This window comes from Saccharopolyspora sp. NPDC050642, assembly GCF_040654735.1.
GTDB lineage: Bacteria > Actinomycetota > Actinomycetes > Mycobacteriales > Pseudonocardiaceae > Saccharopolyspora > Saccharopolyspora elongata.
The window spans coordinates 1-56710 of sequence record NZ_JBFAIN010000022.1 but is presented as its reverse complement, the minus strand read 5'-3'; the positions used below and the strand labels follow the sequence as shown (position 1 = coordinate 56710).

Annotated in this window: 55 protein-coding genes and 1 pseudogene (1 of these 56 cut by a window edge); 29 read left to right on the top strand and 27 right to left on the bottom strand. The window is 71.4% G+C overall.

What is annotated here, in order from left to right; translation table 11 throughout:
* The 3 genes from AB0H93_RS28280 to AB0H93_RS28270 all read left to right on the top strand — a co-directional run.
* Positions 1–570: the 3' portion of a response regulator transcription factor gene (locus AB0H93_RS28280; protein WP_358576365.1), read on the top strand. 87 nt of this gene lie to the left of the window's left edge; only the last 570 of its 657 coding nucleotides appear in the window; the start codon falls outside the window, past its left edge; its stop codon occupies positions 568–570.
* 85 nt (positions 571–655) lie between these two features.
* A complete protein-coding gene (locus AB0H93_RS28275; protein ID WP_358576363.1) occupies positions 656–2029 on the top strand; it encodes a HAMP domain-containing sensor histidine kinase in 1374 nt (457 codons plus the stop codon).
* Entirely contained in the window at positions 2029–2937 is a 909-nt protein-coding gene (locus AB0H93_RS28270; protein ID WP_358576361.1) for a TAXI family TRAP transporter solute-binding subunit, read from the top strand. Before AB0H93_RS28275 ends, AB0H93_RS28270 begins: the two co-directional genes overlap by 1 nt.
* A gap of 55 nt (positions 2938–2992) precedes the next feature.
* Here AB0H93_RS28270 and AB0H93_RS28265 read toward each other — a convergent pair whose 3' ends face one another.
* The 3 genes from AB0H93_RS28265 to clpS all read right to left on the bottom strand — a co-directional run bounded on the left by AB0H93_RS28265 (position 2993) and on the right by clpS (position 5941).
* A complete protein-coding gene (locus tag AB0H93_RS28265; protein ID WP_358576360.1) occupies positions 2993–4993 on the bottom strand; it encodes a neutral/alkaline ceramidase in 2001 nt (666 codons plus the stop codon).
* Between the two features lie 90 nt (positions 4994–5083).
* On the bottom strand, positions 5084–5647 hold the full coding sequence (locus tag AB0H93_RS28260; RefSeq protein WP_358576359.1) for a DUF2017 domain-containing protein: 564 nt from the start codon (positions 5645–5647) through the stop codon (positions 5084–5086).
* Positions 5648–5941 (bottom strand): ATP-dependent Clp protease adapter ClpS, encoded by a 294-nt coding sequence (clpS, locus tag AB0H93_RS28255; RefSeq protein ID WP_010693751.1) that lies wholly within the window; start codon positions 5939–5941, stop codon positions 5648–5650.
* 111 nt (positions 5942–6052) lie between these two features.
* On the opposite strand from clpS, the gene AB0H93_RS28250 reads away from it, so the two are divergent.
* From AB0H93_RS28250 to AB0H93_RS28235, 4 genes are all read left to right on the top strand, one after another.
* Positions 6053–7357 carry a nicotinate phosphoribosyltransferase gene (locus AB0H93_RS28250; protein WP_358576358.1) on the top strand — a complete coding sequence of 435 codons (1305 nt, stop codon included), beginning with the start codon at positions 6053–6055 and terminating at the stop codon, positions 7355–7357.
* A gap of 57 nt (positions 7358–7414) precedes the next feature.
* Entirely contained in the window at positions 7415–7984 is a 570-nt protein-coding gene (locus AB0H93_RS28245; protein ID WP_358576357.1) for an isochorismatase family protein, read from the top strand.
* Positions 7985–8085: 101 nt separating this feature from the next.
* Positions 8086–8766, top strand: coding sequence for a hypothetical protein (locus AB0H93_RS28240; RefSeq protein WP_358576356.1), 681 nt, complete (start codon positions 8086–8088; stop codon positions 8764–8766).
* A 274-nt stretch (positions 8767–9040) separates the two neighbouring features.
* On the top strand, positions 9041–10978 hold the full coding sequence (locus AB0H93_RS28235; protein WP_358576461.1) for an ATP-dependent DNA helicase: 1938 nt from the start codon (positions 9041–9043) through the stop codon (positions 10976–10978).
* 122 nt (positions 10979–11100) lie between these two features.
* Here AB0H93_RS28235 and AB0H93_RS28230 read toward each other — a convergent pair whose 3' ends face one another.
* Positions 11101–11970 (bottom strand): LLM class flavin-dependent oxidoreductase, encoded by an 870-nt coding sequence (locus AB0H93_RS28230; protein ID WP_358576355.1) that lies wholly within the window; start codon positions 11968–11970, stop codon positions 11101–11103.
* A 6-nt stretch (positions 11971–11976) separates the two neighbouring features.
* Here AB0H93_RS28230 and AB0H93_RS28225 point away from each other — a divergent pair, with 6 nt between their 5' ends.
* From AB0H93_RS28225 to AB0H93_RS28200, 6 genes are all read left to right on the top strand, one after another.
* Positions 11977–12174: a CGNR zinc finger domain-containing protein gene (locus tag AB0H93_RS28225; RefSeq protein ID WP_358576354.1), complete on the top strand. Its 198-nt coding sequence runs from the start codon at positions 11977–11979 to the stop codon at positions 12172–12174.
* A 286-nt stretch (positions 12175–12460) separates the two neighbouring features.
* Positions 12461–13048, top strand: a complete 588-nt coding sequence (locus tag AB0H93_RS28220; protein WP_358576352.1) for a biotin transporter BioY — start codon at positions 12461–12463, stop codon at positions 13046–13048.
* 2 nt (positions 13049–13050) lie between these two features.
* Positions 13051–14538: an AMP-binding protein gene (locus AB0H93_RS28215; protein WP_358576351.1), complete on the top strand. Its 1488-nt coding sequence runs from the start codon at positions 13051–13053 to the stop codon at positions 14536–14538.
* Entirely contained in the window at positions 14535–15656 is a 1122-nt protein-coding gene (locus AB0H93_RS28210; protein WP_358576350.1) for a thiolase family protein, read from the top strand. Before AB0H93_RS28215 ends, AB0H93_RS28210 begins: the two co-directional genes overlap by 4 nt.
* Positions 15653–16327: an ABC transporter ATP-binding protein gene (locus tag AB0H93_RS28205; RefSeq protein WP_358576348.1), complete on the top strand. Its 675-nt coding sequence runs from the start codon at positions 15653–15655 to the stop codon at positions 16325–16327. Before AB0H93_RS28210 ends, AB0H93_RS28205 begins: the two co-directional genes overlap by 4 nt.
* On the top strand, positions 16324–16929 hold the full coding sequence (locus tag AB0H93_RS28200) for an energy-coupling factor transporter transmembrane component T (RefSeq protein WP_358576346.1): 606 nt from the start codon (positions 16324–16326) through the stop codon (positions 16927–16929). Before AB0H93_RS28205 ends, AB0H93_RS28200 begins: the two co-directional genes overlap by 4 nt.
* A 74-nt stretch (positions 16930–17003) precedes the next feature.
* On the opposite strand, the gene AB0H93_RS28195 is transcribed toward AB0H93_RS28200, so the two are convergent.
* A complete protein-coding gene (locus AB0H93_RS28195) occupies positions 17004–17828 on the bottom strand; it encodes an NAD(P)H-binding protein (RefSeq protein ID WP_358576344.1) in 825 nt (274 codons plus the stop codon).
* 73 nt (positions 17829–17901) lie between these two features.
* On the opposite strand from AB0H93_RS28195, the gene AB0H93_RS28190 reads away from it, so the two are divergent.
* Positions 17902–18843 carry an AraC family transcriptional regulator gene (locus AB0H93_RS28190; protein ID WP_358576343.1) on the top strand — a complete coding sequence of 314 codons (942 nt, stop codon included), beginning with the start codon at positions 17902–17904 and terminating at the stop codon, positions 18841–18843.
* Positions 18844–18892: 49 nt separating this feature from the next.
* On the opposite strand, the gene AB0H93_RS28185 is transcribed toward AB0H93_RS28190, so the two are convergent.
* Together AB0H93_RS28185 and AB0H93_RS28180 are read right to left on the bottom strand one after the other, a co-directional pair.
* Positions 18893–19534, bottom strand: coding sequence for a response regulator transcription factor (locus tag AB0H93_RS28185; protein WP_358576460.1), 642 nt, complete (start codon positions 19532–19534; stop codon positions 18893–18895).
* Positions 19525–20829 (bottom strand): sensor domain-containing protein, encoded by a 1305-nt coding sequence (locus tag AB0H93_RS28180; protein ID WP_358576342.1) that lies wholly within the window; start codon positions 20827–20829, stop codon positions 19525–19527. The genes AB0H93_RS28185 and AB0H93_RS28180 overlap by 10 nt, the downstream gene beginning before the upstream one ends.
* A 134-nt stretch (positions 20830–20963) precedes the next feature.
* Between AB0H93_RS28180 and AB0H93_RS28175 the strand changes: the two genes are divergently transcribed.
* Complete coding sequence (locus tag AB0H93_RS28175; RefSeq protein ID WP_358576341.1) at positions 20964–21794, top strand: CPBP family intramembrane glutamic endopeptidase; 831 nt, start codon at positions 20964–20966, stop codon at positions 21792–21794.
* A 206-nt stretch (positions 21795–22000) separates the two neighbouring features.
* Here the strand turns inward: AB0H93_RS28175 and AB0H93_RS28170 are convergent, their stop codons facing one another.
* The 3 genes from AB0H93_RS28170 to ctaD all read right to left on the bottom strand — a co-directional run bounded on the left by AB0H93_RS28170 (position 22001) and on the right by ctaD (position 25934).
* Entirely contained in the window at positions 22001–22783 is a 783-nt protein-coding gene (locus AB0H93_RS28170; RefSeq protein WP_358576340.1) for a peptidyl-tRNA hydrolase, read from the bottom strand.
* A gap of 50 nt (positions 22784–22833) precedes the next feature.
* Positions 22834–24060, bottom strand: coding sequence for a phosphoserine phosphatase SerB (serB, locus tag AB0H93_RS28165; RefSeq protein ID WP_132482465.1), 1227 nt, complete (start codon positions 24058–24060; stop codon positions 22834–22836).
* Between the two features lie 125 nt (positions 24061–24185).
* Positions 24186–25934 (bottom strand): cytochrome c oxidase subunit I, encoded by a 1749-nt coding sequence (ctaD, locus tag AB0H93_RS28160; RefSeq protein ID WP_358576338.1) that lies wholly within the window; start codon positions 25932–25934, stop codon positions 24186–24188.
* A gap of 393 nt (positions 25935–26327) precedes the next feature.
* On the opposite strand from ctaD, the gene AB0H93_RS28155 reads away from it, so the two are divergent.
* Both AB0H93_RS28155 and AB0H93_RS28150 read left to right on the top strand, forming a co-directional pair.
* The gene (locus AB0H93_RS28155; protein ID WP_358576337.1) at positions 26328–26945 is read left to right on the top strand and encodes a DUF305 domain-containing protein; all 618 of its coding nucleotides are present in this window, start codon (positions 26328–26330) and stop codon (positions 26943–26945) included.
* A 520-nt stretch (positions 26946–27465) separates the two neighbouring features.
* The gene (locus AB0H93_RS28150) at positions 27466–28338 is read left to right on the top strand and encodes an SDR family oxidoreductase (protein ID WP_358576336.1); all 873 of its coding nucleotides are present in this window, start codon (positions 27466–27468) and stop codon (positions 28336–28338) included.
* Positions 28339–28449: 111 nt separating this feature from the next.
* Here AB0H93_RS28150 and AB0H93_RS28145 read toward each other — a convergent pair whose 3' ends face one another.
* Positions 28450–29232: a VanZ family protein gene (locus tag AB0H93_RS28145; protein WP_358576334.1), complete on the bottom strand. Its 783-nt coding sequence runs from the start codon at positions 29230–29232 to the stop codon at positions 28450–28452.
* 1040 nt (positions 29233–30272) lie between these two features.
* Here AB0H93_RS28145 and rsgA point away from each other — a divergent pair.
* Both rsgA and AB0H93_RS28135 read left to right on the top strand, forming a co-directional pair.
* Entirely contained in the window at positions 30273–31115 is an 843-nt protein-coding gene (gene rsgA, locus AB0H93_RS28140; RefSeq protein ID WP_358576332.1) for a ribosome small subunit-dependent GTPase A, read from the top strand.
* A gap of 47 nt (positions 31116–31162) precedes the next feature.
* Positions 31163–32443 carry a GNAT family N-acetyltransferase gene (locus AB0H93_RS28135; protein ID WP_358576330.1) on the top strand — a complete coding sequence of 427 codons (1281 nt, stop codon included), beginning with the start codon at positions 31163–31165 and terminating at the stop codon, positions 32441–32443.
* 65 nt (positions 32444–32508) lie between these two features.
* On the opposite strand, the gene AB0H93_RS28130 is transcribed toward AB0H93_RS28135, so the two are convergent.
* Entirely contained in the window at positions 32509–32709 is a 201-nt protein-coding gene (locus tag AB0H93_RS28130; protein ID WP_358576459.1) for a DUF397 domain-containing protein, read from the bottom strand.
* A gap of 3 nt (positions 32710–32712) precedes the next feature.
* Positions 32713–32769 (bottom strand): annotated as a pseudogene (locus tag AB0H93_RS28125) (DUF397 domain-containing protein); the annotation flags it as partial.
* Between the two features lie 377 nt (positions 32770–33146).
* On the opposite strand from AB0H93_RS28125, the gene AB0H93_RS28120 reads away from it, so the two are divergent.
* From AB0H93_RS28120 to AB0H93_RS28110, 3 genes are read left to right on the top strand one after another with little or no spacing between them, the layout of a single operon-like run.
* Positions 33147–33377 (top strand): hypothetical protein, encoded by a 231-nt coding sequence (locus tag AB0H93_RS28120; protein WP_358576329.1) that lies wholly within the window; start codon positions 33147–33149, stop codon positions 33375–33377.
* Positions 33378–33413: 36 nt separating this feature from the next.
* A complete protein-coding gene (locus AB0H93_RS28115) occupies positions 33414–34139 on the top strand; it encodes a WXG100 family type VII secretion target (protein WP_358576328.1) in 726 nt (241 codons plus the stop codon).
* A gap of 35 nt (positions 34140–34174) precedes the next feature.
* Complete coding sequence (locus tag AB0H93_RS28110; protein WP_358576327.1) at positions 34175–34597, top strand: YbaB/EbfC family nucleoid-associated protein; 423 nt, start codon at positions 34175–34177, stop codon at positions 34595–34597.
* An 88-nt stretch (positions 34598–34685) separates the two neighbouring features.
* On the opposite strand, the gene AB0H93_RS28105 is transcribed toward AB0H93_RS28110, so the two are convergent.
* The 6 genes from AB0H93_RS28105 to AB0H93_RS28080 all read right to left on the bottom strand — a co-directional run bounded on the left by AB0H93_RS28105 (position 34686) and on the right by AB0H93_RS28080 (position 40891).
* Positions 34686–35429, bottom strand: a complete 744-nt coding sequence (locus tag AB0H93_RS28105; RefSeq protein ID WP_358576325.1) for a succinate dehydrogenase/fumarate reductase iron-sulfur subunit — start codon at positions 35427–35429, stop codon at positions 34686–34688.
* On the bottom strand, positions 35430–37328 hold the full coding sequence (locus AB0H93_RS28100) for a fumarate reductase/succinate dehydrogenase flavoprotein subunit (RefSeq protein ID WP_358576324.1): 1899 nt from the start codon (positions 37326–37328) through the stop codon (positions 35430–35432).
* 88 nt (positions 37329–37416) lie between these two features.
* Positions 37417–38217, bottom strand: a complete 801-nt coding sequence (locus AB0H93_RS28095; protein WP_358576322.1) for a hypothetical protein — start codon at positions 38215–38217, stop codon at positions 37417–37419.
* 220 nt (positions 38218–38437) lie between these two features.
* On the bottom strand, positions 38438–38728 hold the full coding sequence (locus tag AB0H93_RS28090) for a hypothetical protein (RefSeq protein ID WP_358576321.1): 291 nt from the start codon (positions 38726–38728) through the stop codon (positions 38438–38440).
* A gap of 184 nt (positions 38729–38912) precedes the next feature.
* Entirely contained in the window at positions 38913–39071 is a 159-nt protein-coding gene (locus tag AB0H93_RS28085; RefSeq protein ID WP_165968018.1) for a hypothetical protein, read from the bottom strand.
* Positions 39068–40891 (bottom strand): hypothetical protein, encoded by a 1824-nt coding sequence (locus tag AB0H93_RS28080; protein ID WP_358576320.1) that lies wholly within the window; start codon positions 40889–40891, stop codon positions 39068–39070. The genes AB0H93_RS28085 and AB0H93_RS28080 overlap by 4 nt, the downstream gene beginning before the upstream one ends.
* A 100-nt stretch (positions 40892–40991) precedes the next feature.
* Here AB0H93_RS28080 and AB0H93_RS28075 point away from each other — a divergent pair, with 100 nt between their 5' ends.
* Both AB0H93_RS28075 and AB0H93_RS28070 read left to right on the top strand, forming a co-directional pair.
* Complete coding sequence (locus AB0H93_RS28075) at positions 40992–41372, top strand: hypothetical protein (protein WP_358576319.1); 381 nt, start codon at positions 40992–40994, stop codon at positions 41370–41372.
* Positions 41369–42646: a hypothetical protein gene (locus tag AB0H93_RS28070; protein ID WP_358576318.1), complete on the top strand. Its 1278-nt coding sequence runs from the start codon at positions 41369–41371 to the stop codon at positions 42644–42646. The genes AB0H93_RS28075 and AB0H93_RS28070 overlap by 4 nt, the downstream gene beginning before the upstream one ends.
* Before the next feature lie 93 nt (positions 42647–42739).
* Here AB0H93_RS28070 and AB0H93_RS28065 read toward each other — a convergent pair whose 3' ends face one another.
* Positions 42740–43384 (bottom strand): TetR/AcrR family transcriptional regulator C-terminal domain-containing protein, encoded by a 645-nt coding sequence (locus tag AB0H93_RS28065; RefSeq protein WP_358576317.1) that lies wholly within the window; start codon positions 43382–43384, stop codon positions 42740–42742.
* An 83-nt stretch (positions 43385–43467) separates the two neighbouring features.
* Here AB0H93_RS28065 and AB0H93_RS28060 point away from each other — a divergent pair, with 83 nt between their 5' ends.
* Positions 43468–44469, top strand: coding sequence for an LLM class flavin-dependent oxidoreductase (locus AB0H93_RS28060; protein ID WP_358576316.1), 1002 nt, complete (start codon positions 43468–43470; stop codon positions 44467–44469).
* A gap of 93 nt (positions 44470–44562) precedes the next feature.
* Here the strand turns inward: AB0H93_RS28060 and AB0H93_RS28055 are convergent, their stop codons facing one another.
* Entirely contained in the window at positions 44563–45267 is a 705-nt protein-coding gene (locus AB0H93_RS28055; RefSeq protein WP_358576315.1) for a FadR/GntR family transcriptional regulator, read from the bottom strand.
* A gap of 373 nt (positions 45268–45640) precedes the next feature.
* Between AB0H93_RS28055 and AB0H93_RS28050 the strand changes: the two genes are divergently transcribed.
* The 4 genes from AB0H93_RS28050 to AB0H93_RS28035 all read left to right on the top strand — a co-directional run bounded on the left by AB0H93_RS28050 (position 45641) and on the right by AB0H93_RS28035 (position 50136).
* A complete protein-coding gene (locus AB0H93_RS28050; RefSeq protein ID WP_358576314.1) occupies positions 45641–46429 on the top strand; it encodes an aldolase/citrate lyase family protein in 789 nt (262 codons plus the stop codon).
* Positions 46430–46518: 89 nt separating this feature from the next.
* Entirely contained in the window at positions 46519–48777 is a 2259-nt protein-coding gene (locus AB0H93_RS28045) for a xanthine dehydrogenase family protein molybdopterin-binding subunit (RefSeq protein ID WP_358576313.1), read from the top strand.
* 67 nt (positions 48778–48844) lie between these two features.
* The gene (locus tag AB0H93_RS28040) at positions 48845–49318 is read left to right on the top strand and encodes a (2Fe-2S)-binding protein (protein WP_093262086.1); all 474 of its coding nucleotides are present in this window, start codon (positions 48845–48847) and stop codon (positions 49316–49318) included.
* Entirely contained in the window at positions 49315–50136 is an 822-nt protein-coding gene (locus tag AB0H93_RS28035; RefSeq protein ID WP_358576312.1) for a xanthine dehydrogenase family protein subunit M, read from the top strand. The genes AB0H93_RS28040 and AB0H93_RS28035 overlap by 4 nt, the downstream gene beginning before the upstream one ends.
* Positions 50137–50248: 112 nt before the next feature.
* On the opposite strand, the gene AB0H93_RS28030 is transcribed toward AB0H93_RS28035, so the two are convergent.
* The 6 genes from AB0H93_RS28030 to AB0H93_RS28005 all read right to left on the bottom strand — a co-directional run.
* The gene (locus AB0H93_RS28030) at positions 50249–51058 is read right to left on the bottom strand and encodes an inositol monophosphatase family protein (protein ID WP_358576311.1); all 810 of its coding nucleotides are present in this window, start codon (positions 51056–51058) and stop codon (positions 50249–50251) included.
* Positions 51055–52239 (bottom strand): alpha-D-ribose 1-methylphosphonate 5-triphosphate diphosphatase, encoded by a 1185-nt coding sequence (locus tag AB0H93_RS28025; RefSeq protein ID WP_358576310.1) that lies wholly within the window; start codon positions 52237–52239, stop codon positions 51055–51057. Before AB0H93_RS28025 ends, AB0H93_RS28030 begins: the two co-directional genes overlap by 4 nt.
* 283 nt (positions 52240–52522) lie before the next feature.
* Positions 52523–53257, bottom strand: coding sequence for an ATP-binding cassette domain-containing protein (locus AB0H93_RS28020; RefSeq protein WP_358576309.1), 735 nt, complete (start codon positions 53255–53257; stop codon positions 52523–52525).
* An 8-nt stretch (positions 53258–53265) separates the two neighbouring features.
* On the bottom strand, positions 53266–55044 hold the full coding sequence (locus tag AB0H93_RS28015; RefSeq protein WP_358576308.1) for an alpha-D-ribose 1-methylphosphonate 5-phosphate C-P-lyase PhnJ: 1779 nt from the start codon (positions 55042–55044) through the stop codon (positions 53266–53268).
* A complete protein-coding gene (locus tag AB0H93_RS28010; RefSeq protein ID WP_358576307.1) occupies positions 55041–56201 on the bottom strand; it encodes a carbon-phosphorus lyase complex subunit PhnI in 1161 nt (386 codons plus the stop codon). The genes AB0H93_RS28015 and AB0H93_RS28010 overlap by 4 nt, the downstream gene beginning before the upstream one ends.
* Positions 56201–56710: phosphonate C-P lyase system protein PhnH (locus AB0H93_RS28005; RefSeq protein WP_358576306.1), on the bottom strand; the 510-nt coding region annotated here is incomplete at its 5' end. The genes AB0H93_RS28010 and AB0H93_RS28005, both read right to left, overlap by 1 nt.

The window sequence follows — 56710 nt, the reverse complement described above, 5'->3', positions numbered from 1 at the left end:
GTCTCGCGCGGCGCGGACGCGCTGACCCGGCACCGGGATCACGACCTGGTGCTGCTCGACCTGGGGCTGCCGGACGCCGACGGCCTCGACGTGCTGCGGAAGCTGCGCCGGGTCGGGCCGATCCCGGTGGTGGTGCTGACCGCCCGCGGCGAGGAGCGGATGGTGGTCCGCGGCCTGCGTTCCGGCGCGGACGACTACCTGGTCAAGCCGGTGCGGATGGCGGAGCTGCTGGCCCGCATCGAGGCGGTGGCCCGGCGCGGTCGCCCGGCGGCGCCGGCCGCCGACGAGGTCCGGGTCGGCGACGTGCTGGTGGACCTGCGGACCCGCCGGGTGCGGGTCGGCGACCGCGACGTGGAGCTGACGCCGAAGGAGTTCGACGTGCTCGCGGTGCTGGCCGGCGAGGCGGGCAGCGCGGTGAACAGGCAGCGCCTGATGGACGAGGTCTGGGGCGACGCCTACCTGGCGGTCTCGCGGTCGCTGGACGTGCACATCGCGCAGCTGCGCGCCAAGCTGGGCCGCCCGGAGCTGCTGGTGACGATCCGCGGCTTCGGCTACCGGTTCGGGGAGTGAACCGATGCGCGGAGCCGTGCGTGTTTTGTGTCGCTGTAGCAGCAAGAACTACTCACGGCCCCGTGACCGGGTTCGGTGACCGCTGATGCGCCGACGCTTGTTGCTGGTGCTGCTCACCTTCTCGGTCCTCGCGGTGGCCGGGTTCGCCGCTCCGCTGCTGCGCGCCACCGCCGCGGAGCGGACGCAGCAGCTGGTGCTCGCCCGCACCGCCGACCTCGACCGGTTCGCCGCGCTCGCCGATCACGCGTTCAGCACCGGCGACACCAACCAGCTGCTCGCTGAGGTCGGCCGCTACACCGAGCTCTACGGCGAGCCGCTCGTGGTGGTCGACGCGAATCGGGCGCCGGTCGTGGAAACCGGCGGGATGCGCGCAGCCGACGTGACCGAGTCGATCGACAAGGCGCTGCGCAACGAGCTGGCCGGGCCGGTGCCGGTGCTGCAGCCGTGGTCCGAGGGCGAGTTGATCCGGTACCGGCCGGTCGGTGACGGCACGCGGGTGACCGGCGCGGTCGTCCTGCGCGCCTCGGTGCAGCACGCGACGCAGGACGTCGCCGGGCGGTGGGCGCTGATCGTGGCGGGCGCGCTGAGCGCTTTGGCGGTGTGCGGGCTGCTCGCGTTGGTGCTGGCCCGGTGGATCCTTCGGCCGTTGGCGGAGTTGCGGGCCGGGGTGCGGGCGGTAGGCGCCGGTTCGCGCCGCTCGCGGGTACCGGAGAACGCCGGCCCACCAGAGCTCCGGGAGCTGGCGGTTTCGTTCAACCGCATGTCGGAGGCGGTCGCGGACGCCGAAAAACAGCAGCGGCGCCTCGTCGCGGACGCGTCGCACCAGCTGCGCAACCCGATGGCCGCGCTGCGCCTGCGGGTCGACGCGCTGGAACGGCGGATCACGCCGGAAGGCGCGCAGAACTACCGGTCGACGCTGGACGAGGTGGACCGGTTGGAGTCGCTGCTGGACCGGCTGCTGAACCTGGCCACCGCCGATCGCGAACCCGCAGAGTCCACAGTGGAGCCGTGCGATGTGGATGTCGTGGTGGCCGACCGGATGGAGGCGTGGCGCTCCGCAGCCGAGGCGGCCGGAATCCGGTTCGCGGAAACCCGGCTCGACCCCGCCGAGGTGGCTCTCTCCGCCGAAGACCTCGCCCAGGTCCTGGACATCCTGCTGGACAACGCCATCAAGTACGCCGGGAACGGGGCGACCGTGGCGGTGACCTGCGAGGCCGGGCCCGGCAGCTGCGTGCTCACCGTCAGCGACACCGGCCCGGGCCTGTCCTGCGACGAGATATCGCTTGCCGCGCAACGCTTCTGGCGCGCCGGGCGACACCGCGGTGGCCGCGGCTCCGGGCTCGGGCTGGCGATCGCGGATCGCCTGGTGACCGCTCGCGGTGGCTCGCTGCGCATCGAAGCCGTCCAGCCCCACGGCCTGTCGGTTCGGCTCGAACTGCCATCTCGGGAGGAAGCGTGATGCGCCGCAGAACCCTGCTCGCCCTCGCCGGCGCCGGGCTGGTCAGCGCCTGCACCGGGCGGACACCCGAGCACACCCTCCGCATCGCCGCCGGCGAGCCGGGCGGCTTCTACACCGCCTTCGCCGGGCAGCTGGCCGCCCAGGTATCGGCGATCATGCCGGGTCTGCGGATAACGGTGTCGAGCAGCCAGGGCAGCGTCGCGAACGTCGAGATGCTGCGCGACGGGCAGGCCGATCTCGGCATGGTGCTCGCCCACACCGCCGCGGCGGCGCAGAACGGTGATCTCGGCCCGCGGATTCCCCTGCGCGCCCTGGGCCGGGTGTACGAGAACTACACGCAGCTGGTCGTGCTGGCCGACAGTCCCGTTCACAGCCTCGATGAGCTGGCCGGACGCAGGGTTTCGATCGGTGCCCCGAAGTCCGGGACGGCGATGCTCGGAGCCCACCTCTTCGCGCCGCACCACGGGGTGCGCAGCGAAGCGCTGCCGCTCGAAGATGCGATCGCGGCGTTGGAGCGCGGGAAGATCGACGCACTGCTGTGGTCCGGTGGTCTGCCGACGCCGGTGCTCAAGACGCTCGACGATCGCGTCGGCATCCGCCTGCTGCCACTGGACACGGCGGCGGCCGGCTGCGGCCCGCTGTGCGACCCGGTCCTGGTGCCACCCCGCGCCTACCGGAACACCGGCGGAATCCCCACGGTCGGCGTGCCCAACATCCTGGCCTGCACCCCGGAACTCCCCGCCGACCTGGCCGAAGCGGTGGTCCGGATCCTGGTGCTCCGCGCACCGTTCCTGGTCCCGCAGGAGACGGTGGGCACCCAGTTCCTGGACGTCCGGAACCTGATCGGCACGGGCGCGGTGCCGCTGCACCCTGGCGCCGAACGCGCCTACCGCGACCTCCACGGCTGACCCGGCGACGTAGAGCCTCGGCGGCCTCCACGGCGTCGTCGACGGTCAGCGGATCTCAGGTGATCACGAAGGTCTGCGTGGTGCCGGTGAAGGCGTTGATCGAGCCGTTCCAGCCGTTCTTCCAGTTGCCGCGGTGGACGATCCGGTAGCGGCCGGCCGGGGCGTTGTCCGGGACGTCCCAGGTGATCGTCGCCGTCGAGGTCGCGACACCGCTGCGCGCCCAGTGGTACTTCGTCGACCAGTGCCGGTCGTCGGCCACGCGCCGCCACCCGCCGTCCACCTGGCGTTGGACCTCGGCGAAGGTGCCGCCGCGGCGCAGGTCGTTCTTCGGGTGGCCGGTCACGAACGCCGCCGAGACCTGTTCGCCGCGCCGGTAGCGGTTGGCGGGTTCGGTGAGCACGTCGCCGAATTCGCGGCCCGGCGGCTTGTCGTCGAAGACCACGCCGGGCTGGAAGTTGATCAGCTTGCCCCGCAGGTCGCGCGGGGTCGGCCCGGGCGGGACCGGCTTCCCGGACCGCATCGCGGCGGCCAGCCTGGTGAATTCCTGCTGGTAGGCGGGCAGCGTGTACCTGCCGAACAGGGTGGAGGCGCCCTCGTACTGCTGGGCGTCGTACTCCTCCGGCGTGGTCACGTACTGGCTGTACGCGTTGGCGTAGCCCTGCACCAGCACGTTCTCCAGCGGCACGCCCAGCTCGTCGGCGACGGCGCGGCGGATCCGCAGCCCGGCCACGATGGTGAACTCGGCGGGCCCGGCCACCAGGTGCAGCTGGCCGATCCGGATCAGTTGCAGCGGCAGCACTTCCGGGCACCACGGGTAGGGCTTCATCGCGCCGAAGGGCACCGCGATCGGCTTGGGCGCCTGCGCGTCCGCCAGCCCCGCCGGGATGGGCGCGTCCGCGCCGCCGAGCCAGTCCAGGAACGGGTTGCGGATGCCCTCGGGGATCGGGAGTCCGGGTCCGTCCTCGCGGCTTCCGGCGAGCATGGACACGCCGATCGCGGCGGTGCAGGTGGAGTGCTGCTCGCCGTCCGGCGTGAACCGACCGTCCACAGTGACCTTCGACATGTCCACGAAGCACATCCGGTGGTCCACGGCGCCGCCGACCTGCTCCCCCGCCGCGTCGAAAGCGCGCTTGGCGGCGCGGAACTGGCGGTCGCCGATGATCCGGGTGTTCTCGAACTCGTCGTCGGTCGGGCCGGAACCGGGCGCCAGGTTCAGGTTGGGCGACATGTCGCCCGCGTTGGTCTGCGCGAAGCAGGCGACGAAGTCGTCCCCGAGCTGTTCCCAGGCGAACGCCGCGTAGCCCTTGTTGTCCGAGCTGATCAGCCGGTTCTCGTTGGTCATCGAGGTGCCGTGGGTGGCGAACCAGGTGATCGCGCCGACGTCCCGGCCGCCCTGCGCGAAGCGCAGCACGGTGACCGCCGGGTCGATGGCCAGCGGGAAGTGGTCCTTGTCCGCCCGCGGGTTGAGGTCGAACGCGCTGCGCGACCGGTTCACGCTGGCGTCGGTCAGCACGGCCCGGCCCAGGTGCAGGGTGCCGGGCTCGAGGTCGTCGTGCGCTCGGGAGATCGCTTCGACGATCCCGTCGACGACGGCGTTGTAGGTCTGCTCCTGGAAGCCGAGGATCGACAGGTCGTAGGCGGCGTAGTGCGAGTCGCCGCCGCACGCGGCGTGCGTGTGAGTGGCGTTGAGCAGCACGTTCTGCTCGGTGTAGAGCTCGCCGTGGGTTTCGGCGAGCTTGCGCAGAACCCCTTGGTGCACCGACTGGAACAGCGCGCCGAGCTCGGCGGTGACGAACGCGATGCGCTTGTCGCCGTCGGCCACGATGAACGCGCGCGCCAGGGTGCGCAGGTGGATGCCCGCGGTCTGCTGCTGGGGCATCGAGTAGCCCATCATGCCGTTCTCGGCGGCCGGGCCGGTCACGTCGGCGATGCCCCGGCCGACCAGGTAGCCGGTCGGGCGGGCGGGTTCAGCGGCGGCGCTGGTGCCGCCGAGCGCCGAAGCGACCAGCGGTGCCGCCGCGGCGGCGGCCAGCACACGTCTCCTGGCAACGGGCATGTGCCTGCACTCCTCGATGAATGCGAACCAAATTCACGTTCTTGGTCGAGGGGAGGCTACGTGATCCCGTTCACTCTGCCAAGGGCGCGGTCAGGCCATCAGGGCGCCGACCAAGCTGTCCTGGACCCAGGTGAGCCACTGGTAGACGCCCAGGTGCTCGCGGCGCATGTCGTCGTCGGGCACGTCGTCCGGCATGTCCTCGTCCACGTCCAGCGCCGTGCCCAGCGCCAACCGGACGTCGTTGAGCGCCGCCAGCCACCCGTCGGCCTGCTCGCCGGTCAGCTTGACCCGGCCGCCCATCGGCGGGCACGTCTCCAGCACCAGCGCGGCCGCCCCGGTCTTGGCCTCCAGCAGCCCCGGCTCGTGCAGCGACCGCATCGCGCCGGCCGCGTCCGACTCCTCCTCGTCGGTCTCGCCGGTGATCGGGTCGCGCCGGTAGAAGTCCGGCAGCAGCCGCGCCAGCACTCGGTCCTCCGGCGGCGTCGTCGGCCCGGTGCGGATGCCGGTCAGCTCGGCCAGCTCGTCCTTCGGCGCCTCGTCGGCGCGGGCGGCGAGCATGTCCTTGAGCTGCCCCACCAGGCCCCGGATGACCGCGGCCTCCTGCTGCGACAGCTCGGCCAGCACGTGACCGTTCTTGCGGGTCCAGCCTTCCACTCAGGAATCCTTCTGCATCGTCGCCCACAGGCCAGCGGCATGCAGCTTCGCCACGTCTCCCTCGACCTTCTCCTTGGAGCCCGAGGAAACCACCGCCTTGCCCTTGTGGTGCACGTCCAGCATCAACTTCGTCGCATGATCCCGGGTGTAACCGAAGATCTTCTGGAGCACGTAGGTCACGTAGGACATCAGGTTGACCGGGTCGTTCCACACCACGGTCACCCACGGCTTGTCCTCGGTACCGAGTGCATCCGGTTCGAGTTGCGCGCGCTCGATTTCAGCGGGCGAGGTCATGGCCCCATCGTCGCACGCGGCCGTCACAGCAGTGTCGACCGCACGGGCAAACCCGGCACGCACGGGGTTCGCGCTGCGAATGAGCGCCGACCACCACGTAATCTCTGCGGCATGAGCTCTCCGACGGGTAGCACCGCGCTGCTGACGGACCAGTACGAGCTGACGATGCTCGCAAGCGCGCTGCAGGACGGCACCGCGCACCGCCCGTGCACCTTCGAGGTGTTCACCCGGCGGCTGCCGGACGGCCGCCGCTACGGGGTCACCGGCGGCACCGGCCGGGTGCTCGACGCGATCGAGAACTTCCGGTTCGGCGAGGCCGAACTCGAACAGCTCGCCGCCACCCGCGTCGTGGACGACGCGACCCTGGAATGGCTGCGCGACTACCGGTTCCAGGGGCAGATCGACGGCTATCCCGAGGGCGAGCTGTTCTTCCCCGGCTCTCCGCTGCTGACCGTGCGCGGCACGTTCGCCGAGGCAGTGGTGCTGGAGACGCTGGTGCTGTCGATCCTCAACCACGACAGCGCGATCGCCGCCGCGGCGGCCCGGATGGTGTCGGCGGCCAACGGCCGGCGGATGATCGAGATGGGCTCGCGGCGCACGCACGAGGAAGCGGCCGTGGCCGCGGCGCGGATCGCCTACCTGGCCGGTTTCACCGCCACCTCGAACCTGGAGGCGGGCCGCCGCTACGGCATACCGACCGCGGGCACGGCGGCGCACGCGTTCACGCTGCTGAACGACTCCGAGCGCGCCGCCTTCGAATCGCAGATCGCCTCGCTGGGCACCGGCACGACGCTGCTGGTCGACACCTACGACATCACCCGCGGCATCGAGCTCGCGGTGGAGGTCGCCGGGACCGGGCTGGGCGCGGTCCGGATCGACTCCGGCGACGTCGGCGTGCTCGCCCAGCAGGCCCGCGACCAGCTCGACGGGCTCGGCGCGACGGGCACCAGGATCGTCGTCTCCGGCGACCTCGACGAGTACGCCATCGCCGCGCTGCGCGCCGAGCCGGTCGACGGCTACGGGGTGGGCACGGCGCTGGTCACCGGTTCCGGCGCGCCGACCGCCGAGATGGTCTACAAGCTGGTGGAGGTCGAGGGCCGGCCGGTCGCGAAGCGCAGCTCGCACAAGACGTCCCGCGGCGGCCGCAAGGCCGCGGTGCGGCGGTACAAGGAGACCGGCACCGCCGTGGAGGAGGTCGTGTACCAGGTCGCGCCGGGCGCCTCCGAGCCGGTGCTCGGGCCGCACGACCGGTTCCTGCAGATCCCGTTGATCCGGGACGGGAAGCGGGCCGACGGCGTGCCGACGCTGGAGGAGGACCGGCAGCGGCTGCGGCACGCGTTGGTGACGCTGCCGTGGGAGGGCCTCAAGCTCTCGCACGGGGAGCCGGCGATCCCGACGGTCTTCCACGAGGCCTGAGCTTCCCGCCGGGCCCGGCGGCGCTCCAGAATTGCGGTAACGGCGAGGGGGGACGTGATGACCAAAGCGTTGATCATCGTGGACGTGCAGAACGACTTCTGCGAGGGCGGCTCGCTGGCGGTGGCCGGCGGCGCGGGCGTGGCGGCGGAGATCTCGCGGTACCTCGCGGGATTCGACCACGACCACGTGGTGGCCACCCGCGACTACCACATCGACCCGGGCGCGCACTTCAGCGACGAACCGGACTTCGTCCGCTCCTGGCCGCGGCACTGCGTGGCGGGCACTCCCGGCGCGGCGTTCCACCCGGAACTGGACGTGGGCCCGGTGGAAGCGGTGTTCTCGAAGGGCCAGTACAGCGACGGCTACTCGGGCTTCGAGGGCATCGACCTCCGGGACCGGCCGCTGCGCGACTGGCTCGCCGACCACGGCGTCCGCCGGGTCGACGTCGTGGGCATCGCGACGGACCACTGCGTCCGGGCGACGGCGCTCGACGCGGTCCGGGCGGGCCTGGACACCACGGTGCTCCTGGAACTCACGGCGGGCGTCTCCCGCGAGACGGTCGACGCGGCCCTCTCGGAGCTCGACGCCGCGGGCGTGAACCTCATCGGCGAACCGGTGGTCCGATAGCGGCGTTTCCGCTGCTAACACCGAGAACGGCAAACCCATCACAGGAGCGGCTGGTCACTGCCATGATCGTTGTCCGTCGGACGACGAGAGAAGCGGTGGAGATGGCTGACCTGACGCCTTGCGAGGCCCACTGGGTCAAGATCGTCGAGGAACTGCGGGACAACCCCGCCATCCGCGACGCGCGGGCAACGCTGAGCGACCCCGGATCGACGCTCGGAGACGCCCCGACCGCGTTCGCCGAGCTGGCCGGTCGAGGCGAGCTCGACAAGTCGCTGCACGAGCACTACCTGCGGTTCGCCGAACTCGGCTGCCAATGGAGCGCCGCCGAACCGCACTCCGTGCACGGGGAGTTCTGGCTCGGGAACATCTCCCGGGCCCTGCCTCCACTCGATGTGGAGTGGGAGGTGTTTCCCGGCGGTGGTCGCCCCGCACCCCCGTCGAGCTCCGAACTCCGCGTCATCGACGACGGCCCCTACACCGGAACCGGGTTCTTCGTCGCGCTGCGGCTGCAGCCCGGCGTGCCGAACCCCGAGCTCTGGTACTGCGACGGCAGCTCGGACCTGTGGCTGCTGGACCTCGACTTCCTCGGCTACTTCGAGGTGCTGGGCCTGACCAAGGGCGCCTTCGGCTGGCAGCACCTCTTCACCGATGCCCCGCTGACCTCCGAGGAGTTCGGCGGCAAGGTCCGGCGGCTGAGGAACATGCTGGAATCCCTCCCCGAGATCTTCCCGGACCACGACTACGAGCCGCTCCGGGCCCGGCTCGCGGAGCGGCTGCGGTAGCTCGGGGGCATCGGGGCTCTTGGACAGGGGTGCGCGGTAGTTTCTTCTCGTGCCCACCTCTGTCCCGCGATGGTCCGACCCGGTTGCGTTCGAGCCCGACGAAGACGACGAGCTGCCACCGGAGATCGCCGCCGACCTCGCCAAGGTGGGCAAGCGGGAGGCGCCGGAACTGCCGCTGGCGGCCAAGCCCAAGCAGGACATCCCGGACCTGGCCACGCTGCTGGAGATCGCGATCACCGCGGTCGGCGGCGTGCCGCGCGAGGGGCAGGCCAACATGGCCGCCGCCGTCGAGCACTCCATCGGCTCCGGCGAGCACCTGGCCGTGCAGGCCGGCACCGGCACCGGGAAGTCGCTGGCGTACCTGGTCCCCGCGATCCGGCACGCCGTCGCCGAGGGCACCACGGTGGTCGTCTCGACCGCGACCATCGCTCTGCAGCGCCAGCTCGTCGACCGGGACCTCCCCCGGCTGGCGACCGCGCTCGCCGAGGCGATCGGCCGCCGCCCGACCTTCGCGATCCTCAAGGGCCGCCGCAACTACCTGTGCCTCAACCGCGTGCACGGCAACGCGCCCGAGGAGCCCGACGACGGCGCGCTGTTCGACGCCTTCGCCGCGTCCGCGCTGGAGCGGCAGGTCAAGCGGATCCAGGAGTGGGCCACCGAGACCGAGACCGGCGACCGCGACGAGCTGGTGCCCGGCGTCACCGACCAGGCCTGGCGGCAGATGTCGGTCACCGCCAAGGAATGCCTCGGCGTGCACCGCTGCCCGGTCGGCGTCGACTGCTTCGCCGAGCGCGCCAGGGCCGAGGCCGGGCGCGCGGACATCGTCGTGACGAACCACGCGCTGCTGGCCATCGACGCGCTGGACGACCGGCCGGTGCTGCCCGATCACGACGTCGTCCTGGTCGACGAGGCGCACGACCTGGTGGACCGGGTGACCTCGGCGGCCACCGGCGAGCTGACCGCGGGCGCGGTGCGGCTCGCGGCGCGCCGCTGCGGGCGGGCCATCGACGAGGAGATCGCCGACCGCCTCGCCGAGGCCGCGGAAGGCCTGGACCTGGTGCTGCAGGCGGCGAACCCCGGTCGGCTGGAAGAACTCCCGCAGGACCTCGGCGGCGCGCTGACGGTGACCCGCGACGCGGCCTGGGCGTGCATCAACGCGCTCGGCCCGGAACGCAAGGAAGACGCCGAAGGCAGCACGGCACGCAAGCTCGCGCACGCCCTCACCGAAGAGGTCCACGACACCGCGGTGCGGCTCCTGGAAGCGTTCGACGACGAAAAGCAGTACGACGTCGTGTGGGTGTCCGCGGAGCCCAACCGCCCGCCGACCGTGCGGGTCGCGCCGCTGGGAGTCGGCGCACTGCTGCGGGACCGGCTCTTCGGGCAGCGCACCACGGTCCTGACCTCGGCGACGCTGGCGCTCGGCGGCTCGTTCGACACGCTCGCCCGGCAGTGGGGCCTGCCGCCGCAGCAGAAGGCCCAGGCGCCCGCCGGAATGGCCACCGCGAAGGAGGTCCCCTCCGACGCCGGCGGTCCGAAGTGGACCGGGCTGGACGTGGGTTCGCCGTTCGAGCACCAGCGCAGCGGCATCCTCTACATCGCCCGCCACCTGCCGCCCCCGGGCCGCGACGGGCTGCCGCCGCAGTACCTGGACGAGCTGACCGAGCTGGTGCAGGCCGCGGGCGGGCGCACGCTCGGGCTGTTCTCGTCGATGCGCGCCGCCAAGCAGGCTTCTGAAGAACTGCGCGAACGGCTGAGCACGCCGGTGCTGTGCCAGGGCGACGACTCGACCGCGCTCCTGGTCCGCAAGTTCGCCGAAGACCCGGAGACCTCGCTGTTCGGCACCCTGTCGCTGTGGCAGGGCGTGGACGTGCCAGGCGATTCGCTGCAGCTGGTCATCATGGACCGGATCCCGTTCCCGCGGCCGGACGATCCGCTCGCCTCTGCCCGCCAGAAGGCGGTTTCCGAGCGCGGCGGCAACGGGTTCATCACGGTGGCGGGCACGCACGCGGCACTGCTGCTGGCGCAGGGCGCCGGGCGTCTGCTGCGCTCGCCGAAGGACCGCGGCGTGATCGCGGTGCTGGACCCGCGCCTGGCCACCGCGCGCTACGGCGGTTTCCTCCGCGCCTCGCTGCCGCCGTTCTGGACCACCCACGACCCGGAGGTCGTGCGCGGAGCCCTGCGAAGGCTGTCCGCAGCCGCATCGGAGGTCTAGGGGCGCCGCAATTTCCAATTGAAATTGCGGGTCCAATTTCCATTGAAATTGCGGTGGTCCCGGGTCGGGACGGCGTGGGGCCGGGGTTCGGGTGTCGTGATCGCCGCGCAGCTCGCGGGCGGCTACCAGACCGGTGGTCCCTGTTCGACGCGGTCGAGCACCGGCCCGAGCCGGTGGAGGTCGTCGCTGGTCTGGAGCAGCCGCTCGTCCCACCAGGTGGCACCGGCCTCGGCCAGCGGTCCGATCAGGTCGCGCGCCGCCGCGGGGTCGCCCGGGCTGACACCGCCCACGACGACCTCGAAGGGGTCGGACCGCCGATCCGTGCGGTGCCGGTGGACGTAGCCGACCAGTTCCCGCACCTCATCGACGTGCGGCGGGTGTCCGTGGCCGGCCGTTTTGAACAAGGGGACCACGCCGTCCCAGTGCGCGGCGCGGCGCATCGGCGGGCGGTTCGGCCACACCCCGCCGATCCAGACCGGCGGGCGAGGACGCTGCACCGACGCCGGCAGCAGGGTCACGTCATCGACGTAGTAGTGCCGACCGCGGTGGTTCACCGGATCCCCGGACCAGTAGCGCTGCAGCAGGTCCAGTCCCTCGTCGAGGCGTTCGGCCAGCACCACCGGGTCGGTGGGCTCGCCGAAGCTGGCGAAGTCGCCGTCGATCGGCCCGCCGAGGCCTGCGCTGAAGATCACCCTGCCGCCGCTCAGCGAGTCCAGGGTGGCCACCTGACGGGCCAGCTGCTCCGGCCGCCGCCGCGCGACCGCGGCGACCAGGGTCCCCAGCCGGAGCCGGGAGGTCGCCAGCGCCGCGGCGGTCAGCAGCATCCACGGGTCGCCGAACGGCTGGCCTCGACGCTCGTCCTTGTCATGCACCACGTGATCCCAGACGAACAACGCGTCCCAGCCCGCCTGCTCCGCCGCCACGGCCACCTTCGCAACCGTTGCGGGATCGGCGAAATCGCCGAAGTTCGGGATGTTGACCGAAAAGCGCACCGATACATGGTGCGCACGACCCGACACGCAGAGCAACCGAATTTTCGCAGCCCTGCTGCCGCCCCGGTCCCTGGTAAGCGCCTTCCGCCACGGCGCCGCTGGTGCTCGGCGAGCCGCTGCGGCAACCGGACCCGAGTGGCGCCTATCACGGCCCAGCTGACCCGTTTTCGCTGCTCAGGCACCGTGCGTGTGTTGCGTCGCTAGAGCAGCACAAAACACTCACGGGCTCCCGCCGGACAAAGGGCCAGCCGTGCCGGCGGTTTTGTAGGAGATCGACAACCCGGTGTTGGGCTTTCTGTTCCGGCGGGGTTGGCGGGTAGGTTGAGCTCGCCGCGCTCATCGGGCCGCCGACGCCGCCCGATTCGACGAGAACCGCTGGTGGGAAAGGCCCCGCCGAGCGGGAGGCAGTCGAGGAGGAGGCGCGGCGCGAAGCCCGGCCCGGCAGCGCCGCCGGTCGGCCATGTTGTCGATCAACCGCTAGGGAGACGTCGTGTCCGCAACACGCCAAGCCGCGCCCGCCGCGAACCTGGCCAGGACTGTGGTCTTCGCCGCATTCATCGCCGTCCTCGGGATCTTCCCCGGCTTCTACCTCGGCGGCGCGGCGGTGCCGATCGTCCTGCAGAACGCGGGTCCGCTGCTGGCCGGCAGCATCCTCGGCGCCCGCCGGGGCGGCGCGGCCACGCTGCTGTTCCTCGCCCTGGTGGCGATCGGGCTGCCGCTGCTCTCCGGCGGTCGTGGCGGCCTCGCGCCGTTCATCGGGCCCAGCGGTGGTTTCGTGATCGGCTGGGTGGTGTCGGCGGTCGTCGTCGGCCTGATCGTGCAGCGCGGCATGCCCAAGCCGGGCCTGTTCGTGCTGCTCGCGGCCAACGTCGCGGGGGTGGCCGTGGACTACCTGATCGGCATCCCGTACTGGGGCCTGGTCATCGGCGACCTGCGCGCGGCGGCGGTGCAGTCGCTGGTGTTCCTCCCCGGCGACGCCCTGAAGCTCGTCGCCGTCTCGCTCGTCGCCGTCGCGGTGCACCGCGCCCTCCCGGCGACGCTGACCGGCTCGGCGCACCGCGCCACCGCCGAGGGCTGAGCGTGCTGCCGATCCTCGGCCGCTCCCCCGCTTCGCGGGTCGCGCACGCCGGAACGACGCTGGACGCTCAGGAGCTGCTCGCGCGGGCCTGCCGCGCTGCGCGGCTCCTGCCGCACGGCTCCAGGGTCGCCTTCGACGGCGGGGACGCGCTGACGCGCTTGACCCACTTCCTCGGTGCAGATCTGGCGGGCTGCGCAACCCTGCTCGCGGAACCCACCTGGACAGACGCCGACCGCGCAGCGGTCCTCGCCGACGCGCGCCCGGATCTCGTGCTGAACCTGGACGAGCCGCCAACCGCAGACGAGAGCGAACGGTCCGTTCACCTCGCCTGCCGATGTGAACCCGCCCCAAGCCAACGGACCGCTCACGCCGCCAACCGGGACGAACAGGCCGCTCACCCCACCCCAAGCCAACGGACCAATCGAGACGAACGGCCCGTTCGCCACACCGCCCCATCACCGACCGACGACACCGAGCTCACGCACTTCTACCTGCCCACGACCTCCGGCAGCAGCGGGCCACCGAAGGTGCTGATCCGGTCTCGGCGGTCGTGGCTGCGCAGCTTCGCCGCGCTCGGCCTGCCCTTGAGCTCGTCGGATCGCGTGCTGATCCCCGGGCCGCTGAGCTCGTCGTTGTTCCTCTTCGGCGCGTTGCACGCGCTCCACGAGGGAGCCGATGTCGAGCTGCTGGACAAGTGGTCCGCCGCTGGCGCGGCCGGCGCTTCGCGGCGGTCCACCGCGGTCCACCTGGTGCCCGCAATGCTCTCCACTCTCGTGTCCACTTTGGAGCGTGATCCGGTGTTGCGGGCCGAATGCGGTTGGCGCGTGGTGGTTTGCGGCGGGGCCCGGGTGGACGACTCATTGGCGGAACGGCTCGCCAAGGTTCTTCCCGGGTGCGAGCTCGTCGAGTACTACGGATCGGCCGAGCATTCGCTGATCGCCGTTCGGCGCGGCGGTTCGCTGCGGCCCGTCGTCGACGTGGACGTGCGCGACCCCGTGGACGGCGTCGGCGAGCTGTGGGTGCGCTCCGACCTGGTCTTCGACGGCTACCTCCGCGACGGGGCGATCGTGCCCGCGACGACCGAGGACGGCTGGTCGACCGTCGGCGATCGCGCCGTGCGGCACGCCGATGGGTCGCTGGAGGTTCTCGGCCGCCTCGGCTCGGCGATCAACACCGGCGCCCGGATCGTGGGCGCGGAGGAGGTCGAATCGGTGCTGCGCGGCGCCGAGGGCGTGCTTGACGTGCTCGTTTGCGCCAGCCCGCACCCGAGGTTCGGCGAACTCGTCACCGCCGTCGTCGAGATCGACCCGGCAACACCACCGTCGCTGCGCGAGCTCCGCGCGCGGGCCCGCAACGCGCTGGGGCCGGCGAAGCGCCCCCGGCGCTGGCTGGCGGTGCGGGAACTGCCCCGGACCGCGTCCGGCAAGCCCGCCCGCGCCCTGATCGCGGAGCGGCTGCGGACCGGAACCCTCGATGCGGAGGCGTTGTGAACCGGACCCCCGTCGTGATCGCCGCGCGTCGCACTCCCATCGGCGAAGCGGGCGGCGTGCTGCGCCACCTGGCCGTCGACCGGCTCGCCGCACCGGTGCTGCGCGCCGTCCTGGACGACACCGATATGACCACAGTGGACGATGTGCTGCTCGGCAACGTGCTGGGCCCCGGCGGGAATCCGGCACGGGTGGCGGCGTTGCGCGCCGGGTTGGGCGAGGTCACGCCCGGCATGACCATCGACCGGCAGTGCGCGAGCGGGCTCACCGCGATCACCACGGCTGCCGCGATGATCCGCGGTGGCGCGGGCGATTGGTTCCTCGCCGGCGGTGCCGAGAGCCCATCGACCGCACCTTGGCGGGCGTGGCGGCCGCGTTCGGCGACCGAACCACCCCGCTTCTACGACCGCGCACCGTTCGCCCCGGCCGAGATCGGCGACCCGGACATGGGCCCGGCGGCGGACCTGGTGGCCGCCGAGGCCGGGATTTCCCGGGGACGCCAGGACGCTTTCGCCGCTCGCAGCCACGAGCGCGCCGTGGCCGCGCGGCGAGCGGGCCGTTTCGACGCCGAACTGGTGCCGGTCGGCGGCATCTCCGCGGACGAGCGGCCGCGCGAGGGCTTCACCGCCGAGCGGCTGGCCCGGTTCCGGCCCGCGTTCACCCCGGACGGGACCGCGACGGCGGCGAACTCCTGCGGCATCAACGACGGGGCCGCCGCCGTGCTGATCACCACCGAGGAGCAGCGCCGCCGGCTCGGCGTGCCGGGCCTGCGGCTGCTGGGCTGGCGCACGACGGGGGTCGACCCGAACCGGCTCGGTCTGGGCGCGGTGCCCGCCATGCGGGAACTGCTCGCGCAGCACGAGCCGGAGGTCGTCGAGTTCAACGAGGCCTTCGCCGGGCAGACCCTGGCCTGTCTGGACGCCGCGGGCATCGACGAGCGGCTGGCCGGCCCGGACGGCGGCGCGATCGCGCTCGGCCACCCCTGGGGTGCCTCCGGCGCGGTGCTCGTGGTGCGGTTGTTCGGCCGGATGGTGCGGGCGGACGGGCCGCGCGTGGGCCTGGCGGCGCTGTCCTCCGGCGGGGGTTTGGGCGTGGCCACGATGTGGGAGCGAGTGGGTTGATCGAGTTCGAGGACGTCGGGCACAGCTACGATGAGCGCACCGTGCTGGACGGCGTGGACCTGCGGCTGGCCGAGCGGCGGGTCGCCTTCGTCGGGGCGAACGGCTCCGGCAAGTCCACCCTGGCCCGGATGATCAACGGCCTGGTGCACCCCAGCCGCGGCCGGGTGCTGGTCGACGGGGTGGATCCGGCGCGCAACGGCCGCGCGGTGCGGCGGCGGGTGGGGTTCATCTTCACCCACCCGGACAGCCAGATCGTGATGCCCACCGCGGGCGAGGACGTCGCGTTCTCGCTGCGCAAGCAGGGTCTTTCCAAGGCGGAGCGGCAGCGCCGGGCGGCGGAGGTGCTCGCCCAGCACGGGCTGGAGGGCTACGCCGAGCACCCGGCGCACCAGCTCTCCGGCGGGCAGAAGCAGCTGCTGGCGCTGTGCTCGATGCTCGTCCTGGAGCCGGACGTGCTGGTCTGCGACGAGCCGACGACGCTGCTCGACCTGCGCAACAAGCGGCACTTCATCGACGTCCTGAACGGGCTGCCGCAGCAGGTCGTGCTGGTCACCCACGACCTGGACCTGCTGGACGGCTTCGACCGGGTGGTGGTGCTCGACGCGGGCAAGGTGGTCGCCGACGGCGAACCGGCCGCGGCCATCCCGTGCTACCGGGAGCTGATCAAGTGAGCCCGGTCGGCCTGTACGAGCCGGGGACCAGCCAGCTGCACCGGCTCGGCGCGGGGTGGAAGTTCCTGGCACTGCTGGCCTTCGCGGTGCTGACCTTCGTGCTCGGGTCGCCGCTGGCGCTGGGCGGATGCGTGCTCGCGGTCGCGGTCGCGTACCTGGTCGGCCGGATCCCGCCGCGCCGCTGCTGGCAGGCCGTCCGGCTGCTGATCCCGTTGCTGCTGGTGGTCTTCCTGCTGCAGTGGTGGATGCTCGGCCTCGACACCGCCGCCGTGGTGTGCCTGCGGCTGCTCGGCGCGCTCACCGCCGCCAACCTCTTCACCCTGACCACCAGGGTCGACGACCTGGTCACCGCCGTGGAGCGCGGGCTCGGCCCGCTGCGGCGCTTCGGCATCCGGCCGGAGCGGATCGGCCTGCTGGTGGGCCTGACGCTCCAGGCGGTCGCGGCCCTGTCGACGATCGCGACGCAGGTGCGCGAAGCGCAACGGGCCCGGAACGCGGAGCGCTCGTTCCCCGCGTTCGCGGTGCCGTTCCTGGTCCGCACGCTCCGCCACGCCGACGAGCTCGGCGAAGCCCTCGCGGCCCGCGGCGTCGGCGACGACTGACCCGCGGGCGAGGCAGGTCGCGATCCCCATCAGCGGGGGCACCTGTCCTCGTCCCGCGAGCCACCGATCGCGGCTCAGCCGGTCCAGGCTCCTGCGGCGGCGGCCGCCTTGACGTACTCCGCGAACGGGCGCGGCTCGCGTCCCAGCGCACGCCGCACGCCGTCGCTGACGCGCTCACCGGCACCATCGCGGATCCGTCCCAAGAGCTCGGCCACCACCTCGGCCGCCTCGACCGGCACTCCCTGAGCGGTGAGCATGGCGTTGAACCGGGGCTTCTCCACCGGCGTGTAGCGGATGCGCTGCCCGGAAGCCTCGGCGATCATCTCGATCGCGGTGCGGAAGGACAGGGGCTCAGGCCCCGACAGCTCGTAGATCTCGCCCGCGTGGCCGTCCCGGGTGAGTGCGGCCACCGCGACGTCGGCGATGTCGTCGGCATCGACGAACGCCTCCCGGCCCTCGCCGGTCGGCAACGCCACCTCGCCGGATCGCAACGGCTCCAGGAACAGGTCCTCGCTGAAGTTCTGCGCGAACCAGGCTGGCCGCAGGATCGTCCACTCCAGATCGGTCGCGCGCAGGGCCCTCTCGACCGGTTCCTGGTACGGATCCGCCTCGCCAGGAACCGGCCCACGAGCCGACAGCAGCACCACCCGGCGGGCACCTGCTTCTTCGGCGGCCGACAGGAACTCCCCCACGACGGCACCCGGCACGGTTTCGTTCATCGGGATGAGGTAGATCGCTCCCACGCCGGCCAGCGCCGGGGCCCAGGTGTCGCGGTCGGCGAGGTCGAACCTGGGCTGACCGGAGCGGGAGGCCGCGCGGAAGGGCTGGTCGAGCCTGGCGGTGACTCGGCGGCCGGTCTTGCCCCGGGCACCGAGCACGAGAATGGGGGAAAGCGTCATGGGGCAAGCACATCAGGGCCGCACGAGACGATCCATGGCCATCCATCTCGTTCACATGTGAGATCGTCTTGCCGTGGATCTGCTAGCGGACTACCTCGCCGGTGTGCGGGCGAGCGGCGCGGTCTTCTGCCAATCGATCGCCGAGCCGCCGTGGGCAGTGCGGTTCAGCGATCCCGCTCCGCTGGCGCTGGGCGCCATGCTGCGCGGCGAGTCCTGGATCGTCGGCGCCGGTACGACGCCCGTCCGCGTCCAGGAGCGCGACGTCGTCCTGGTCCGCGGCCTGCGGCCGTTCACCGTGGCCGACCGGCCGACCACCGAGCCCCAGGTGGTGATCGAGGGCCCGGAACGCTGCTGGACGACCTCGGACGGCCCCGCCGCGGCCGGGCCCGACCTCGTGCTGGGACCGCGCACGTACGGGTTCAGCGCCGACGGGTCCGACCTCTTCGTCACCGCCGAATATCCGCTGCACGGCGACGTTTCGGAGCGCCTGCTCGACGCGCTGCCCGAGGTGGCCGTCATCCCGCGGGACCCGGAGTTCGCGCCGCTGCTCGACCTGCTGGCCGTCGAGATCGACGGCGAGGAGCCGGGCCAGCAGGTCATCCTCGACCGGCTGCTGGACCTGCTGCTGGTCCGGGCGCTGCGGTCGTGGTTCGCGCAACCCGAGGCCGAGCCGCCACCCGGCTACCGCGCCCTCGCCGACCCGCGGATCGGGCGTGCTCTGCACCTGATGCACGAACGGCCCGACCATCCGTGGACCGTCGCCGCACTGGGCGCGGAAGCGGGGATGTCGAGGGCTGTGTTCGCGCGGCGCTTCGCCGAGCTGGTCGGCCAGCCGCCCCTTCGCTACCTCACCGAGTGGCGGATGGCGCTCGCCGCCGACATGCTCCGCGCGCCCGGGGCCACCGTCGCCTCAGTGGCCCGGAAGGTCGGGTACGCCGACGGCTTCGCCTTCAGCAACGCCTTCAAGCGGGTTCGCGACGTCCCGCCCAGCGACCTGGTCCGTGCCGACAGGTAGGACGGCCCGGGTTCGGCCCCCATCCGACCCCGCCAAGGTTGGTCTCCCTTCAGGACCGGAGGTAGGCGAGCACCGCGAGGACCCTTCGGTTGGTGTCCTCGGCCGGGGGCAGGTTCAGCTTCGCGAGGATGTTGCCGACGTGCTTTCCCACGGCGGCCTCGCTGACGACCAGCCGCCTGGCGATCTCGCCGTTGGAATGGCCCTCCGCCACCAGGGCGAGGACTTCGCGCTCCCGCACCGACAGCGCCGCAAGCGGATCGCGCTGCCGGTTCAGCAGTTGGCGCACCACCTGCGGGTCGACCACCGTGCCGCCCGCGACCACGTGCCGCAGCACGCCCGCGAAGTCCTCGACGTCGACCACCCGGTCCTTGAGCAGGTAGCCGACCCGTTCGCCGCCGTGCGAGTCGAGCAGTTCGGCCGCGTAGCTGCGCTCGACGTACTGGCTGAGCGCGACCACCGCGAGCCCCGGGTTCGCGCGGCGCAGCTCCACGGCGGCCCGCAGGCCCTCGTCGGTGAAGCCCGGCGGCATGCGGATGTCGGTGATCACCAGGTCGGGATCGTGCTCGGCGACGGCCGTGGTCAGCGCGTCGGCGTCGCCCACCGCGGCGACGACCTCGAAGCCGAACCTGTCGAGCAGCCCGGCGAGGCCTTCCCGCAGCAGCACGCCGTCCTCGGCTAGCACTACTCGGATGGGACGGGGCACGGCAGCTCCACGCGCAACAGGGTCGGGCCGCCGACCGGGCTGGACAACAACATCTTGCCGTCGATCACCGCGACGCGGTCCGCGAGCCCGGTCAGCCCCGTGCCGCGCACGGGATCGGCGCCGCCGCGGCCGTCGTCGGCGACCTCGACCGCCAGCACACCGGCATCCTGCCGAACCGTCACCGACGCGGCCGTGGCGGCGCTGTGCTTGGCGATGTTGGTCAACGCCTCGGCGACCACGAAGTACGCCGTCGCCTCGACGTACGCGGGAAACCTGTCCGGCAGCTCGGCGTGCAGCGCCACCGGAATCGGGCAGCGGTCGGCGAGTTCGCCGAGCGCGGCGGGCAGCCCCCGGTCGGTGAGCACCCGCGGGTGGATGCCGCGCACCAGCTCGCGCAGCTCGGCCATGAGCTGCTTGGCCTCGTCGTGCGCGACCGAAACGTTCTGATGCGCCGCGGAATCCGCCGGCACGTCCAGCCGGGCGAGGCCGAGTTTCAGGGTGAGGCCGACCAACCGCTGCTGCGCGCCGTCGTGCAGGTCCCGCTCGATCCGCCGCCGCTCGACCTCGAAGGCGTCCACCAGCCGTGCCCTCGACCGCGACACCTCGACCAACTCGGTGCGCAGCCGTTCCCGGCCGTCGTGCAACAGCGCGCGGGCCAGCGCGGCATGCCCGGCGGCGAGCAGGCCGAGCAGCAACGGCACGACCGGGAGTGCGGCCAGTGCGGGCAGCGCGTACCAGAGGGCTTCCTCGAAAGTGGCTGCGGTACCGAGGAAAACCGCCACCGGCCCGGCTGTGCCGATGGTCAGCAGCGGGCTGATCAGCAGCATCAGCAGCACGAACGCGATCCCGAACACCAACGCATGCGCCACGGGACCGGCGGTGGCGAGCAGGACGGCGTAAGCGACCTCCCGCCAGGTCGCCGGTTCCCGGTACCGGGCGCCCAGCCGACGCCAGGCACCGGTGGCCGTCGAGGCGCGGTGGCCGCTGCTGACCGGCCGGGGGTCGACGAGCCGCAGCCGCCACCGCTCCAGCTTCGCCAGGGGCATCGCGACCAGCGGGGCGCCCGCCGCGAACAACCCGCAGCCGACGGCAACGACGACCAGGACCCCGCCCGGCGACGATCCGCCCTTGACCGCTGCCGCCACCACCGCGGTCCACAGCAGACCCGGGAAGGCGACCGCCGCCACCACCGGGATCGCGCCGAGGACGTAGCCCAGCGAACCCCACCCGAGGAGCAGAACCCGGTGCTGCCGCAGGGTTTTCAGCCATGTTCGAAGTCGCACGGCCGCAAGCCAACCAGATCGCGGCGGCCCGAACAGCGGTACTGGCCACCGTCTTCGAGGTATGCCCAGCCATACCCCGAACCGGGCGACTGCGCGTAGTGACCGGGACGCCGCCGCGCTGATCTGCTCGCGGCATGACGACCTCACAACTCAGCCGATCCGCAGACCGGCCCAAAACGTCGCGGCGCCAGGGTGTTCTGGCGTTCGTCCTGCTCACCTTCGGCATCTCGTGGGCGGGCATGTTCGCAGCGGCGCTGCTGGGCTTCTCGCTGGCGAGCCCGCTGGCACAGCTACCGGCCGCGATGGGGCCGGCCGTCGCGGCGATCATCGTGCGGCGGTGGGTGACTCGGGAAGGCTTCGGCGACGCCGGCCTCCGGCTGCGGCTGCGCGGCAACCTGCGCCACTACGTCGCCGCCTGGCTCGTCCCGTACGCCCTGGCCGCCGGGGCCCTCGCGATCGCCGCCGCCACCGGCCTGTGGCGGCCGGACGAGCTGCCCGCCTGGTGGCTGATCCCGGCGCTGCTGCTCGTCGTGCCGGTGCTCACGCCGCTGTACTGGGGCGAGGAATTCGGCTGGACCAGCTACCTCCGGCTGCGCGTGTGCCCCGGCCGGCCGCAGCTGGCCACCGCCGTCACAGGGCTCGTCTGGGCGGTCTGGCACTACCCGTTGGCCTTCCTCGGCTACATCGAGTTCGACAACGTGCTGATCGGCCTGCCGCTCTGGACGGTGTCGTTCTACTTCCAGGAAGTCGTGCTGAGCTGGCTGCGGATCCGCAGCGGAACCATCTGGACGGCGAGCCTCGCGCACGGCGGCAACAACATGGTCCTCTCGCTGCTGACCGGCATGGCTCTGGAAGGGGCGGTCAGCGCGGAGGTCACCACGGTGGTCATGACGGCGCCGATCGCCGTGCTCGGCGCCTGGATCCTGATCAGCGGGCGCCTCCGACCCGCGGAACCGGGACTTTAGCCTCTGCCGTCGCGGCCCGGATGCTGGGCATACTGGTCGTTACCGGGGAAACCCGGCGACCGGCCCGAGGATGCAGTGGCCTTGACGACCATCAGGCCGCCAAAGACCTAGCAATCGAAAGATTGCAAAACATTCTCGGGCCCGGCCTATGTCCAGGCCCGTTTCCGCTGCTCACGAGATCCAGCTGAAACGTGACCTCTCGCGGATCAGTTCCACTGGGCGAGGACCGTGACGGTGCCCGGATCCACCTCGGTGAAGCCCGCGTCGCGCACCATGCCCACCCGTGCCTGCCGCCAGGCCGTCTCCGGATCGTCGCGCGGGTGCAGGCGTGCCCAGGTCGCCGCGTCGGCCCGCCGGACCGAGCAGCGGAACCCGTCCGCCGCCCAGCCCTCCAGCTCGGCGTCCAGACCCGCCCCGTGCAGCAACGAGGCCAGGATCATCGTCGCGTGCCCCACCTGCGCCGCGGACTTCCCGGCGCTCATCGGCACGTCCGGGTTCAGCCACAGCGTCGGCACCCCCGGCAACGGCGCGCCCGGGTCGTCCGCCTCCAGCTCGCTGCCGGAGATCTGCAGGCGGCTGAGCTCCTTGGGCATGTCCGCCACCCGCATCGGCAGGAACGCCCGCGCCTCGGCATTGCCGACGCGCACCGTGCGCCCGGGCAGCGACTGCACCGCTTCCCAGTGCACGCCTCGCGCCCGCCGCGCCACCTTGCGGATGCGCCCGGAGATCCAGGTGTGCATGGCCTCGTGCCACTCGCCGCCCGGCTTGCAGCGCTCATCGAGGCACACCTCGATCGCCGCCGCGGCGGCCGCCTCCAGCAGCGCCGTGCGGTCCGGCGGCTCGCGGCGCTCGATCCGCAGCACCATCGGCATCAGGACCACGTTCTCCGGGTCCTCGTCCGAGGTGTCGGCGGTGGCCGCCTCCGGCAGTGCCAGCCACGAGGCGTACCGGGCGATCAGCGGATCCAACACGGAGTGGGAATCAGACACACCTGGATTATCCGATCCCGCGCCACCGGTATTCCGCGCGGCCGCCGACGTCACACGTCCAGCGGCACCCGCCGCAGCACGCCGTCCTCGGTGTCCGCGGCCTCGATCTCGGCGCGGGTGACGCCGAGCACGAACAGCACGGTGTCCAGGAACGGGTACGACAGCGCGGTGTCGGCGACCTCCCGCAGCGCGGGCTTGGCGTTGAACGCCACGCCGAGCCCGGCGGCGGAGAGCATGTCGATGTCGTTGGCGCCGTCGCCGACCGCCACGCACTGCGCCGCGGGCACCCCGAACGACTCGGCGAACCGGCGCAGCGCCTTGGCCTTGCCGGCCCGGTCCACGATCTCCCCGATCACGCGGCCGGTGAGCTTGCCGTCCACGATCTCCAGCTCGTTCGCGGCGCTGAAGTCCAGCCCCAGCTCGTCCACCAGCTGGTCGATGATCTGGGTGAACCCGCCGGACACGACGCCGGTGTGGAAGCCCAGGCGGCGCAGCGTGCGGATGGTGGTGCGGGCGCCGCGGGTGAGTTCGAGCTCCGCGGCGACGTCGTCGAGCACCGACGCGGGCAGGCCTTCCAGCACCGCGACCCGCTGCCGGAGCGACTCGGCGAAGTCCAGCTCGCCGCGCATGGCCCGCTCGGTGACCTCGCGGACCTCCTGCTCGCAGCCGGCCCGCGCGGCCAGCATCTCGATGACCTCGCCCTGGATCAGCGTGGAGTCCACGTCGAACACCACCAGCCGCTTGGCCCGGCGGGCCAGCCCGGTGCGCTCGACGGCCAGGTCCACACCGGTGCGCGCGGCCAGGTCAGCCACCGCCGAGGTCAGCGCGTCGTCCGAGCCCTCGCCGTTGTCCGGGGCGCTGACCTGCAGCTCCAGCCCGGTCACCGGGTAGTCGGCGACGCGGCGGATGGAGTCGATGTTCACGTCGAGCTCGGCGAGGCCGCGCGCGACGTCGCTGAAGTTCCGGGCGGTCACCGGCTGCCCGAGCACCACCACGACGTGCGTCGAGCCGAGCTTCGCGGCGCCGCCGTCCTCGGTGCCGATCGCCACGTCGACGGTCATGCCGACGGTGGCCATCGCCTGCTCGACGGCCTCCTGCAGCTGCTCCGGGTCGCGCTCGGTGGACACGAGCACACCGAGCACCAGCCGACCGCGGATCACCACCTGCTCCACGTCGACGATGTCCACGCCGTGCCGCGTCAGCGCGGCGAACAGCACGGAGGTGACCCCCGGCTTGTCCTTCCCGGTCACGGTGATCAGCACGGTGGTCGCGTTCACGGCTGCGGTACTTCCTCTCTCGGCCCCAGATCAAACGTTGAGCCCCGGCAGGCACGCCCGCCGGGGCTCATCGTCGAGCTAGCCCTACCCTGGCACAGTTTCGCCGTGCGGGGCTAGCGCGCAGGTCACTTCTCCGCGTCGTCCGACGTACCGACCGCCGGCTTCTCCTCGTGCTTGTGGGCGAGGGTCTTGCCGGTGAGGCTGAGGTGCGCCTCCAGCCGCATCCGCTCCGAGATGTGCGGGTAGTGCAGCTCGAACGCCGGCCGCTCGGAACGGATCCGGGGCAGCTCGGTGAAGTTGTGCCGCGGCGGCGGGCAGGACGTCGCCCACTCCAGGGAGTTGCCGTAGCCCCACGGGTCGTCGACCGTGACGACCTCGCCGTAGCGGTAGCTCTTGAACACGTTGTAGAGGAACGGCAGCATCGAGGCGCCCAGGATGAACGCGCCGATCGTCGAGATCGTGTTCAGCATGGTGAAGCCGTCGGACTCCAGGTAGTCGGCGTACCGACGCGGCATGCCCTCGTTGCCCAGCCAGTGCTGCACCAGGAACGTGCCGTGGAAGCCGATGAAGGTCAGCCAGAAGTGCAGCTTGCCCAGCCGCTCGTCCATCATCCGGCCGGTGATCTTCGGGAACCAGAAGTAGATGCCGGCGAAGGTGGCGAACACGATCGTGCCGTAGAGCACGTAGTGGAAGTGGGCCACCACGAAGTAGGTGTCCGAGACGTGGAAGTCGACCGGCGGCATGGCCAGCAGGACACCGGTGAGACCGCCGAAGAGGAAGGTGACCAGGAAGCCGACGCTGAAGATCATCGGCGTCTCGAAGGTCAGCTGCCCCTTCCACATGGTGCCGATCCAGTTGAAGAACTTCACACCGGTCGGGACCGCGATCAGGAACGTGGTGAACGCGAAGAACGGCAGCAGCACCGCGCCGGTGGCGTACATGTGGTGCGCCCACACGACGACCGACAGGGCCGCGATGCCCAGCGTGGCCAGCACCAGACCGGTGTAGCCGAACAGCGGCTTGCGGCTGAACACCGGGAAGATCTCCGAGACGATGCCGAAGAACGGCAGCGCGACGATGTAGACCTCGGGGTGGCCGAAGAACCAGAACAGGTGCTGCCAGAGGATCACGCCGCCGTTGGCCGGGTCGAACACGTGCGCACCGAGGTGGCGGTCGGCCATCAGGCCCAGCAGCGCCGCGGTCAGGATCGGGAACGCCATCAGGATCAGCAGGCTGGTGACCATGATGTTCCAGGTGAAGATCGGCATCCGGAACATCGTCATGCCGGGCGCGCGCAGGCAGACCACGGTGGTCAGCATGTTGACCGCACCGAGGATGGTGCCCAGACCGGAGACCGCCAGGCCGGCGATCCACATGTCCGCGCCGTGACCCGGCGAGTGCAGGGCGTCCGACAGCGGGGTGTAGGCGAACCAGCCGAAGTCGGCGGCGCCACCCGGCAGCAGGAAGCCGCTGACGACCATCAGGCCGCCGAACAGGTACAGCCAGTAGCCGAGGGCGTTCAACCGCGGGAACGCGACGTCCGGCGAACCGATCTGCAGCGGCAGCACGTAGTTCGCGAAGCCGAACAGGATCGGCGTCGCGTACAGCAGCAGCATGATCGTGCCGTGCATGGTGAACAGCTGGTTGTACTGCTCCTGCGAGAGGAACTGCATCCCCGGGACGGCGAGCTCACCGCGGATCAGCATCGCCATCAGGCCGCCGACCAGGAAGAACGCCATCGACGTGACCAGGTAGAGGATGCCGATTTGCTTGTGGTCCGTGGTGCGGAACATCCGCGCCAGGAATGACCCCTTGACCGTTTTGCGCACCGGATAGGGGCGCGTGGCGATCGGCTGTGGCGCGACGGCCGTCACGGTGCCTCCTGCACTCCCTTTGAAGCCTCTTCGAACCCGACTAGGGCTCGCCCGACCCGGTTGGGTCGGTTGACAGCATGCGACACCCTGCAGGACCCCTGCAGCACACGTCAGTCGCGATGCCTGCCGACTGCGGATACTAGTCCGGGCGTCCGGCCGCATTTCGGCCGGGCCGTAGCCACCCTATTCATTGCGACGTGCCCAGTCACGCGTAGTGAGATCAACTCGACAGCACGCGCACGGCGGGCGGTTCCCGGCGACGTCGGCCGCACGCGCCCGCGGGGCGCCGGTTAGCCTACGGGGCAAAAGGTCCGGCAGCCCAGCTGTGATCAGCAGCTAGCGATCAACGGGCCGCCCTGGGACGACGTCCACCAGATCCTGGAGGGGAAGCACGTGCGGAGGAGCACGATCATCGGCGCCGTGCTGGCCGGCGGTCTCGCACTCGCGGGCTGCACGCCGAGCGAGGAACCCAGCGACCAGCCCCCGGCCCCGGGCACGCCGCCGCCCGCGACCGCGCAGCAGCACGCCGGGCAGGGGCACGCCCCGGCCGGCGAGCACACCGCGACGGACCGCGAGTTCGCGCAGCAGCTGCTCGCCAACCGGCAGCAGGTCGTGAACCTCGCCGAGCTGGCCGGCACCACCGCGCAGAGCGCCGAGGTCAAGGCCCTCGCCGCGGAGTTCAAGCAGGCGGCTCAGCCGCAGGTCGACCAGCTGACCGCGTTCCTGAACTCCGCTGCCGGCCAGCAGTCCGGCAGCTCCCCGGAGGACGAGGCCGGCGACTCCGCCGACGCGGGTCTGCAGACCGACCAGCAGCTGCAGCAGATCTCGAAGCTGTCCGGCGCGCAGTTCGACCAGCAGTGGAAGCAGGCGATGCTGTCGCTGCAGCAGGGCGCCGGGAAGCTGGCCCGCACCGAGCAGGAGGAAGGCTCCGCTCAGCAGATGCGCCAGCTGGCCGAGGAGCTCGTCGCCGAGGAGCAGCAGACCGTCACGAAGCTCAACGCCTTGAGCTGACGCGACTCGAAGACGCGGAGGGCGCCTTCCGCCGGGCAACCGGCGGGAGGCGCCCTTCTCTTTTTCCTCCGCGGAGCCGAATGGCGTCTCCAGCCGGTCCGCACCGGCCGAAGACGCCCTTCACGCTTAGCCCGATCAGGTGTATCTCCGCCGCGCCGCCAGTGATCTTCGACGCGTCCCCGTCCTAGGAGTTCGGGTGCGACGCGGGCGGATTTCCGTCCGCTCAGCGGCGAGGTCGCTTGGTGCAGGGCGCCGTTTTCGCGCGAAAACGGCGCGAAGATCACATCGAGACGTCATTGCTCGGAGTCCGGCTCGCGCTGGCCCGACTCGGCGGGTTTCGCCGCCCAAACGACGCCCGGACCAGCAGGAACTCCGCCCACCAGCAGATCGGCGCGGTGTGCGACCGGCTGCCGCGGGCCAGTTCGGCGCTTTCTCTTCCGCTCCCCGCGACCAGAACCTACTATGAGTAGCCTACTGATCAGTAGATAGCTCGCTGGCCGCACGAACCTAGGGAGTGCTCATGCCGAACGTGTCCGGGAAAGTCGTCCTGATCACCGGCGCCGCGCGCGGGATCGGCGCGCAGACCGCGCGGGAGCTGGCCCGGCGCGGTGCCCGGCTCGCCCTGGTCGGCCTGGAGCCCGACGAGCTCGCCGCCGTGGCCGCGGAACTGGGCGACGGCCACTTCTGGGCCGAGGCCGACGTGACCGACCCCGACTCGATCGAGGCCGCCGTGGCCGCCGCCGTCGAGCAGCTCGGCCGCCTCGACGTGGTCATCGCCAACGCCGGGATCGCGCCGATCGGCACGGTCCGCCACTCCGATCCGCGCGCGTTCGTCAAGGCCGTCGACGTCAACCTCAACGGCGTCTTCCACACCGCCCGCGCCACCCTGCCGCACCTGATCGACCGCCGCGGTTACCTGCTGGTGGTCTCGTCGCTGTCGGCGTTCAGCCCGACCGGCGGCATGGCCGCCTACACCGCGAGCAAAGCGGGTTCGGAGGCGCTGGCCAGCGCGATCCATTCGGAGGTGGCGCACCTCGGCGTGGCGGTGGGCAGCGCGCACCCGTCGTGGATCGACACCGACATGGTGCGCGACGTCGCGAAGGACCTGCGCACCTTCGAAGCGATGCGCAAGCGGCTGCCGTGGCCGATGCGGGCGACCACCAGCGTCGAGGACTGCGGCAAGGCCTTCGCCGACGGTGTCGAGCGCCGCGCCCGCCGCGTCTACGTGCCGCGGGCGATCATGGTGATGCACTGGCTCCGCAACGTGCCGTCCTCGCGACTCGCGGAGCGGCTCATGCTCCCCATCCTGCGCCGCCTCATCCCGCAGCTGGAGCAGGAAGTCACCGGACTGGGCCGCTCCCTGAGCGAGCGCCACCAGAAGCTCCAGGGCTGATGCCGCGCGTGCTTTGTGCCGCCGTAGCAGCGCAAGGCACGCGCGGTCCCGAACGGTTGGGACCGGTGGCCGGGTTGTCTGACGCGGAAGGCGGCCCCGGCCACCGGAGTCTCAACGCGAGCGCTGCTCGCCGACCAGCGGGCCCACCCGCCGCCGGAACGGCGCCGCGAGCTCGCGCTGCCGCTCCCGCTCGACCTTGGCGATCAGCAGCCAGACGGTCTGGTCGTCGCGGCCCGTCGCGCTGTGCTGCGGGCGGCCGGGCATCGCCGCGGCGATCCAGCTCGGCGCGCGGACCAGGATGCCGCCGACCGTCGCGCCGATCGTGTTGCACACGACGTCGTCGGTGGACGCCACCCGGCCGGTGACGGCCAGGAACTGGACCAGCTCTATCGAGCAGGCCAGCACCAGCCCGCCGAACGCGATCTTGACGATGCTGTCGAACCACCGGACCCGCTGCGGCACCAGCACGCCGAGCGGCAGCAGCAGGACGAGGTTCCCGGCCAGCTGCACCCAGGGCAGCGAGTCGCCGGGGTCGGCGGCCAGCGCCATCGACACGTCCTTCCCCAGGTCCGGCCGGACCGGTTCGGCCGCCGGCCGCTGGGGCGTGAAGACGAGGTATGCCACGCAGAGCACCGAGAGGACCAGCACGCCGTCGATCAGCGGGCCCCACCGCACAGATCTTTCCGTCAGGTAGTTGCGCACCAATGCCGATCCGAGCGCCGCCGCCACGGCGACCGGGAGCAGAACGGTGACCACTGGTACGAATCCGTCGAATGCCACGAGAATCTGCTGCACGTTCGCCGCACTTCCTCTGGCCGCCAGCGCCAGGACGACGCGGCCACCGGAAATCCACAGTGGATCGCCGGATGACCAGGAACCGTTGGGAACTCTCATTTCCAGCGGTCTGCGTTGACCGGTACCTGCAAGGGATCAGGGGCTGGCGGCGGCCGGACATCGCCTCGGGGTCCGCCGACGCCCGGCCGCCGATGAGCCCTGCCGCGAAGTCGCGGCAGGCCGGGGGTGTTCCGGTGGCGGGACGATCCGGCCGGTGCGGTGACGCCGCCGCTGTCGGGGCCCGACGGGCGCCTTCCGCATGACCTACCTCCGCCACTCCCCCGCACTGCTCGGGTAAAGATCCGAAATCAACTTGGTTGCGGTCGAACCTAACCGCCGCCCCAGAACCCACCAGGACCATGGCAAAAACCCGCCACCTCCACCACTGGTGTCCACTGAGGATGGACAGATCACCAGAAGGGCACCCCGAACAGGGGTTTCGACAAGAGGGCCGCCGTTACACAACGCGACTGAGGATAATTCCCACAATTCCCAAACGGGAAACACTGCGAATCCTCGTGAATTCCGGGTAACGCGCGGTGAACAGCGGAGGAATAGCGGAGAATCGCCCGACCGGCGCGAAGTCGGGCCGACCCGCCCGCGCCCGGCTGCCGCGGCGGTGCGAAAAATCACGTGCTCCCGGGAATCCGGTCCTGCTAGCCTTGGGTCCGTTCGTGCTCGACGACGCAGGTGGAACGGGAGGTGAGATTCAATGGTTGCCCTGGTGATCGCTGCTGCACGCAGCGCCCGGACCGTTCTCACGTCCCGAGTCCCGGTCTGATGCGCCGTCTTCGCTGACAGGTCCGCCCGCGTTGCGGACGTGTCTGCGCGCGCCTCCACCGGGACTCCCATCACCAGGAGTTCCCTCCGTTGTCACACAACACTTCCGCACATCCAGGCGATCTCGCTTCCTTCGGCTGGGACGAGACGCTCGACCAGTCCTTCTCCGAGCACCGAGCGGCCGGTCTGATCCCGGCGCGCGTCACCGGCGTCGACCGCGGCAGCTGCGACGTCATCACCGCCGACGGACCGGGCGCGTCGGTACGTCCCCGACTCCGGCCGATCCGCTCGAGGCGCCGTGCACCGGCGACTGGGCCGCCGTGCGCCCGGGCGCAGATCCGCGGCTGGCGGTCCTGCTCCCCCGGCGCAGCGCCATCGTGCGGTCGAGCGCGTCGCGTTCGTCGCACGGGCAGGTGCTGGCGGCCAACGTCGACACCGCGGCGGTGGTCGTTCCGGCGGTGGAGCGACCGAGCCCCGGCCGGATCGAGCGCCTGCTCGCGCTGGCTTGGGAGAGCGGCGCGGTACCGGTCGTCGTCGCGACCAAGGTGGACCAGGCCGACGACCCCGAGCGACTGATCGCCGAGCTCGCGCTGCTGGCGCCCGGTGCCGAGACCGTCGCCACCAGCGTCGTCACCGGCGAAGGCATCGACCGGCTCAGCGGCCTGCTGACCGGGACGGTCGTGCTGCTCGGCCGGTCCGGGGCGGGCAAGTCCACGTTGGCCAACGCCCTGCTCGGCGCCGACCGGCTGGCCACCGGCGCCATCAGGGAGCAGGACGGCAAGGGGCGGCACACCACGGTGCGCCGCGAGCTGATCCCGCTGCCGGGCGGCGGGGTGCTCATCGACACCCCCGGCCTGCGCGGCATCGGGCTGTTCGACGCGGACGAGGGGCTGGAACGGGTCTTCGCCGAGATCGAGGAGCTCGCCGGCGGTTGCCGGTTCGCGGACTGCGGCCACGACACCGAACCCGGCTGCGCGGTCCAGGCCGCGATCGCCGCAGGCGAGCTCAGCGCCCGCCGGCTCGACAGCTACCGCAAGCTCCAGCGGGAGAACGCCTGGGCGGCGTCCCGCGCGGACGCCCGGCTGCGCGCCGAACGCGACGACCGCAAGAAGGCCATCACCCGGCATCTGCGCGCCAACTACCGGTTCCGGGGCAGGAAATGACCGCTGACCGACCGGATCGAACATCCACGACCACGGAGAAAACCGCTGTGAACGACAACAGTTCGCACGCCGCGGACCGCGATGCCGTGCGCGACGCGTTCTTCGCGTTGCACCACGGCCTGCCCCGGCAGGGGCCCGGATCCGACGCGACCACCCGGCGCCTGCTCGAACTCGCCGCACCTCCCGAGGCACCTCGGGCGCTCGACATCGGCTGCGGGCCGGGACGGGCGTCCCTGCTGCTGGCCGCCGAGGCCGGCGCCCGGGTCACCGCCGTCGACCTGCACCAGCCGTTCCTGGCGGAGTTGCGCGCCGCCGCGGAGGCGAGCGGGATGGGCGATGCGATCGACACCGACGTGCGAACGATGGCGGAATTGCCTTACCCGGACCGGAGTTTCGAACTGGTCTGGGCCGAAGGTTCGGCCTACAACATCGGTTTCGACACCGCGCTGGCGTCCTGGCGGCGACTGCTCGCCCCGGGCGGCGTGCTGGTCGTCACCGAGTGCGAGTGGGCGACCGCCGATCCGGCTCCCGAAGCCCGGGCGTTCTGGGACTCGCACTACGCGCTGCGCACGACCGAGGCCAACACGTCCGCCGCGGTCCGGGCCGGATACGAGGTGTCCGCGATCTACCACCTGCCGGGGACGGACTGGTTCGACGAGTACTACACCCCGCTGGCCGAGCGCATCGCGGCGGCCGACCTGACCGCGCCCGGGATGCGGGAAGCGGTCGCGGCCACCCGGTCCGAGATCGAAATCCGCCGGGCGCACGGCCGCGACTACCGCTACACCGGCTACGTACTGCGCCCGAATCACGAGGAGAGCACCGAGATGTGGACCACCCGACCGGAGACCGAAGCCGACATCCCCGCGATCCGCGCGGTCAACCTCGACGCCTTCCCGACCGCCTTGGAGGCGGACCTGATCGAGGCGCTGCGCGAGGACCCGGCGTGGATCGACGGCCTGTCCATCGTGGCCGAGGACGCGAACGGCGAGGTGGTCGGCCACTCGCTGCTCACCCGCAGCCACGTCGACGGCTTCCCGGCCCTGACGCTCGGCCCATGCGCGGTGCTGCAGCGCTACCAGCGCACCGGAGCCGGCTCGGCGACGATCCGGGCCGGGCTGGAAGCGGCGCGCGCGATGGGCGAGAAGCTGGTCCTGGTGCTCGGGCACCCCGAGTACTACCCGCGCTTCGGGTTCAGGCGGGCATCGGAGTTCGGGATCGGCCTGACGATCGAGGTCCCGGACGAGGCCATGATGGCCCTCCCGCTCGACCCGGAAGCCGAGATCCCCGGCGGCAAGGTCCGGTACCCGGCCCCGTTCGGCATCTGACCCGCTGAGGGAGTCGTGAGTGCGTAACCGGGCTGGAGCCCTGCTACGCACTCACGACCCCGGCGCTACCCGGCGGCGGCGTCGAAGCCCCCGGCCTTGACACGCCCGACGAACGAGCCCCAGCCAGCCGCCCCGCCCCACAGCGCGGGCCCGCTCCGGTCCTTCGAATCCCGAACCCCCACAACGCCGCGCCCAAGCTTGACCTCAACGCAGTGATCATTACCGCCACCGCTGTAGCTGCTCTTTAACCACTCGTCATCAGCGATGATCCGAACCTCAACACAGTTGTCGCTGTCGTTGGAGCTGTAACTGCTCTTGAACCACCCGGTGTTATGAGACGCTGGAAGGTTCGGAGCATCGCGTCGGTGTCCTCGCTTCCGTCGAAGTACACCCGCTCCCCGAGTTTCCTAGCGCGACGGTGTCCGGCGCGCCGCCACTCCGCAGTCGATGATCATTAGACCCGAACCGCAGTTGATCAGTTTCGCCCGTCCCGGGCAATATGGTCGCCAACCGCCACGGAGGTTGGCGGTAGAGCCATCAGCGGACGCAGCTCCTCCTCGTTGACCAACACGCCTGGTGCGGCTGGGCGTGGTCACGAGCTTGCGTACCCCAAGAGCATCGGGATGCCGATATGAACGCGTCGAACCTGTGGATCCAGGACATCGAGGATCTGAGATCGCTGGGCACCAAGAACATCCGATTCGTGGGCGAAGACCTGGCGGATGCGGCGAAGAAGGTGGAAACCCTGCGGATTTCCCACGCCGCTTTCGGCGATGAGGAAGTCAGCCAGCTCGTTTCCCGCACTTACGACCAGGTTCGCAGCTCGTTGCAGGCCGCTGTCAGCAAGACGGGCGATCAGGTGCGGAAGGTCGCGGATGCGGTGGTCGACATCGCGGACCACCAGGTGAAACTCCAGGAAAAGATCATCAACTAACTCCCTGCCCGGCACCGGCGTCCCGAGGAAACCACGATGACCGACGTTTCAGCGCTGCTCGCATTGACCAATCAGTCCGGACTGCCCCTGCTCACGGCGGCCGCCAACACGGTCGGCGTCAAGGATCCCGCACCTGAAGCGATCAAGCTCCTCTCACCAGAGCCCGGAGAACTCGAAACCCGGGCCGAAGAGTGGAAGAAAGTCGCCGAGCTCATCGACGAACACCGCGATGAGCTGGACCGCAACAGCGAACGCGCGATGAGCATGTGGCGTGGCCAGAGCGCGACCGCGTTTCACGACTACCTCACCGAGCTCCTGGAAGTGATCGACAACCAGCGCAGCGCGGCCGAGCAGATCGCGGAAGCGCTTGTCGACATCAAGAAAGCGCTCGAAGACGCGAAGTTCGACACCGGCGAGGCAATCGGCGTCGCAACCATGGGAGTGCTCGGCGCGATCTTCGGCGCCATCGGCGGCGCGGCCGCGGCCAACGCATTCGCGGCGATCACCGCCGAGGTTTGGGTACCGCTCGTGGTGGCAGCGATCGTCGCTGCGCTCACCACGCTGATCGGCACACTCGTCACGATCGGCGCCAAGCGGAAGAAGAAGCTGCTGGAACTGGAGGCCAAGCTCAAGGAGTTCGGGGAGCTCTCCGAGAAGAAGAGCTTGCAGGACGTATTGCCGCCCGCCTCCCCCGAGTTCGTCGGAGTGAGTCTCGGCTCGATCGACTTCTACTCGGCCAACCAGCAGGGCCGGGCGAAGTAAGTCCGGTCGGCCACCAGCACGCAGAGGAAACGCAGATGAACCACGACGAACAGCGCTTCGGCGAGCACAGCGACCAGATCGAGGCGATCGCCGAGGAGATCCGCAACAAGATCGCCACGGTCCAGGCCTGCGATGGCGAAGTGGAGGTGCGCGCCATGGCGACCGGACACGTCGTCGACCTGACGATATCCCCGCTCGCAATCAGACGGTACGACGCCGCTGCCTTGTCCGGGCAGCTGCTGGCAGCAATCCAGTCAGCGACGGCAGAAGCCGCGAACATGCAGTTGGAAGCGCTGCGCCCCGCTATCGGGGAGGCCCGCAGCTTCCGCCAGTTGTTCGAGCTGGCCGGAACCGCACCGCAGGAACGAGAGTCGGCGAAGCTCCCGTCGAATCGCGAATCCGCAACGCACTCCGAGGATTTCGACGACGACTACGCACAAACGACATACTTGCGTTGAGCGGCCTTCCGGACAGCACGGAGAGGCGAGAGCCGCGTTCGACCGGCGAGTTCCGACGAACGAGGCTCTCGCCCCGGAATGGAGGCGCTCAGTCCTTCGTGCGGCGGAAGAGGCGGAGGATCGGGTCGTAGCGGCGGTCCGCCACCCGCTCCTTCAGCGGGATCAGCGCGTTGTCCGTGATCTGGATGTTCTCCGGGCAGACGTCCGTGCAGCACTTCGTGATGTTGCACAGGCCGAGGCCGTGCTCGCCGCGCGCTTCTTCTGGGCGGTTCTCGGCCGCGTCCAGCGGGTGCATCTCCAGCTCCGCCACCCGCATCAGGAAGCGGGGCCCGGAGAACGCCTGCTTGTTGTCGTCGTGGTCGCGGATGACGTGGCAGGTGTTCTGGCACAGGAAGCATTCGATGCACTTGCGGAACTCCTGGGAGCGCTGCACGTCCACCTGCTGCATCCGGTACTCGCCCGGCTCCAGCCCCTCCGGCGGCGCGAACGCCGGCACCTCGCGGGCCTTGGTGTAGTTGTAGGACACGTCGCAGACCAGGTCCTTGATCAGCGGGAACGTCCGCATCGGCGTGACCGTGATCGTCTCGGAGCGCTCGAACGTCGACATCCGGGTCATGCACATCAACCGGGGCCGGCCGTTGATCTCCGCCGAGCACGAGCCGCACTTGCCCGCCTTGCAGTTCCACCGCACCGCCATGTCCGGGCACTGGGTGGCCTGCAACCGGTGGATGATGTCGAGCACGACCTCACCCTCGTTGACCTCGACGGTGTAGTCGCGAAGCGCCCCGTCGGACGGACCGCGCCACACCCGGAAGTGCGCCTGGTAACCCATCTACAGCCCCTTCACCTGGACGTCCGCCAGTTCTTCCTCGGTGTAGTACTTGCGCAGCTCCTCGACCTTGAACAGCGTCAGCAGGTCCTCGCGCATCGGCGCCTGCGGCTGCTCGACGACCTCGATCCGCTCGTGGCCGACGCTGCAGACCAGCAGCTTGCGCCGCCAGTTCGCGTCCATCCCCGGGTGGTCGTCGCGGGTGTGGCCGCCGCGGCTCTCGGTGCGCAGCAGCGCGGCGCGCGCCACGCATTCGCTGACCAGCAGCATGTTCCGCAGGTCGAGGGCCAGGTGCCAGCCCGGGTTGAACTGCCGGTTGCCCTCCACCGCGAGGTGCTCGGCGCGCGCTCGGAGGTCCCGCAGCCGCTCCAGGGCCTGCCGCATCTCCGTGCCCTTGCGGATGATCCCGACCAGGTCGTTCATCGTCTGCTGCAGTTCGGCGTGCAGCGCATAGGGATTCTCCGCGTTCGGCGAGGCCGCGGAGGCGAACGGGTCCTGCGCGCGCCGCGCCGCGGCGTCCACATCGGACTCCGCGATCGCCGGGCGATCTTCGAGACCCGCGATGTACTCGGCGGCGCCCGCACCCGCGCGGCGGCCGAAGACCAGCAGATCGGACAGCGAGTTCCCGCCCAGCCGGTTGGAGCCGTGCATCCCGCCGGCCACCTCGCCGGCCGCGAACAGGCCCGGCACCCGGGACGCCGCAGTGTCCGGGTCCACCTCCACGCCGCCCATCACGTAGTGGCAGGTCGGCCCCACCTCCATGGACTCCGCGGTGATGTCCACATCGGCGAGTTCCTTGAACTGGTGGTACATCGACGGCAGCCGCCGGGTGATCTGCTCCGCGGGCAGCCGGGTCGCCACGTCGAGGAACACCCCGCCGTGCTGCGAGCCGCGGCCCTCCTTCACCTCGTTGTTGATCGCGCGCGCCACCTCGTCGCGCGGCAGCAGCTCCGGCGGGCGGCGGTTGTTGTCCGGGTCGTCGTACCAGCGGTCGGCCTCGGCCTCGTTGTCCGCGTAGTTGTCCTTGAAGACCTCGGGGATGTAGTCGAACATGAACCGGCGGCCCTCGGAGTTGCGCAGCACTCCGCCGTCGCCGCGCACCGACTCGGTGACCAGGATGCCCTTCACGCTCGGCGGCCAGACCATGCCCGTCGGGTGGAACTGCACGAACTCCATGTTGATCAGCGACGCCCCGGCCCGCAGCGCCAGCGCGTTCCCGTCGCCGGTGTACTCCCAGGAGTTCGAGGTCACCTTGAACGACTTGCCGATGCCGCCGGTGGCGAGGATGACCACCGGCGCCTGGAACAGCACGAACCGGCCGGACTCCCGCCAGTACCCGAAGGCCCCGGAGATCCGCGCGGAATCCTTCAGCAGCTCGGTGACCGTGCACTCCTGGAAGACCTTGATGCGGGCCTCGTAGTCGCCGTGCTCGGCGTGGTCCTCCTGCTGCAGCGACACGATCTTCTGCTGCAGCGTGCGGATCAGCTCCAGGCCGGTGCGGTCGCCGACGTGCGCCAGCCGCGGGTACTCGTGGCCGCCGAAGTTGCGCTGGCTGATCCGGCCGTCCGGGGTGCGGTCGAACAGCGCGCCGTAGGTCTCCAGCTCCCAGACCCGCTGCGGTGCCTCCTTGGCGTGCAGCTCCGCCATCCGCCAGTTGTTCAGGAACTTCCCGCCGCGCATGGTGTCGCGGAAGTGCACCTGCCAGTCGTCGCGGGAGTTGACGTTGCCCATCGAGGCGGCGATGCCGCCCTCGGCCATCACGGTGTGCGCCTTGCCGAACAACGACTTGCACACCACGGCCGTGCGCAGGCCCTGGGAGCGCGCCTCGATCGCCGCGCGCAGACCGGCGCCGCCGGCGCCGATCACGACGACGTCGTACTCGTGCCGTTCGATCTCCACCATCGACTTCCTTCTGCTTCACAAGCGGCGGCAGCCGCTTGCGGTGTGGGACTCAGCGGGCACCGCCGCGGGTTCTCAGGGGCGGCGCCCGCTAGTTGAACAATCTGGGATCCGGGAACGCGCCGCTGGCGACCAGCAGCACGTAGAGGTCGACCAGGGCCACCGACACCAGCGACGACCAGGCCAGCAGCATGTGCTTGCCGTTGAGCCAGGTCACCTTGGTCCAGAACCAGTAGCGCACCGGGTGCTTGGAGAAGTGGTTGATGCGGCCGCCGATCAGGTGCCGGCAGGAGTGGCAGGACAGCGTGTACGACCACAGCAGCACCACGTTGGCCACCATCAGCAGCGTGCCCAGCCCGATGCCGAAGCCGCCGTCGGCGCCCCGGAAGGCGATCACCGTGTCGTAGGTGAGCACCGCGGCCACCACCAGCGCCGCGTAGAAGAAGTAGCGGTGCACGTTCTGCATGATCAGCGGGAACCGGGTCTCGCCGGAGTAGCGGCGGTGCGGTTCGGTGACCGCGCAGGCGGGCGGCGACGCCCAGAACGACCGGTAGTAGGCCTTCCGGTAGTAGTAGCAGGTCAGCCGGAAGCCGAGGACGAACGGCAGCACGAAGATCGGCGGCGGCACGAACGGCCCCAGGTCCGGCGCCGGCTGCCCCCAGTGGCTGGAGCCGGGCACGCACGCCGTGGACAGGCAGGGCGAGTAGAACGGCGCCAGGTAGTGGTACTCGGGAACCCAGTACCACTGGTTCATGAAGGTGCGGATCAGGCCGTAGACCACGAAGGCCAGCAGCCCGAGGAAGGTGACCAGCGGCGGCAGCCACCACCGGTCGGTGCGGAGGGTTCGCACGGAGATCCGTGCCCGTCCTGAGGCGGAAGGTGGTGCGGACATTCGCAGACCTCGTTGTCTAGGTTCGTCCGGCGGTGCTCACCTGAGGTCGCTCATTGTGGATCAACGGCCTCGACCCAGGTAGTCCCCCAACCGGCGCAACCCGGTCGTGGCATTCCCCCGATCAAGCGAGATGCGGGGGAGCTCCTCCCCCGCATCCGGGCCGGTCCACTGCGGACAGGCGAGCGGCTGCCGACTGGCGGCGTGCAGTGCCTGTGGCGGCCTAGTGCGGGGCCCGCCCGCCCAGCCCCTCGTCGTCGGCGTCGCGCCACAGCGACGGGTCGTAGGGGGTGTCCGGCACGATCACCACGTCCTCGGCGGACTCGGTGCTGCGCCGCTGCGTGGGCATGGTGCCGGAGAGTTCGGCGATGTCTATGTCCAGTCGCTCCACATCGTTGTGGATCCGGCGCACGGCCGGGGCGTCGCCGTAGCGCGACCGCAGCGCGCCGACGCTGCTGCGGAGCTGCGCCAGGACGCGCTGGAGATCGGCCAGTTCGGTCGTCGTCGAGGCCATGGGCGAACACCTCTTCCGCCTAGCGGGGCCAGTACCGCACCGACTCTGCCCCCAATGACGGAATGTGACAAGTGCCACACTGTAGATCTTGCTCGAATTCCCCCACCGGGGTCAGGCGACCTCAAAACCCGTGAGTGCTTTGGGGCGCAATGGCACCCCAAAGCACTCACGGGCCCCGCCGAGATCAGGTGTCCTGGTCTTCGTCTTCTCGGGGGTTCTTGCGGCGGTCCCGGTAGACGATCACCGCTACCACCGCCACCACCGCGAACGTCGGGACGAAGAACGGGACCGCCGTGATGATCGGGTGGCTCGCCAGGACCAGCTCCGCCGACGCCGAGGTCATGCCGTGCCGTCCGCGAGCCGGGCGACCCGGACCGCTCGGTGCTTGGCCCGGCGGGCCGTCGGCGGGCCCGAGATCGCGCGCGAGACCCGCTGCGCTCCCCAGCCCAGCGACACCACCAGCGCCACCGAGCACGCCAGCACCACCAGCGACGCGCTGACCCACAGCCACGGCGGGATGCCCAGCTTCGTCTCGCGCTGCAGCACCTGCCATTCCGGTTGGCCGTCGCGGGTGAACTGCGGTTCCGCGGCCAGTTCGGGCAGTCCCAGCGCCGCGTCGGCCGGCATGTGGATCGGGAACGCGAGCATCGCGCGGCCGTCGTGCAACCGCAGCAGGGTCTTGCCCGTCCCGTCGACCGGCACCGGGTCGGCGGTCCGGTAGTGGCCGTCGCCGATCCGCCGCAGGTGGTCGACCTGCAGCGTGCCGCCCTGCCAGCTGGTCACCGCCAGCCACGTCGGGTCCTGGGCGATCGCGGGCGGGTCCAGCCGCACGTCCGCCTGGCCGGTCCGCTGGTCCAGCGCCATCGTCGCGCGCACTCCCGCGGGCGCGGTGCCGATCAGCCCGTTGGTGACGCCCAGCGCGATCGCCAGCAGGGCGCCGCCGAACACCGCTCGCCGCACCGGCAGGCTCGGCAGCTCGCCGCGCAGGGCGCACACGAGCAGCGCCCCGAGCAGGCCGCCGCTGACGCCGCCGACGATGGCCATGAGCACGCCTTCCAGCAGCATGTCCGGCGTCCACGGCATCACGAAGGCGAACTGCGTCCACACGTATTCGCTGGCGAACCCGATCGTGCCGATGAGCAGGCCGGACACCGTGCCCAGCGCCAGCGGCCTGCGCAGCAGCGCGACCGCCGCGACCTCCACGCACAGCGCTTCGACGACGTACAGCGGGACGGCCGCGAACAGCTCCCCGATCACCGGGCCGACCAGGACCGAGACGCCGCCGCGGATCAGGACGTAGAAGCCGACCGCGAACAGCGCGCCGCCCCGCCCGACCCACATGCGGGCGACCACCAGCGCGCACCCGGCGGCGACGGCGATCAGCAGCGGCTGGTGCACCAGCCGGAACTGCGGGACGCCGAAGTCGTACTCGGCCTGGAAGACCGACAGCCCCGCGAGCATCCCGCCGCCGATCATGCCGCGCCGCACGTAGCAGGCGAGCATCGTCTCGGCCCGCCCGGTGCGCACGAACCGGCCCTCGCGCTCCAGCAGGGCGAGGGCGATCAGCGACAGGCCCGCACCGCCGATGAGCATCAGGTGCGTCGGACCCCAGAGCGTGACGTCCTGGCCGAAGATGCGGTGCCAGACGTCGTCGAGCGGGAAGCCCAGCAGCGCGTAGAAACCCGCGCCGGCCAACAGGATTCCGCTGGTCGGCGCGTACCAGTCGCGGGTGATCCGCACCGCCGCGCGACCGGGGCGCTCGCCCAGCGGCAGCACCATCGCCAACATGCCCGCGGCGAACAGGCCGAACAGCCCGAACAGGATCGGGTAGTGCGCGATGTTCGCCAGCGGCCCCTCGTCGCGACCCTGCGTGATGTGCAGCGAGATGTCCCAGTACATGCCCAGCAGCGCGAGCACCAGCGAGCCGAATGCGAGCTGCATCGGCAACGCCGCCCAGCCTGGCAGCCCGCGGAGGAACCAGGAGTGCTCGGAGCGCTCGGCGAGCCGCGCGAGCAGCTTGGTGCGACCGGTGCGGTGACCGTAGCCGAGCAGGAGCAGGAGCGCGGTGAGCAGCGTCGCGCTTCCCGAGGCGATCAGGATCTGGTCCAGGGCGGCCCCACCGGCCGGGCGGGTGTCCGGCAGCTGCTGCATGAGCGAGGTCATGGCAGTAGTGGAACACGCAGACCTAGACAATGTCACGCCCTAATGTGACATTGGCTGTTGTCACGGTTCGGACTTCACCTGAGCGGCCTACGGAGGATTCATGACGACCGCGCGAGGCTTCGCATTCGCCCTGCTGGCCGGCGCCGCACTGCTGTCGGCCTGCGCGGCTCCTCCCGCCGCCGAACCGCCCGCGCTGCAGGCCGAGTCCTCGGCGGCGAGCGTGGTCTCGGCGGACTTCGAGGTCGTCGACGGCCAGGTGCGCGGCCCGTCGGAACGGCTCCAGGCGCCGCACGGCGGCCTGGTCCGGCTCACCGTCCGGAGCGACGAAGCGGACGAACTGCACGTGCACGGATACGACAAGTCCGCGCAGCTCCGCCCCGGCGAGCCGGCGACCGTCGAGTTCCGCACGGACATCCCCGGCGTGTTCGAGATCGAGCTGCACCACTCCGGCTCGGCACTGCCCAGCCTGGTGGTGCGGTGAACTTCCTGGCCCACGGGCTCGGCGGCCGCACCGACCTGCCGCTCAACGGCGTCGCGGCGATCATCGGCGGCGGCATCGCGGTGGCGATCTCGTTCGCGGCGCTGGCGAAGCTCTGGTCGCGGCCGTGGCTGAACCCCGACGCCGGGCGGCCGCTGCCGTTCCTGCGCTTCGTCGACTCGCCCGGACTTCGTTGGGCGGCAAGGATTCTGACGCTCGCACTGGCCGTTCTCGTGGTGTCCGTGGCGTTCTTCGGGCCACCGGAGACGGAGCGGAACCTCGCGCCCTGGACGCTGTACGTGACGTTCTGGGTCGGCCTGGTGCCGCTCAGCGCGCTGTTCGGTCCGGTGTGGCGGGTCGTCAACCCGCTGCGGACGCTGCATTCGTGCCTATCCGTCGTGAGCGGCAATGGTCGTCATGGCGACCATTACCCCTCACGACTGGGGTACTGGCCCGCCGCGGTGTGGCTGGGGGCCTTCGTGTGGCTGGAACTGGTCCTGCCGGCGCGATCCGATCCGCGCGTGGTCGGCGGCGTGATCGTCGGCTACGCGGTGGTGAACCTCGTCGCAGCGCGGGTTTTCGGGTCGGGCTGGTTCGCGCGCGGCGACGGCTTCGAGGTGTACGCGACGCTGATCGCGCGGCTGTGCCCCATCGGCCGTCGCAGCGATGGCGCGCTGATCCTGCGCAATCCGCTGGCCGGGCTGGTGCGCACCGACGACGAGCCGGGCATGGCGGCGGTGGCGTGCGTGCTCATCGGCGCCACCGGGTTCGACGGCCTGACCAGGACGACCTTCTGGCAGTCCGGCGGCGCCCTCGGCGATACCCTCGGCCTGCTCGGCTCGATCGCCGCCGTCTCGGCGCTCTACGCGATCGCGATGCGGCTCAGCGCCCTGGTCTCGCCCGCGCGCGGGCTTCCCGGGCTGTTCGCGCCGACGCTGCTGCCGATCGCGCTCGGCTACGCCATCGCGCACTACTTCTCGTTCTTCCTGCTGGAAGGGCAGACGACGCTGATCCTGGCCGGCGACCCGTTCGGCACCGGGCTGGACCTGTTCGGCACCCGCGACCACGCCATCGACTACCGGCTGGTGTCGCCGGAGCTGGTGGCGATGGTGCAGATCAACGCGATCGTGCTCGGCCACATCGCCGGCACCGCCGCGGCCCACGACCAGGCCCTCCGCCTGTTCCCGCCGAAGCAGGCCCGCCGCGGCCAGCTCCCGGTGGTGATCGCGATGGTCCTGCTCACCTGCACCGGCCTGCTACTCCTCCTGTCCGGCTGACGTTCCACTGTGGATTTCCGCTACGGGTGAACCAAACGGTCCACTGTGGCCGATCGCCGCCACGACGTGGAATGGTGGCGGGCGGACCGCGGCTCAGGACGCGATCGCGGCGAGGCCGGCGAGCAGGGGTTTCAGGCCCAGGTCGAACTGCTCGTCCAGGCCGTGGTTCCGGGTTTCCCGCGCCGCCGCCACCACGTGCGGGAACTCGGCCTCCGGCAGGGCCGCCATCGGCGAGTCCCCTGCCGAGTCCGCCTTGTCGACCAGGTCGAGCTGGGCGAATCCGATGGCATAGCTGAAGACCAGGCGCGAGCCGCCGACCATCGCCGCCCCGCGCAGGCCCGCGTCGTGCAACGCGGTCATGACGGCGTCCGGCAGGCGCAGCGCCACCGGGTCGCTGTACTCCCGCAGCGCCAGCAGCGGAGTTGCGTTGGGATGCCGGAAGACCAGCGCGCGGATGCCGTGCGCCAGCGCCGCGATCCGCTCCTGCCAGGGCAGCGCCGCGTCCGGCAGTTCGACCGCGGCGAGCAGGCGCTCGATGACCAGGCGTTCCAGCTCCGAGCGGTCCGCCACGTGGTGGTACAGGCTCATCTTGCCGACGCCGAGGCGCTCGGCGACCGCTCGCATGGACAGCCCGCCGTGCCCCGACTCGTCGAGCACCTCCAGCGCGCCTGCCACGACCGCGTCGCGGGTCAGCTTCGGCGGCCGCCCGCGCCGCCTCGGGGCATCCGGCGTGGTCACGAGCCCAACCTAACGCACCGCCTCGACCGGGCCGACACCAGCTGCTAACTTTTTCGTCTAGCCGACGAAAAATAGGAGGGCGCATGCGCACCAAGTACGGACTGGTCCTGTTCACCGACTCGTTCGGGAGCGGGGCGAGCGGCCGCGAGGTCTTCGAGTGGTCGCTGGAATACGTCCGCGAGGCCGAACGGCACGGCTGGCACGATGCCTGGACGACCGAGCACCACTTCAACTCCCGGGCCCAGAACCCGTCGGCCCTGGCGATGGCGGCCTTCCTGCTGGGCCGCACGAACCTGGGCGTCGGCACCGCGGTCTGCGTGCTGCCCAACCACCACCCGCTCGCCCTCGCCGAGCAGGCCTCCGCGCTCCAGCACCTATCCGGCGACCGGTTCACGCTCGGCGTCGGGCGCGGACAACCGCTGGTGGACCTGGAGATATTCGGCACCGGCCTGGAGGGCTTCCGCGACATCGACGAATCCGTGGCCCTGCTCGACGAGGCGTTGCGGCAGGGACGCGCGAAGGGCGGCGGCGAGCGGTACCGCTTCGACGAGGTGCGGATCGTGCCGGCACCGGAAACGTCCCGCGCGCCGTTCGTGCTGGCCTCGTCATCGCCGGAATCCGCGCGATTGGCGGCCCGCCACGGGCTTCCGGTGCTGCTCAGCCCGTTCATCGACGTGGCAGCGAAGCGCGCGGTGCTGGACGCGCACGCCGCGGCGGCGGCCGAATCCGGCCACCGGCTGGACCCGCTGGAAAACATCGACTCGGCGTACTTCGCCATCGCCGACGAAACCCCGACCGCGAGGCGGCTGCTGGCGAACGGGATCGCCGAGCTGAACCTGCAGATCTCCCGCGAGGCCGTGCCGCTGGTCGAGCGTCCGGCGCCGACGGCCGCGCAGGCGTTCGACGAGGCCGCCGCGCTGGCCGACTGCCACATCGCGGGCGACGTGGCGGAATGCCGCAGGCAGCTGGCCGACCGCGTCGCGACCCTGGGCGTCGGGCGCGTCCTCCTGATGCCCGAAGGCGCCGGGTCGCGCGAAGCGGCGCTGCGCACGATCCGCGAAGCGGAGAAGGTCTTCGCGGACTAGGGACTTGCTCCGGGAACGCTCGGCCGAGGGCGTATGCGCCGAGGCCGTCACGGCGCACGCGAGCATTCTGAAACAACCTCTAGGACGCGGCTTTCAGACGGAACCGGCGCCCCGCCGGTCGGCGGGCGGGATGGTGCGGAGGAGGTCCTTCTCCGACGCCGTGACGTGGATCGTCGCCCAGGACAGGGCCAGCGCCGCGTCACCGGCTTCGAGCGCCTCGTAGATCGCCTGGTGCTGGGACATGATCCGCTCGCGCGCGTCGGCGATGTTCAGGGCGTTCCAGGTCCGGGCCCGCAGGGCGCGCGCCGCCAGGCCGTTGACCACCGAGGTCAGCGTCCGGTTGCCGGTGGCCGCCATGATGCAGGCGTGGAACTCGGCGTCGTGCGTGATGAGCTCCTCGATCGTCTCCGATCGGCGCATCGCGTCGAGGTGTCCGCGCAGCCGCGCCAGCTGCTCCGGCGTGATCCGCTCCGCGGCGAGCGCCGTCGCCTGCGGCTCCAGCAGGCGGCGGAGCTCGAAGATCTCCGGCAGCGTGTCGTCCTGCATGAGCTCGACCGCGTGGGCGATGCCCTCCAGCAGCCGGTGCGGCTCCAGGCTCGTCACGTACGTGCCGTCGCCGCGCCGGACGTCGAGCACCTGCGCGTGCACCAGCGCCGTCACGGCCTCCCGCATCGAGCTGCGGGAGAGCCCGAGCTGCGCGGCGAGGTCCGGTTCGCGCGGCAACCGGGCGCCGGGGCTCAGCTCGCCGCCGGCGATGAGCTGGCGGATCTTCTCGATCGCGTCGTTGCTCCGCCCCATCCCGCGCCCTCCACATCGGTCGGCCCGCGCGCTGCTCGTGAGCACTTCGGTCCGCTATAGCGATCCAAAGTACTCACGAGCCACCGCAGCCGATACATCAGACGTTCCCGTACGTCAACGTTGATCGTTCGATCGGGGAACTACGGTGAAATCGGTTGTTCGACAGGGTATTGGCCGGTCAGCGGCCGCGGACGCATGCCCGGCGTATTGCTCGAAACATCAGATGTGTCCTAGAGTCGCGGACGTCCCGAGCACCGTCGAATCCCTTCGACCAGCACCGTTTTCGCCCGCAACGCCGGGGCGGCGCCGGCCCGGCACGACCCCCGCCGAACGCCGGCAAGCCGCGGTCGGCGATCGAGTTCGAAGGAGCATGATGGCAACGCTGCGTGAAACCCTGGAGGCCGGTCGCCCGACGGTCGGCGGCTGGTGCTCGATCCCCAGCCCGTTCGCCGCCGAGCTGATGGGCCGCTGCGAATACGACTGGGTCTGCATCGACACCCAGCACGGGCTCGTCGGCTACGACCAGATGGTCCCCATGCTGCAGGCGCTCGCGATCACCGGGACGCCGACCTTCGTGCGCGTGCCGTGGAACCAGCCGGACCAGATCATGAAGGCCCTCGACGCCGGCGCGCACGGCATCATCGTGCCGATGGTCAACAACGCCGAGGAGGCCCGCCGCGCGGTCGAGGCGGCGAAGTACCCGCCGATGGGTTCGCGCAGCTGGGGCCCGATCCGGGCGGCGTTCGAGCTCGACGACTACACGCCGGAGGCCGGCAACCGGCGCACCGTCCTCGCCGCGATGATCGAGACCCCCGAAGGCGTGCGGAACGCGGACGAGATCCTGTCCACGCCGGGCATCGACGCAGCCTACATCGGCCCGTCCGATCTGGCCCTCGGCCACGGGATGGCGCCCGTCCTGGCGGTCCGCGAGGCCGAGCACGAGCAGCTCGTCCGCTCCATTTTGGACAGTTGCCGCCGCAACGGCGTGCTGGCGGGCATCCATTGTGACAGCGCCCAAACCGTGCAACGCTGGCACGACCTGGGCTTCGACCTGGCGTCGCTGAGCTCCGACGCGGTCCTGCTCCGCGAGGCGGCCACCGCGGCGGTCCGCCAGGTGACCGGACGAGCGGGACGAGCCGCAGGCGCCGGCGACTACGCCTGAAAACGGCCGCGAGTCTTGTGCGGCGCGGGACGTCGCACCAGACTCACTGGTCGGTTCCCGATTCTGATCCTGTTGACTGCGAGGCACCATTGAGCATTCTCGGCACCCGGGTCGAGCGCCGCGAGGACCCGCGCCTACTCACCGCCGGCGGCACCTACGTGGACGACCTGCGAGATCCCGCACTCGCCGGGGCACTGCACGTCACCTTCGTGCGCAGCCCGCTGGCGCACGCCAAGATCACCGAGATCGACACCTCGGCGGCCCGCGAGCTGCCCGGCGTGGCCGGCGTGTTCACCGGCGCGGACGTCGACCTCCCGCCGTTCGTTTCGCAGATGGGCGTCAGCGGCCCCCCACCTGCCGCGATGGAACGACCGCACCTGGCCCGCGACACGGTCCGCTACGTCGGCGAGCCGGTGGCCGTGGTGCTCACCGAGACCCGCGCGCAGGGCGAGGACGCCGCCGAACTCGTCTCCGTCGACTACGACCCGCTGGACCCGGTGGTCGACGTCGCCGACGCGTTGCGCGACGAGGTCCTGTTGTTCCCGGAGGCGGGCACCAACGTCACCGGCACCAGCGGCGAGCTGGACGATTCGCTGTTCGACGGCTGCGAGGTCGTCGTCACCAAGCAGATCGAGAACCAGCGCCTCGCCGCCGCGCCGCTGGAGGTCCGCACCGCCGCCTGCGCCTGGGACGGCGACAAGGTCACCCTGTGGCTGTCCAACCAGAACGCGCAGAGCTGCCGCGACGAGCTGATGGCGAACCTGGGGCTGCCGCAGGAGCGGATCCGGGTGATCACGCCCGACGTCGGCGGCGGCTTCGGCGCCAAGATCGGCGTCGAGCAGGAGGCCGCGCTGCTGGCGTTCCTGGCCAAGCGCGCCGGTCGCCCGGTGAAGTGGGTGGAGAGCCGCAGCGAGAACCTGGTCGCGATGACCCACGGCCGCGCGCAGCGGCAGGTGGTGACCATCGGCGGCCGCCGCGACGGCACCGTGCTGGCCTACCGGCTGGAGATCGTCCAGGACGTCGGCGCCTACCCGCGGATGGGCGCGTTCCTGCCGCTGTTCACCCGGTTCATGGTCAGCGGCGTCTACGACATCCCGAAGGTCGACTCCGTCGCCCGCTGCGTCGTCACCAACACCACGCCGATCGGCGCCTACCGGGGCGCGGGGCGGCCGGAGGCGACCGCCGCCGTGGAACGCGCGATGGACCTCTTCGCGGCCGAGACCGGCGTCGACCCGGCCGAGGTGCGCCGCCGCAACCTGGTGCGCCCCGAGCAGTTCCCGTTCGACACGCCGGGCGGCATGACCTACGACACCGGCGAGTACATCAAGGGCCTGGACGCGGTCCTGGAAGCCGCCGACTACCAGGCGCTGCGCGAGGAGCAGGCCAAGCGGCGCGCCGAGGGCGCCACGCTCCAGCTGGGCATCGGGCTGGCCAGCTACGTGGAGATCACCGCGCCGAACAACACCGAGGGCGAGACCGGGCACGTCGAGATCCGCCCGGACGGCAGCGTTCTGGTGCTCACCGGCAGCTCCCCGCACGGGCAGGGCCACTGGACCTCCTACGCGATGCTGGTGTCCGACCAGCTGGGCATCGACCTGGACAAGATCGAGGTCGTGCACGGCGACACCGACCTGATCCCGAAGGGCGTGGGCACCATGGGTTCCCGCTCGCTGCAGCTGGGCGGGTCCGCGGTGCACCGGGCCGCGGTGGACGTCAAGGAGAAGGCCCGCAAGCTGGCCGCGGAGCTGATCGAGATCGACGAGGCCGACCTCGAACTCACCGACGGCACGTGGCAGGTGCGCGGCACGCCGAGCGTTGCGCTGTCCTGGGCGGAGCTGGCCCAGCGCGCCGACGAGGGGCTGGCCGCCGACGTGCACTTCACGGAGGACCGGCCGACCTTCCCGTTCGGATCGCACCTGGCGGTCGTCGAAGTCGACACCGAAACCGGCAAGGTGAACTATCTTCGGCACGTGACCGTTGACGACGCGGGCGTGATCATCAACCCGATCCTCACCGAGGGCCAGCGGCACGGCGGCATCGCGCAGGGCGCCGCCCAAGCCCTGCTGGAGGAGGTCTCCTACGACGCCGACGGAAACCCGCAGAACGCCAACCTCGCCGACTACGCCTTCATCACGGCGGCCGAGCTGCCCAGCTTCGAGCTGCTGACGATGGAAACCCCGACCACGCTCAACCCGTTGGGCGTCAAGGGGATCGGCGAGGCGGGCACCATCGGCGCCACCCCGGCGGTCCAGAACGCAGTGGTCGACGCAGTGGCCCACCTCGGGGTCAGGCACATCGACATGCCCACCACACCCGAACGGGTGTGGAAGGCCATCAACGAGGCATAGACAGCCCGCGGAGTTGGTTCGGGTGAGTGGATCACGCTGACCCGACAAGTGCTTAGGAGTTCGTTTCGTGCAAGTTTCGATCAACGTCAACGGCGAGCAGCGCAGCCACGAGGTCGAGGACCGCACGCTGCTCGTTCAGTACCTGCGGGAGGACTGCGGCCTGACGGGCACCAACATCGGCTGCGACACCACGTCGTGCGGGGCCTGCACGGTGCTGCTCGACGGCGAGTCGGTGAAGTCCTGCACCGTGCTCGCGGCCCAGGCCGACGGCCACGACGTCACCACCATCGAGGGCCTCGCCGACGGCGAGGAGCTGCACCCGATGCAGCGCGCCTTCCAGCAGAAGCACGGCCTGCAGTGCGGTTTCTGCACGCCGGGCATGGTGATGGCCTCGGTGTCGCTGGTCGAGGAGAACCCGAACCCGACCGAAGCCGACGTGCGGTCCGGCCTGGAGGGCAACCTCTGCCGGTGCACCGGCTACCACAACATCGTCGAAGCCGTGCTGACCGCGGCCAAGGAGAAGTCGGGGGCCGCGGAATGATCCCTGCCGCGTTCACCTACAAGAAGGCCAACACCGTCGAGGAGGCGCTGAGCCTGCTCGCCGAGCACGGCGACGACGCGAAGCTGCTCGCCGGCGGGCACTCGCTGCTGCCGCTGATGAAGCTGCGGCTGGCGGTGCCGGAGGTGCTGATCGACCTCGGCGGCCTGCGCGACCTGTCCTACATCCGCGAGGAGGGTTCGGAGATCCGGATCGGGGCGCTGACCCGGCACCACGACCTGGAGCACTCCGAGCTGCTGGCCCGCGAGGTGCCGCTGCTGGCGCACGCCGCGGGCACCATCGGCGACCCGCAGGTCCGCCACCGCGGCACCATCGGCGGCTCGCTGGTGCACGGCGACCCGGCCTCCGACCTGCCCGCGGTGGCGCTCGCGATGGACGCGGTGCTGGTCGCGCAGGGCCCGTCGGGCACCCGGGAGATCCCGGCGACGGAGTTCTTCACCGACTTCTTCGAGACCGCGCTCGGCGAGGACGAGCTGCTGGTGGAGATCCGGGTGGCGAAGAACCCCGCGCAGGGCTGGGACTTCCAGAAGTTCACCAAGCGGGCGATCGACTGGGCGGTGGTCGGCGTAGCCGTCGCCGGCCAGCGCGTAGCGCTGGTGAACATGGGCCCGACGCCGATGCGGGCGCACGGCGTGGAGGCGGCCCTGGCGAGCGGAGCGAGCGCCGCCGAGGCCGCGGAGCGGGCGGCGGAGGACACGTCGCCGCCGGACCAGGCAAGCGCCAGCGCCGACTACCGGAGGCACCTGGCGAAGGTGCTGGTGCGCCGGGCGCTGGAAGCCGCCGCGGCACGCGGCGCGTAGCGGAACCGACGAGGGCGCCCTTGACCGAGCGGTCAAGGGCGCCCTCGTCTCACACAGAGGTCCATTGTGGACCCATTGCTGTCCCGGCACGCCGAGGCGGACTGCTGGATGCCTAGCCGCGGATGGTGGCGGCGAGTTCTTCCGCCAGCTCCGGCGTTGCCGCCGCCACCCCGGACCAGCGGCGCCGGAGGTCCGGGTCGACCTCCAACGGCCTGCCGTGGACGTCCAGGACCGCGCCGCCCGCTCCGGGCAGCGCGACCATCGCCGCGACGAGGTCCACGATGCGGTGGGTGTCGGAGCCCGCGTCGGCGAAGGCGTCCGTCGAGCCCTCCGCCACCAGCATCGTCTCCAGGCACGTCGTGGACAGGATCCGCACGCGCGCCGCCCACTTCGCCACCCGCCACCACGCGTCCGTGCTGCGCTCGTGCGGGCGCAGCAGGCTGACCGCCGCGCCGTCGAGCGAACGCCGGCCGCTGGTGCGGAACTCCGGCGACTGCCCGGCGACCGCGTGCCAGCACCGCCCGGTGTCCAGCCAGCAGGTCAGCGCCTCCACCGGCGTCCCGTCGAGCACGATCGCGCCCGAGAACGCCGACAGCGGCACCCCGGCGGCGGCGTTCGCCGTGCCGTCCACCGGGTCGGCCACCAGCGTCACCGCCGAGCCGTTGTCGACGAACCCGACCTCCTCGCTGAGCAGGTTGATCCGGTGCGCCTCGACGACCTCCGCGATCGCGGCCTCCACCAGCAGGTCCAGCCGCATCGACGCGGTGCCGTCCGCGCCGATCGAGGACGTCTCGGCGAGCTGCGCCCGGTCGTAGCGGGCCCGGGCGTCTCGGAACGCCGCCGACGCGGCCTTGGCCGCCTCGGCCAGCACCGCGTGCGCGGCGGACGGGATCTGCGGATCCGGCACCGGCCATCCGATCACGCCGCACCTCCCGACAGCACGGCCCGCACCAGCGGCCACTTCGGCCCCGGCTCCACCAGCGCCAGGTCCGCGCGCAGTCCGGGTTCCAGCCGCCCCCGGTCGGCGATCCCGGCGACCGCCGCGGGCCCGGCGGTCACCAGGGCGATCGCCGGGGGCAACCCGAGCTCGCCGGCCAGCCCGAACACCGCGGCCAGCAGCCCGGACGGCAGGTAGTCCGAGGCCAGTGCCGTGACCAGCCCGCGCGAGGCGAGCTCCCGGGCCGACACGTTCCCGTTGTGCGAGTGCCCGCGGAGGACGTTCGGCGCGCCCGCCACGACCGGCAGGCCGTGCTCGCGGGCCGCGACGGCCGCCGCCATCGTGGTCGGGAACTCCGCCACCGCGCCGCCCCTGGTGCACAGCGCGGCGATCTCCTCGGCCGACTCGGGGTCGTGGCCGAGCAGCCGAATCCGCCCGGCCCGGGCGAGGTCGCCCAGCCAGGCCAGATTCTCGTCCCGCACGTCGAGCAGCTCGCCGCGCTCGGCGATCATCTCCGTGACGTGCTGCTCGGCCTCCTCCGGCGCCATCCCGTCCGCGCCGACGAGGTAGCGCTCCATCTGCCGCCGGTCGGCGTACTGCCCGATGCCCGGCGTGTGGTCCTCGTGCGAGACCAGCGCGCCATCGTCCACAGTGTCCAGTTGCGCGCGCAGGGCGGCGGCGCCTTCGGCGGAGCGCGCGTCCAGCCGGTACAGCACCCGGTGGTCCACCGGCCCCGCTCCCCTGGCACGCACCGTCTCGCACAACTCGCTCGCGCCGCCGATCGAGCGCTGCGTCCCGCGCGAGGTCTTGTGCTGGAACGCCGCGCCGTGGAACACCGTCGTGACGGCGGCAGACGTGAGCTTGCCCTCCAAGGACAGCAGGGCGAAATCCCACGGCAGCACCGCCGACGGGCGCGGCATGCGCTCCCGCTCCAGCGCGTCGCTGTGCACGTCGATCAGGCCCGGGATGCACAGCAGGCCGCCGCCGTCGACGTCGCAGGACGATCCCGCCGGGTGGTCCTCGATCGCCTCGATGCGCCCGGCGCGCACCACGATCCGGCTGTCGTCGGTGACCCGGTCCGGCAGCACGGCCCGCACGTGCCCCAGCACGTAGTCCTTCGGCGCCGCCGCCAATGGCCAGCTGACCTCCTCGACCGCGCTGCTCATGACTGGTCCGCCTCTCCGCGATTCACAGTTCCGCCTCTCCGCGCTTCACAGTTGTGGTTACGTCCCAGGTCAAACTCGAGTTTCGCGGTTTCTCGTGGCTGGTTCGCGTCACGGTCCCCTGGGGTGCGGTTGAGGAGGGCTGCGGTTGACACCGGGCTACTCATGCCCGTTCCGCCTCTCCGCGCTTCACAGTTGTGGTTACGTGCCAGGTCAAACTCGAGTTTCGTGGTTTCCTATGGCTGGTTCGCGTCGCGGTCCCCTGGGGTGCGGTTCACAGGGCTGCTCATGCGGCGAGCACCTCCTCGGCCGTGCCGGAGCGGACGATCCGGCCGTCGGCCATCTCCACCACCCGCGTCGCCAGTCGCCGGATCGCGTCGAGGTCGTGGAACACCGCCAGCACCGCCACGCCTTGGTCGGTCAGCGACGCGATCAGCTCCAGCGCGCGCTCCCGGTTCGCCGGGTCGAGCGCCGAAACCGGCTCGTCCAGCAGCAGCAGTCGCGGCGGCCGCACGGTTCCGGCCGCGAGATTGACCCGCTGCCGCTCCCCGCCGGAGAGGACCCCGCAGTCGACGTCCCACAGCGCCTCGTCCAGCGCCAGCCGCCGCAGCGACTCCGCCGCCGCGTCTCGCGCCTCCGCCCGGTCCAGCCCGCGGCGCCGGGCCGCGGCCGCGACGACCTCCAGCGGCCCGGTGCGCGGTGGCGTGGCGAGGAACTGCGAGACGTAGCCGAGCTGCCGGCCGCGCAGCCGGGCGAGCGCGCGATCCTGGAGCGCGGTCAGCTCCACCTGCCCGTCATCGGTGTGCAGGACGACCGATCCGGAATCCGGCAGGTAGCTGCGTTGCGTGCAGCGCAGCAGGCTGGACTTGCCTGCACCGCTGGGCCCGGCGATCGCGACGTGCTCGCCCGCGGATACGTCGAGGTCGACGCCGCGCAGCGAGACGACCGTCCGGCCGTCCACGGTGTGCAGGGCGAACGTCTTGTGCAGGCCGCGAACGGTCAGCACGGGCTTGGCGTCCATTGTGGACCTCACCTCCGGGCGGCGGCGACGAGCCGCTGGGTGTAGGGGTGGTGCGGGTCGGCGAACAGCTGGTCGGTCAGGCCCCGCTCGACGACGCGCCCGAGCTGCATGACCAGGCTGCGATCGGTCAGCGCCTCGATCACCGCGAAGTCGTGGCTGACCACCACGGCCGCGATGTCGCGCTCGCTGAGCAGCCCGCGCAGCAGGTCGAGCACGCCCGCCGCGACCGAGGCGTCGAGCCCGGTGGTCGGCTCGTCGAGCAGCAGCACCGGCGGCTCGGTGGCCAGCGCCTTCGCGATCTGGACGCGCTGGCGCATCCCGCCGGAGAAGGTGCTCACCGGGTCGTCCATGCGGGACAGCGGCACCTCGACGCGGTCGAGCAGCTCGGCCGCGCGCTTGCGGATCGCGTGGTAGCCGCGCCACCCGGCGGCGGTCAGCCGCTCCGCGACGTTGCCGCCGGCGGTCACCCGCAGGTCCAGCCCGGCGGCCGGGTCCTGGTAGACGACGGCCATGGTGTCCACCCGGAGCCGCCTGCGCTGCGCGGAACCCATCCCCAGCAGGTCCGTCCGACCACCGTCCACACTGGACAGGTAGACGCCGCCGCCGGTGGCGGGCTCGTCGCCGATCACGCAGCGCAGGGCCGTCGACTTGCCGGAACCCGACTCGCCGATGATCCCGAGCGCCTCACCGGGTGCGACGTCGAACGACACGTCCCAGGCCGCGACCACGGCGCCGGTCTCCGGGCTGACCGCGGTCCCGTGCTCGGGACCGGTGCCCGCGACGGCGCCCGCGCCGCCCGGCCCGTACACCTTGCCGATGCCGTCGACGCGCAGCGTCCACTCCGGACCGTCCACCGGGCGCGGCGCCTCGACGACCTCGACCGGCCGCGGCGCCACCTCCGGCAGCATGTCCACCGGCAGCCGATGCCCCGCCACGTCGGCGTCCCCGGCCTCCACCCGCGAGCACCAGTCCGAGTCGCTGCACACGTAGGTGCCCTCGCCGCCCTCGACCAGGAAGCTGGTCGTCGAGCCGCAGTACTTGCAGCTGGCGCCCGGCACCTGCTCGACCTCGAACGGGATGTCGTCGAAGGTCAGCGGCACCACGTCGGTGTGCGGCGGGATCGCGTAGATCCGCTTCTCCCGGCCCGCGCCGTAGAGGTTCAGGTGCTCGCACTGGTGCAGCTTGGGCACGTCCCAGCGCGGCACCGGGCTGGTCGCCAGCACGTAGCGGCCGTCCACCAGCACCGGGTAGCCGGTCGACTTGGTGATCACGCCGTTGCGGACCATGTCCTCGTACAGGCTGACCCACATCGCCGAGTAGTCGTTCTCGGCGTGCATCCGGGCGCATTCGACGACCGACTTCTGCACGCCGCGCAGCGGCTCCGGCACCGGCACCTGGTACACCAGGACGTGCTGGCGGCCCAGCCGCTCCTCCGGAATCCGGTGCCGCGACTGGATGACCGTCGCCCGCCGGGTGTCGGTGCTGGCGTCGCAGCCGGTGGTGCCCGCGATCATGCGCCGCAGGTTGACCGCGTTGACGCCGCCGTCGTCGCCCTGGTCGATCACCTTCACGACGTCCTGCTCGCCGATCACGGCCAGCGTCACCTGCAGCCCGCCGGACCCCCAGCCGCGGGCCACCGGCATCTCCCGGGAGCCGAACGGCACCTGGTAGCCGGGCACGCACACCGCGACCAGCGCGGCCCGCCGGATCTCCCGCTTCGCTCCCTCGTCGAGGATCCCCGCGCTGTCGTCGGTGTCCGACAGCAGATCCCGCACGGCCGTGGTCATCGGCACTCCTCCCCGAACGGCTCCGGCACGCGCGGCTCGGTCGAGTTCCGCGCCGTCCGCCGGGCGATCTTGCGGTCCACCATGGACCGGAACGTCACGTAGTGCGGCAGCTTGAGGTGCTCCAGGAAGCCGCCGGAATCCAGCCCGTCGGTGGTGAGCAGCAGCAGCTGCTCCAGCGGGCTGTCCGGCGCGGCGCGACGCCAGGCGATGTCCAGGTTGGCCATCGCGATCGCCTTGCGCTCGTTGTGCCCGAAGCAGAGCCCGTAGCCGACGTCGAAGCGGGTGCGGTCCTCTTCGGCGCCGTCGAGGTCCTCGATGCCCTCCACCTCGGTCACCCGGATCTGCCCGATCTCCACCGGATTCCCGGTGTGCGGGTGCACGACCCGCAGCGGCACGCGGCCGTGCCGGGTGTCGCCGAGGGTGATCTCGTGGACGTCGCCGTCGGGCCCGAGGATCGACCGGTACCAGAGCCCGACCAGCGCACCGGTCTCCGCGCGGGCCATGCTGGAGAGCACCGCCGAACGCGGCGCCGGCGGGCGGGCGGCCCTCCGGGTGATGTCGAACGGCTCGGGGTCCTCGGCCGGTTCGCCGTGCTCGACGACCAGGTCCAGGTCGCGGAGCAGCTGGTAGAACCGGCGCGGCTGCCGCTGCTCCGGCGTGCGCTCAGCCGGTCGCTCCTGCTCGTCGTCGCGATTTCGCGCGAGCTCGCCGCTCTCCACGCCTGCGGGGCTTCGCGCGAAATCGTCGCCCTGCGCTCCGTCCGGGCGCTCCAGGAGGCGGCCGGTGTAGTCGGTGGTGCGGCCCAGCAGCTGCGGGCCGTCCGGGGTGCGGTGGGCCGGGACGATGCGGCGCAGCACCACCATCTCGTCCGGGTCGACGGGCTCGGTGACCGCCAGCCGCGGCAGCGTCGACCGGTGCGCCCGCACGAGGTGCGCGGCCTCCAGCACGTCGCCCTCGGCCTGCCGGAACGCGTCGGCGGCGGTCGGCGGGTCGTACAGGCCCGCCTCGCCCATGATCCGGTCGACGGCCAGGCGGAACCGCAGCACGATCTGCTCGGTGCTCGCCCACTCCGCCGGGGCGTGGTCCCGCGACCGGCGCACCAGCCGCTCGGCGGCGAGGATGGCGTTCATCCCGCCGCGGACTCCGGAATATCCCATCAGGCACCTTCCTCGACTCGGGTGGAGCGCGGCAGCCCGACCAGCTCCCCGCGGGGGGCGACCAGCAGCAGGTCGAAGCCGGCCGGGAAGGAGATCAGGTCCCGCCGCTGCGCGACGAAGTCGGCGGGCAGGCCGGCGACGCGCAGCTCGCGGCGGCCCGGCACGCCCGGCCCGGAGAGCCGCAGCGGCGTGCCGTGGCCGAAACCTCGCACGGCAAGGGAAATCAGCGCGGCGTCTTCGGGCGCGTCGGCGCTTCCGACGCGGAACCCGGCCAGGTCGTCGAGCGGCCTGAGCAGCGCCGCCAGGCGCGCGGCGGGGCGGTCGACGATCGGCGCGGAGGTCTGGGTGCGGACGGCGTCGGCGCAGTCGTCGACGTGCACGGGGGTGTCCAGGTCGGCCAGCGCCAACACCGGCAACAACGCCTCCGGAACCCGGTGGTCCGCAATTTCCATTGAAATCCCTTGCAGGGACGCGATCCCGACCTGGACCACCCGCAGCGACTCGTCCTG

Coding starts and splice junctions, on each gene's coding strand:
- AB0H93_RS28240 (WP_358576356.1), top strand. CDS start 8,086: ATGGCTGACCTGACGCCTTGCGAGGCCCACTGGGTCAAGATCGTCGAG.
- AB0H93_RS28105 (WP_358576325.1), bottom strand. CDS start 35,429: ATGGGTTACCAGGCGCACTTCCGGGTGTGGCGCGGTCCGTCCGACGGG.
- AB0H93_RS28055 (WP_358576315.1), bottom strand. CDS start 45,267: ATGGGGCGGAGCAACGACGCGATCGAGAAGATCCGCCAGCTCATCGCC.
- AB0H93_RS28270 (WP_358576361.1), top strand. CDS start 2,029: ATGCGCCGCAGAACCCTGCTCGCCCTCGCCGGCGCCGGGCTGGTCAGC.
- AB0H93_RS28145 (WP_358576334.1), bottom strand. CDS start 29,232: ATGAGAGTTCCCAACGGTTCCTGGTCATCCGGCGATCCACTGTGGATT.
- AB0H93_RS28090 (WP_358576321.1), bottom strand. CDS start 38,728: ATGGCCTCGACGACGACCGAACTGGCCGATCTCCAGCGCGTCCTGGCG.
- AB0H93_RS28010 (WP_358576307.1), bottom strand. CDS start 56,201: ATGGGATATTCCGGAGTCCGCGGCGGGATGAACGCCATCCTCGCCGCC.
- AB0H93_RS28115 (WP_358576328.1), top strand. CDS start 33,414: ATGACCGACGTTTCAGCGCTGCTCGCATTGACCAATCAGTCCGGACTG.
- AB0H93_RS28035 (WP_358576312.1), top strand. CDS start 49,315: ATGATCCCTGCCGCGTTCACCTACAAGAAGGCCAACACCGTCGAGGAG.
- AB0H93_RS28015 (WP_358576308.1), bottom strand. CDS start 55,044: ATGACCACGGCCGTGCGGGATCTGCTGTCGGACACCGACGACAGCGCG.
- AB0H93_RS28110 (WP_358576327.1), top strand. CDS start 34,175: ATGAACCACGACGAACAGCGCTTCGGCGAGCACAGCGACCAGATCGAG.
- AB0H93_RS28225 (WP_358576354.1), top strand. CDS start 11,977: ATGGTGCGCACGACCCGACACGCAGAGCAACCGAATTTTCGCAGCCCT.
- AB0H93_RS28050 (WP_358576314.1), top strand. CDS start 45,641: ATGGCAACGCTGCGTGAAACCCTGGAGGCCGGTCGCCCGACGGTCGGC.
- AB0H93_RS28235 (WP_358576461.1), top strand. CDS start 9,041: ATGGCCGCCGCCGTCGAGCACTCCATCGGCTCCGGCGAGCACCTGGCC.
- AB0H93_RS28095 (WP_358576322.1), bottom strand. CDS start 38,217: ATGTCCGCACCACCTTCCGCCTCAGGACGGGCACGGATCTCCGTGCGA.
- AB0H93_RS28150 (WP_358576336.1), top strand. CDS start 27,466: ATGCCGAACGTGTCCGGGAAAGTCGTCCTGATCACCGGCGCCGCGCGC.
- AB0H93_RS28080 (WP_358576320.1), bottom strand. CDS start 40,891: ATGACCTCGCTCATGCAGCAGCTGCCGGACACCCGCCCGGCCGGTGGG.
- AB0H93_RS28250 (WP_358576358.1), top strand. CDS start 6,053: ATGAGCTCTCCGACGGGTAGCACCGCGCTGCTGACGGACCAGTACGAG.
- AB0H93_RS28100 (WP_358576324.1), bottom strand. CDS start 37,328: ATGGTGGAGATCGAACGGCACGAGTACGACGTCGTCGTGATCGGCGCC.
- AB0H93_RS28245 (WP_358576357.1), top strand. CDS start 7,415: ATGACCAAAGCGTTGATCATCGTGGACGTGCAGAACGACTTCTGCGAG.
- AB0H93_RS28060 (WP_358576316.1), top strand. CDS start 43,468: ATGCGCACCAAGTACGGACTGGTCCTGTTCACCGACTCGTTCGGGAGC.
- AB0H93_RS28275 (WP_358576363.1), top strand. CDS start 656: ATGCGCCGACGCTTGTTGCTGGTGCTGCTCACCTTCTCGGTCCTCGCG.
- AB0H93_RS28025 (WP_358576310.1), bottom strand. CDS start 52,239: ATGAGCAGCGCGGTCGAGGAGGTCAGCTGGCCATTGGCGGCGGCGCCG.
- AB0H93_RS28195 (WP_358576344.1), bottom strand. CDS start 17,828: ATGACGCTTTCCCCCATTCTCGTGCTCGGTGCCCGGGGCAAGACCGGC.
- AB0H93_RS28020 (WP_358576309.1), bottom strand. CDS start 53,257: ATGGACGCCAAGCCCGTGCTGACCGTTCGCGGCCTGCACAAGACGTTC.
- AB0H93_RS28085 (WP_165968018.1), bottom strand. CDS start 39,071: ATGACCTCGGCGTCGGCGGAGCTGGTCCTGGCGAGCCACCCGATCATC.
- AB0H93_RS28175 (WP_358576341.1), top strand. CDS start 20,964: ATGACGACCTCACAACTCAGCCGATCCGCAGACCGGCCCAAAACGTCG.
- AB0H93_RS28265 (WP_358576360.1), bottom strand. CDS start 4,993: ATGCCCGTTGCCAGGAGACGTGTGCTGGCCGCCGCCGCGGCGGCACCG.
- AB0H93_RS28075 (WP_358576319.1), top strand. CDS start 40,992: ATGACGACCGCGCGAGGCTTCGCATTCGCCCTGCTGGCCGGCGCCGCA.
- clpS (WP_010693751.1), bottom strand. CDS start 5,941: ATGACCTCGCCCGCTGAAATCGAGCGCGCGCAACTCGAACCGGATGCA.